Raw genomic sequence first — 53,905 nt, 5'->3', positions numbered from 1 at the left:
CATGCCGAATTCGAAGAAGGCATGATCGGACAGATAGGACCAGCGCAGTCCGCTTGGACGCGGCCTTGCCGCCGCAGCCACCGCCTGGGTCGGCGGCGGAGCTGTGACCGCTGCAGGAGCAACGGTGGACGGTGCGCGAAGCGGCCTGGGTTGCATCGGCGCAGCGGCGGGAGCGGTGGAAACGACCGGGTTTTTCCGGACCGGAGGGGTCGGCTGGGGAGCCGGCGGCGCGGGCCGGACGGGCTCAGCCGCGGGCGTCCTGGCCTGCGCGGCATCTTCCTGCGGGGCGGTTCGCCTGAGGTCAGTGTCCGGCGTGCGGGTGAACCGCACATTGGGCGCGAGGAAGAAATAGTCCTGCCATGCCGGGCGGCTGAACTCGCCGCCATTGGCCGAATCGGGCGGTGCGTTGCGAGCGGCGTCCGATTCGCTTGCCGGCGCGACGCGCAGAGGGACCACCTGCCCCGCCTGCGAGCCCCGGCCACCGCGCCCGACATCTTCCGGGCGGTCATCGTCTTCGCCTTGATAGGCGGAAGCGCCGGAAAGATTGGCACGGGGAAAACGCATGGATGTCATTCTCGAGACTCGCCGATTGAACGTCTCCCGAGACATAGAAAGCGATGGTTAACAGGTCCTTCCGAAAGCCCTGCCTGACGAGGCCAATCGACGTTTGAAAAGGATCGGCGATGGTGCTTTCGCGGCTTCGTCGCAAACCGTCGCGACGGCCGATTTTCCAGGCCTGCCGCGGCGTTTCAGGCTTTTCCGGGCGAAGCGGTCAGACCGATTTCGAAGCCCGTTCCTCGGCGCGGAATTTTTCCGTGGCATAGGCCTTGAGGAACACATCAACGCCGGACGTCACGACACGCTCGATCTCGGCCTGGGTCGGCGCCTTGGTACGGTAGGAAAAGATGCACTGGCGGAACAGCCCGGCGAGACAGAGCTCGGTGAACTGGTAGGCGGCGAGGTCGACGTCGTCGATCTCGAGCAGGCCGCGTTCGACGGCTTCGTTGAGGAAGGTCATGACCTTGTCGTGGCCGCGCTTGGGACCGCGCTCGTAAAATCGCGCGCCAAGCTCGGGAATCCGGTCGGCGGCGCCGACGACGGTGCGCTGCGCCTGGATGACCTTGGCCGAGGTGATCTTGGCGGAGAGCCCCATACCGAACTTCACCAGCGTTTTGCGCAGGTCCTCGAAATGATCGAGCACCTCATACAAGTTCTTGAAGATGGTGCCGCGCTCCTCCTCGATGAGCGCCTCGAACAGCTCTTCCTTGTTTTCGAAATAGACGTAGATCGTGCCCTTGGAGACGCCGGCCTCGCGCGTGATGTCGTTCATCGAGGCGGCCTCGAAGCCCTTGTCTATGAAGACGCGGCGGGCGCCTTCGATGATCTGGGCGCGCTTGACCGGGTCCTGCCCTGCCGCCGGACGACCCTTGCGTAAGTCGAGCAGATCGCTATCGGCTGTCGTTTCGACCATGGAAGTCAATCCTTGAAAATATTTCGAACCACTCGGTTCGATTTCCTCTTGATATGGTCCTCTTTCCGCGCTATGTCAATCTCCAATTCGAACCGAACGGTTCAGTCTGACTGACATCCAGAGAGATCCCCATGTCCTCGAACGCGCCCGCCACCGCCGAAGTCCGCACGTTTCCCAACGCCAAGGTCCAGCCATCGAACGAAGCGCCGGAAGTTCCTGTCCAGCCCGCCGCCCCCGTTGCTGCGCCCGCGGCTGAAGCTCCCGCCAAGAAGAAGCGCTCGGTGCGCTCTTTCCTGTTGCCGATCATCGGCCTGGCCCTGCTCGGCGCCGGTTCGTATTATGGCTATAACTACTGGACCGACGGACGGTTCATGATCTCGACCGACGACGCCTATGTCCAGGCCGATATGTCGTTCGTATCGCCGAAAATATCCGGTTATATCGACAAGGTGCTGGTGAGCGAGAACCAGCAGGTCAAGGCTGGCGATCCGCTGTTCGTCATCGACAATGGCGACTACAAAATAGCCGTCGCCCAGGCCGAGGCGCAGATCGCCACATTGGCGAAGACGCTCGACCGCATCGACGCGCAGACCAAGGCAGCGCAGGCTTCGCTGCAGCAGGCTCAGGCGCAGAAGGTCGCCGACCAGGCCGCGGCCGACAATGCCGGTCGCGCCCAGTTGCGCGCGGCGCAGTTGCTCAAGACGCATGTCGGCACGCAGGCACAGCTCGACGATGCGCAGACCGCGCTCGACCAGGCCAAGGCGGCGCTTGTCGGTGCCGATGCGCAGATCACCGCGGCGCAGGCCAATATCGGCGTGCTGGAAGCCCAGCGCGCGGAATCGGCCTCGACGCTCGCCTCGCTGCAGCTCACCCGCGACAAGGCTCAGCGCGACCTTTCCTTCACCGTGCTGAAGGCGCCCTATGACGGCGTCGTCGGCAACCGCTCGGTCGAGCAGGGCGACCTCGTCAGCCCCGGCCAGAAGCTCGCCGTCGTCGTGCCGATGGACAAGCTCTACATCGTCGGCAACTTCAAGGAGACGCAGCTCGGCCGCATGGTGCCGGGCGAGAAGGTCCGCATCACCGTCGACGCGATCGACGGCCAGACCTTCGAAGGCACGGTCTCCTCGCTGGCGCCGGCTTCGGGCGCGGTGTTCTCGCTGCTGCCGCCGGAAAACGCCACCGGCAACTTCACCAAGGTGGTGCAGCGCGTGCCCGTGCGCATCGACGTGCCGGCCGACGTCTTGAAGACCGGCAAGCTGCGCGCGGGCCTCAGCGTCGTCGTCGCGGTCGACAGCCGCACCGCCCCGGCCTCGACGACCAACTGATCGGGGGGCGGTCCGGTGGCCAATCGAGCGCCGGGCCGCCCAGCCTGCCTTATCCGTTTCGACGCAATTCGGGATAGCCGAGCGCTCCTCCCCGAGAATTGCCTATGGAGGCCATGACATGGCAACCGCAACCATCACCGCAGGAGCAATGCCCGGACGTCCGGCAGCAGCGGCGCCGGCCCTGCCCGCAGACCACATGCCTGTGCGCCGCGTCGTCGCCTTCCTGGCGATGGTGTTCGGCATGTTCATGGCGATCCTCGACATCCAGATCGTCTCGGCCTCGCTGTCGGAGATCCAGGCGGGCCTCAGCGCCAGCTCCGACGAGATCCCCTGGGTGCAGACTGCCTACCTGATCGCCGAGGTGGTGATGATCCCGCTGTCGGGCTTCCTCAGCCGCATGCTGTCGACGCGGGTTTTGTTCACCACCGCGGCGGCCGGCTTCACCGCGGCCAGCGCGCTCGCCGCCACCGCCACCAATATCGACCAGATGATCGTCTACCGCGCCATCCAGGGTTTCATCGGCGGCGGCATGATCCCGAGCGTCTTCGCGGCCGCCTTCACCATCTTCCCGCCCTCCAGGCGCGCCGTCGTCTCGCCGATGATCGGCCTGGTGGCGACGCTGGCGCCGACGATCGGCCCGACGGTGGGCGGCTATATCAGCCATGCGATGTCCTGGCACTGGCTGTTCCTGATCAATGTCGTGCCCGGCATCCTGGTGGCGACGGCGGCGTGGGCGCTGATCGACTTCGACAAGCCCAACCTGAAACTGTTCTCCAAGTTCGACTGGTGGGGCCTGATCGGCATGGCCGCTTTCCTCGGCTGCATGGAATATGTGCTGGAGGAAGGTCCGAACCACGACTGGCTGCAGGAGCCGGCCGTCTTTGCCTGCGCCATCATCATGACCATCGGCGGCATCGTCTTCTTCTGGCGCGTCTTCACCGCCGAGGAGCCGATCGTCGACCTGAGGGCCTTCAGCAACGTCAACTTCGCCTTCGGCTCGCTGTTCTCCTTCGTCGTCGGCATCGGCCTTTACGGGCTCACCTATCTCTATCCGGTGTTCCTCGGCCGTATCCGCGGCTACGATTCGATGATGATCGGCGAAGCGCTGTTCGTCAGCGGCCTGGCGATGTTCTTCACCGCGCCGGTCGCCGGCATCCTGTCGAACAAGATCGACCTCCGGCTGATGATGATGATCGGCTTCGTCGGCTTCGCTACCGGCACCTGGTGGATGACGCATCTCACCGCCGACTGGGATTTCTACGAGCTCTTGATCCCGCAGATCCTGCGCGGCTGCTCGATGATGCTGTGCATGGTGCCGATCAACAACATCGCGCTCGGCACCTTGCCGCCGGAACGGCTGAAGAATGCCTCGGGCCTTTTCAACCTCACCCGCAACCTCGGCGGCGCCGTGGGCCTCGCGCTGATCAACACGGTGCTGATCGACCGCAACGCCTTCCACTATGCGCGGCTTTCCGAGCATGTGCAGTGGGGCAGCCAGGCCGCGCAGACCAAGCTGCAGAACATGACGCTGACCTTCGAGCAGACCGCCGGCCTCGATGCCACCAGCGCGGCGATCTCGAAACTGTCCGGCATGGCGCACCAACAGGCGGCGCTTTTGTCCTTCATGGACGTGTTCATGATGCTGACGGTGCTGTTCGCCTCGCTCGGATTCTTCGTGCTGTTCATCAACAAGCCGGCGCAGCAGCGCGGCGGTGGCGGCGGAGGCCATTGAGGAGCCGGAACCCCCGCCTGGCCTCCTCAACGCGTGACCCCGGAAATCGGCGACGATTTCCGGGGTCATTCTTTTTGGAGAGGTTGCAAATGACGCTCCCCCTCACCCAGCCTCCGCTTCGCTCGGCTGACCTCTCCCCGAGGGGAGAGGAGACTGTCAGCGCCGGCGCCAACCTCTTCTCCCCTCGGGGAGAAGGTGGCCGCGAAGCGGCCGGATGAGGGGGCGGCGCTGCCCTGTGCGATTGACCTGTGTGGCGCCAGGGGCCCGCTCAAGCAGCGGCCGGCCTGAAGCTCAGCGCGACGCCGTTGATGCAATGTCGCAGGCCGGTGGGCGGCGGACCGTCGTCGAAGACATGGCCGAGATGGCCGCCGCAGCGCCGGCAATGCACCTCGGTGCGCACCATGCCGAGCGAGGTGTCCTCGGTCTTGCCGATGGAATTGGCTATCTCCTGCCAGAAGCTCGGCCAGCCGGTGCCGGAATCGAATTTGGTCTCCGACGAATAGACCGGCAGGTCGCAGCCGGCGCAGGCGAAGATGCCCTTGCGATGCTCGTTGAGCAGCGGACTGGTGCCTGGATATTCCGTGCCCTGCCTGCGCAGCACGTCGAAGGCCTCGTCCGACAGAATGGCATGCCATTCGGCGTCGGTCTTGGTGACTTCGAAGGTCTCAGCGGCGAGGGCGGGTTTCGGCCCGCCGGCACGCAACATCGCCGCGGATCCGGCGATGAGAGCGGCGGCGGCTGCCCCGCTCCAGAGAAAATCGCGACGGTTCATGGCCGTTCCTCCTGACGCATTTTGCCAAGATAAGGCGCCGCCCGGAAATCAAAAGCCGGTGACGCCCTATCCATTATGTTGAGCAATTCCAGACGGAAAACCGCTTCGCGCCGTCCTGGAATTGCTGCTCCGCGCCCCGTTGCGGGATGGCGCGGAGCATACTCTTGCCGGCGGCGCGGATCTTGGATGTCGCGGCCGGCGCTCAGCCCTGTCTTCGCCGGCCAGGTCCGCTTTGTTACATCTTCGGCAAGAGAACCTTGTCGATGACGTGGATGACGCCGTTCGACTGGCGCACATCGGCAATGGTGACGTGGGCGACGTTGCCGTTCTCGTCGGTGACGGTGACCTTGCCCTTCTCCGCTTTCAGCGTCAGCTCGCAGCCACCGACCGTCTTGACCTGGTGCGCGCCGCCATCGGCCTTGGCCATCTTGGCGACATCGGCGGCCAGCGCCTTGGCGGCGATGACATGGCAGGTGAGCACCTTGGTCAGCTTGTCCTTGTTCTCGGGCTTGAGCAGCGTGTCGACCGTGCCGGCGGGCAGCGCCGCGAAGGCTTCGTTGGTCGGCGCAAAGACCGTGAAGGGGCCGGCGCCCTGCAGCGTGTCGACGAGGCCGGCTGCCTTGACCGCGGCGACCAGCGTGGTGTGGTCCTTCGAATTGACGGCGTTTTCGATGATGTTCTTCTTGGCATACATCGGCGCGCCGCCGACCATCGGATTGGCGGCGTAGGCAACGGCGCCGAGCGCGGAAAAGCCGAGCATGGAGGCAAGCAAAAGGAGTGAGAAGAGGGCTTTGTCCGCCGTCCACAAAGCGGAAATTGCACCGCCGGAGCTGGTCGACGCGGCGACGAGGAAACGCTGTTGTCCTGCGCCGAGCAGCTGGAGAAGCGTTCGGCGTAGCTGGGACGGCGGGCCCTGCTCAAGGCGCCGCAATAGGCCAGCGCCTTGAAAATTGTCCGCGCCGCCCGATTTCTGCGCGGATGGCCAATTTGCCAGACCAGATCAGAAGCGCGATTCTCGATTTGATTGGCCGGTGCCGGGAGCGCGGGTCGGTCACGCTCGACGAACTCAATCTCGTGCTTGCGCGTCATCATGACCTGGGTTCGGACGACATCGAGGGTGTCTTTGCATTGATCGTCGACAGCGGCTTGCGGATCGAAGAGTAGGCCGATCGCATCGCACATAATGTTGCTTGCCGAACCATTTGCTCCGCGCGGCAATTCCCGCTAAGACCCCGCCGTTCCTTTCTAGAAGCCGGGATCACATCGATGACGGACATCGCCGCCAACGCCGAAATGCAGGCCGCGCTGCTCTCGCGCGCGCTGCCTTACATGCAGCGCTACGAGAACAAGACGGTGGTGGTGAAATATGGCGGCCACGCCATGGGCGACACCGAGCTCGGCAAGGCCTTCGCCCGCGACATCGCGCTGTTGAAGCAATCCGGCGTCAACCCGATCGTCGTGCATGGCGGCGGGCCGCAGATCGGCGCGATGCTCACCAAGATGGGCATCGAATCCAAGTTCGAGGGCGGCCTGCGCGTCACCGACCAGAAGACGGTCGAGATCGTCGAGATGGTGCTGGCGGGCTCGATCAACAAGGAGATCGTGGCGCTGATCAACGCCGAGGGCGAGTGGGCGATCGGGCTTTGCGGCAAGGACGGCAACATGGTTTTCGCCGAGAAGGCGCGCAAGACCATGATCGACCCCGATTCCAACATCGAGCGGGTGCTGGATCTGGGCTTCGTCGGCGAGCCGGTCGAGGTCGACCGCACACTGCTCGACCTTCTCGCGCGCTCGGAAATGATCCCGGTGCTGGCGCCGGTCGCGCCCGGCCGTGACGGCCATACCTACAACATCAACGCCGACACGTTCGCAGGTGCAATCGCCGGCGCGTGCCGTGCTTCGCGCCTGCTCTTCCTCACCGACGTGCCGGGCGTCCTCGACAAGAACAAGAAGCTGATCGACGAGCTGACGGTCGCCGAGGCCAAGGCACTGATCAAGGACGGCACGGTGTCGGGCGGCATGATCCCGAAGGTCGAGACCTGCATCGAGGCGATCGAGCGCGGCGTCGAGGGCGTCGTCATTCTCAACGGCAAGACGCCGCATTCGGTGCTGCTGGAGCTCTTCACCGAGCACGGCGCCGGCACGCTGATCGTGCCGTAACAAGAGCAGGCAAGCTCACCCGCGGAACAGTGAGCTGCCTATAATCAGCCGGCTAATCTTCTATTCTCGGACAGGCGCTGCCCTTCGATGACGGCGACTGGCTTTCGCGTCGGCCGCCGGACGATCATCGACTCTTCCTCGGCGTCCTGCGGCGCGCCCCAGAACTCGGCGAGCGTCGGCCCGTCCGTGACGCGGCGGTCGCGGGCGAGAAAGCCCCAGACTTCGCGGAACCAGACGCGGCGGCCCATCTTCGTATACCAGCGCATCGAATGGCGTTGCTCGGGATCGGGGTGGAACAGGATGCGCGCCAGCGCCTTCGGCCGCGACTGCACGGCGACCTCGATCAGCTTGACGGCGAAGAACAGCATCCACGGCTTCAGCCGGGTCATGTGTAGAACCTGGTGCTTGTAGTCCCAGAGGCGCACGTCCTTCTGGATCACCTTGCGATCGGCGGCGATGCGGAAGAACGACGTCCAGCGATGCGGCGTGACATAGAGCGCCTGGATCTGGTCGGGATCGTAGGCGATGAGCTGGCGGAAGCCGCGCCAGAGATCGCGCAGGGTCTCGTCCTCGAAGCCGGCGACCCAGGTCGCCATCGACAGGATGCCGTGCCGCCTGAGCAGCCGGATCGCTTCGCGGTCCGACTTCGTGCTGCCGCCCTTGCGGATCAGCGACAGCGTCGCCTCGTCGGTGTTCTCCATGCCGAGCAGCCAGCGGATAACGCCGGCCTTGCGGTAGAGATGCAGGATATCGGCGTCGCGAACGATGTCGTCGGCGCGGGTCGAGCCGACGATCAGCACCGGAACGTTCTCGGCGATCATGGCGTCCAGAAAGGCGCGCCAGGCCTTCTTCGAGGAGGTCGGGTTCTCGTCCCCCAGGTTGACCAACTCGACGCCGTGCTCGCGGTGGAGCCAGGCGATTTCCTTGGCGAACTTCACCGGATCGCGGTGCCGCCAGCGGGTCCAGAAGCCGCGCTGGCCGCAATAGTTGCACAGATGCGGGCAGCCGCGCGAGAACTGCATGACCACCGCCCGCTTGCCGCCCCAATAGGAGTAGCGGCGAGGATCGATCAGTTCCCAGCCGACACGATAAGCATCGAGATCGGCAATGGTCATGGCCGGCTGCGTCGCGACCGGGCGGCCAAGATCGTCGCGATAGGCGATGCCTGCGACACTTCCCACCGGCTGGCGCATCTCGATCGCCTCGACCAGCGCCGTCACGGTCGCCTCGCCCTCGCCACGCACGATGAAGTCGAAGACGTCGGTCGCGGCTAGGATGTCGCGCCAGTGATAGGTCGGGAAGACGCCGCCATAGATGACGATGACATCCGGCGCGCGGCCCTTGATCATTTCGGCGATCTTCAAGGCGGTCGAATGCGCCGAGGTTGAGCCGGAATGGCCGATCAGGATGAAGTCCGGATCGTCGCCCAGAGCCTCATCGACCAGCGCGGGAAGCGGCATCGGCCCGAACTCGGCGTCGACCAGGCGTACCTGGTGGCCGGAATCGATCAGCGGGCCGCCGATCGCCAGCAGCCCGAGCGGCGGCAGATGATCGTCGGGCACACGGCTGCCGATGGCGGTATGCGGCGGATTTATCAGCACGATGTTCAAGGCGGACCTCCATGTTGGTCCGCTCGTGCTAATTGCCGATGACGAAGCCGCCTTGGCGCGGTTCAGCAGTTTCCACGCAGCTTTTCGCCAGATTTGACCGGATCAGCGGCGCAGATGACTGAGCGGCACGTGGCCCGGCCCCTTGATGTTCTGGAGCACCAGTTGCGTGTGGACGTCGCGCACGCCGGGCAACCGCATCAGCCGGTGCATGACGAAGGCGTTAAGGTCGTCCACCGACGGCACCATGACATGCAGCAGGAAATCGTGGTCGCCGGTCATCGTCCAGCAGGACGAGACCTCGTCCATGCGCTGCACGGCGGCTATGAAACTTTCGGGCGAGCCGTCGCTGTGGCTGACCAGCCGCACCTGGATGAAGACCTCGACGGTCAGACCGACGGCGCGGCGGCTGAGCACGGCGGCAAAGCCCTTGATGATGCCGGTTTCCTGCAGCGCTTCGAAGCGGCGCGCGCATGGCGTGGTCGACAGGCCGATCTCCTGCGCCAGCTCCGACACGGGCTTGCGGCCGTCGCGCTGCAGGATGTCGAGCATCTTGATCTCGAAGTCGTCGAATTGAGGCATGTTTCCTCGATGTCGCGTTGATCCGAGTGCTTTTACCTCAAAATCAGCGGACGGGCCAGAAACAAGGCTGATTTGCCTCAGCGATCGCTCCTACACTTGCTCCACCATTCAGGATCACGATCTTCTAGGAGGATATGATGACGATCAGCGTTGCCGATTACGCCGCCGAATGCGCGGCGCAGGGCTTGCGCGGCGACTATTCGGTCTGCCGCAGCGATTTTACCGTAGCGCAAGGCTACGACTATTCCGCCGAGGAACAGGCGGTGTGGCGCACGCTGTGCGACCGCCAGACGAAGCTGACCCAAAAGCTCGCACACCGCTCCTATCTCGACGGCGTCGCGGCGCTCGGCCTGCTCGACAGGATTCCGGATTTCGACGAGGTCAGCGAAAAACTCGCCAGGCTGACCGGCTGGGAGATCGTCGCGGTGCCGGGCCTCATTCCGGCCGGCCCGTTCTTCGACCATCTCGCCAACCGGCGCTTCCCGGTCACCAACTGGCTGCGGACCAGACAAGAGCTCGACTACATCGTGGAGCCGGACATGTTCCACGACTTCTTCGGCCATGTGCCGATCCTGACCCAGCCAGTCTTCGCCGATTTCATGCAGATGTATGGCGAGAAGGCCGAGGACATGATCGCGCTCGGCGGCGACGAGATGATCACCCGGCTCTACTGGTACAGCGCCGAATACGGCCTCATCCAGGAAGCCGGCCAGCCCGTGAAAGCCTTCGGCGCCGGGCTGATGTCGTCCTTCACCGAGCTGCAATTCGCGATCGAGAGCAAGGACGCCCACCATGTGCCGTTCGACCTCGAGACGGTGATGCGGACCGGCTATGAGATCGACAAGTTCCAGCGTGCCTATTTCGTGCTGCCGTCTTTCGACGCGCTGCGCGATGCCTTCGCCAGTGGCGACCTTGCCGGCATCGTCTCCCGCTTCAAGGGTCAGCCGGCGCTCGACCCAGCCATGGTGTGAATTTTTACGCAATTCCGGACGGAAAACCGCGACGCACTTTTTCCCGGAATTGCTCTGAGGTCGGTTTTCGCCCAACCGACATCAGGGCGGTTCAGCTGCCGGAAGGCGGCTGGGCCGCTTTGTCTTGAGGTGCCCAAGCCTTGTCCGGCTCGGCTTTGATCCTGGCCAACTGTTCGCTCTGCAGGTCGAGCGCAGCGTTGATGAAGCGCAGCACGGTCGCAAGCTCCGCGTCGCTGAAGCTCGCCACCACCTTCTCGCCCTCCCGCGCGATCGCACCGTAATAGCGCTCCGACAATTCCCTGGTCAGTTCGGTCGCCTCGATGACCACCTTGCGCCTGTCCTCCAGGCTGCGGGTCCGGGTGACGTAGCCGCGCGCCTCCAGCCGGTCGATCAGGGCCGTCACCGCCGCGGGCGTCAGCCCCGTCGCCGCCGCTACGGCGCCCGCCGATTGCGGTCCGGCATAAAGCAGGCTCAGGCAATGCCGCTCGGCCGCGATCAGCCCGAGCCGCGCCCCCACCGCTTCGTCATAGGCCTGGGTGGCGTCCTGCCAGCGCATAACGGCGAGGCCGACTGCCTTCATCATTTCATCGCGTTTCGTGCTTGACGAATTTACTTCGATCATCTAACTATCAATCTGCCTAACATTCAGACTGTCGTATCAATATGCGACGATGCCTTTTGCAAGACAAGGGCAAAGTCGCCGACACGGAGTGAACAATGAGCCTGATTCAACAGCGCACCCCTCCCTCGAACGAGGAGGAATACAAATACGCCAAGCTGGCAATGGAATGGTATGGCTGGGGCTCACCCATCGGCCTCGGCATCCTGCTGGTGGCGCTGGCCGCCGCGGCCGTGCTGGTGCGCATCGCCGTCTACGGCTTTTGAGCGAGGTCGCAATTTGCCCAAAAGGCGCCAAGCGCCGGTTGCTCCAGAGCATGATGCCGAAAAGTGCGAAACGGTTTTCGGGCGACCTCGTGCTCTATCTCTTTGATTTAGAGCCGGATTCAGCTTTCAGGTCGAACAGACCTGAAATCATCCGGCTCTAGGCGCCGGCGCCGCCGGCGCCGCGGAGATCAGACGGCGATCACCTTGCCGAGATGCTCGCCCAGCCGACAGGCGAGCGCGGTGATGGTGGTGGTGGGGTTGCACTGACCCGACGTGCAGAAAACGGAAGAGCCGCCGACATAGAGATTGTCCATGCCGTGCACCTTGCAATTGGCGTCGACGACGCTCTTCAGGACATCGGTGCCCATGCGGGTGCCGCCCATATGGTGGTGGCCCGCCGTTTCCTCGTTGGTCGGGTAATCGCCGCCATTGGTGATCCACTCGTCGATGCGGACGCGGCCGAGATTTTTTTGCGCCATCGTCGTGCCGAAAAGCCTCAGGCCCTCGAGCAGGGTTCGGCGCTCGAGCGGCGACTTCTTCCAGTGCAGTTCGATGCGCGGCACGCCGGCGTGGTCGACATCGGTCTTGGACAGCTCGATCTGGTTCGAGGCGAGCGGCGCCTGCTCCCAGGCGACATAAAGCTGGGCGGCACAGCGCAGTCTCTGGTCCAACTGGGACGACATCCATTCCGCCATGTTCGGCGCGGTGCAGGCGAGATCGGCGATCAGCTTCTTGACATTGGGATAGGGGCTCTCGATCAGGCGGATGCCGAAATTCATGATCTTGAGCCGCTCCATCGCGGCAAGCGTCGGCGAGAAGAAGGCTTCGTTCGAGGCGTCGACCTCGAACTCCGAATAGTTGGCAAGAATGGCATTGCCGCCCTCGAAGGTCGGATGCTCCATCCAGTAACGGCCGAGCGCCGTCGCGTTCGGCACCACGCCGCCATTGGAGCGCTCATTCGACCACAGCAGCAGCCGCGAATTCTCCAGCCCGCCGGTGCAGGTGACGAAATAGTCCGCGCTGAAAGTGCCGGCGTCCTGCCCGTTCGACCAGAGCTTCGCGCCGGTAACGCGCTTGCCGTCGCCGGCAAGCTCGGTCGCATAGGTGTTGAGCACGACTGCGATGTTCTTGCTCGCGTCGAGCTCGCCGGCATATTTCTCGCCGAAACGAACCGCGGGGCTCTTGATCAATTGCACCCAGCGTATGTCGTCCGAAACCGGCACATCGGGCCGGAACTCGGGAAGCTCGAGGATGTCGTGGACTTCCTTCAGATAAGGCTCGATGTCGGCGCGGCTAATGGGCCAGCCGGTGTCCGGCGCCCAGGCCTTGGGTTCGAAGTCCTGTTTGTCGAGCACGCGGCACCAGCCGGCCCAGTGATTGGACGAGCCGCCCATGAAGCGCAGCCTGGTGATGTCGAGGTCGAAATAGAAATCGCCGACCGTCTTGCCGCGGTAGAAATCCTGCGATTCGTCGCTGAATTCGCGCGAACCCGCCTCCAGAACGACGACCGGAATGCCGGCGGCGCCCAACTTCCTGGCGATCGTCGTGCCGGCCGGGCCGGAGCCGAGGATGCAGACCTTGGGTTTGAAGCCGGCCTGCTTATAGGCCTCGTAGCTGTCGAAGATCATGCAAGGTCGCTCCGCCGCAGGATCCAGCCATTGATCTCGACGATTTCATCGGGGCCGATCTCGCCAGGGTTCGCAAGGGCCGGCCGGTTACGGAACAGCGACAGCGCCGGCAGCGCGACCAGCGCCCGCACGATCGAGCGACGTGATATTTTGCCTATGAACCTGCTCATGACACGTCTCTCGATAGATCGCGATGGCGTTTCGTTGAATCGCCCCTCATGATCTAACTCTTTGTTGAGCATGATCTTTCTCCGAAAACCGGCTCCCACTTTTCGGGATCATGCTCTGGGGGCCTCGATCCACGCATGGCGTTCCTGAACGGCACGCATGCGGCCGAGGAGGCCAATTTCGTGCCAAACCTGGGTGAAGACGGCGTTACAGCTGGAAGTTTAGCGCGGTTGAATATGGACATGGTTAGGGCTTCCCTAACGTCCCGACGCGACTTCAGGCCGCTTCCGGAAGCTCGCGGTCGAGGATCGAAAGGTTGCGGCCGCGGTTCTTGGCCTCGTAAAGCCGGCGATCGGCGGCGCGCATCAAATCGGAAACGGTCGCGCTTTCGCCGCAGCTTATGCCGCCGATCGAGACCGTGAGCGGCACGGTGCGCTCATCGACGGGACGGAAACGGATCAGCTCGACCTCGCGGCGGATGCGTTCGGCGACACGCTTGGCTTCCGCTTCGCTGGCGCCGACCAGGAAAGCCGCGAATTCCTCGCCGCCGATGCGGCCCAGCACGTCGCCGCCGCGGACGCCGCGCTCGATGGCGCCGGCGATCAGAAGCAGCGCTTCGTCCCCCGTCAAATGACCGTAGCTGTCGTTGATCCTCTTGAAGTGATCGGCGTCGATGATGAGCAGCGCGCCGCGATCGCTCTTGCGCCGCGATCCGTCGAGCGCGGCAAAGAAGGTTTCGCGGTTGAGCATGCCGGTCATGTCGTCGCGGCTTGCCTTTTCCGACAGGCGCCGGTGCGCGGCCGCAAGCTGCGCGTGGGCCCGGGCAAGCTCGCGATGCGCGCTCTGCAAGCGGTCGCTGTGCCAAAAGCTGCCGGCGCTGGCAGCCCAGGCGAGCACGAGCGGGCAGACCGTCGACGCCAGCCAGACTGTGCGGCTCATCGGAAAGCCCATCGCCGGAACCACAATCATCGTCAACAAAAGCGAGACAGCGACCGAGGCGAACGCCACGGCAGCGGCCTTCAGAAATATGCGACTCATCATTTGCTCCCAACGGAGAGCCTCTGTGCCAGCAAGCGTTAAAGGCGACCTTTCCGAGACTTTTAAAATTTGAAGCGAGACGCCATTTTCACACGTCGTGACGCGCATAAGTTGTGGATAAAATCAGCGACGGCATGCCATAAGAAATCCATGACAACGACACCCGATCCCGCCCGCTTCGCCCATGTCACGGACTGGGTGTTCGACCTCGACAACACGCTCTATCCGCATCACTCGAACCTGTTCGCGCAGATCGACGTGAAGATGACCGCCTATGTCGGCGAGCTGTTGACGCTTTCGCGCGATGACGCGCGCAAGCTGCAGAAGGAGCTCTACCTGGAATACGGCACGACGCTGAACGGGCTGATGAAGCGGCACGGCATCGATCCCGACGATTTCCTTGAGAAAGTGCACGACATCGACTATTCGCGGCTGGTGCCGGATCCCGTGCTGGGCGCTGCGATCCGCCAGCTTCCCGGGCGCAAATTCATCTTCACCAATGGCGACCGCAGGCATGCCGAGCGCACCGCGCGCCAGCTCGGCATATTGGAGCATTTCGACGACATCTTCGACATCGTCGCGGCGGGGCTGAACCCCAAGCCGGAGCGGCAGACCTATGAGCGCTTTGCCGAATTGCACTCGGTGACCGGCCATAATGCGGTGATGTTCGAGGATTTGGCGCGCAATCTGGCCGTGCCGAAAACGCTCGGCATGACGACCGTGCTGGTGGTGCCGCGCAATTTCGAGCCGACCTTCTCGGAGATCTGGGAACGCGACCCGGCCAACGAGGACGACGTGGATTTCGTCACCGACGATCTCGCCGGCTTCCTGACCGCGATCGTCGACGTGACGGCATGAACTCTGGTTGCCTGCTAAGGGTTATGCCTTGAAGATTGGCCGAAACGCCCCGGCCTTGTCATCCACGGGCGGAGCAAGGAGCGTAGCGACGCGCGCAGACCCGAGCACCCATTGCGTGACGTCGGCTGTAAGGTGCAGCGGTGCAGACGCTTCAATGTAACAGAATGGATTCCAGGGTCTGCGCGACGCCGCTTCGCGGCTGCTCCGCCCTGGAGTGGCGATCGCGATAGGCGTTTCGGCCAATCTCCTGAGCCGACCGGTCAAAATTCCTGTGCACTGCCTCTAGTCGAAATCCGGAATCGTGCCGGGCGGCAGCCTCAGCCGGCCGTTCAGCTCCTTCAGATACCGGCACCAGTCCGGAATGCGTCCGGTTCCATTGCCGTTGCTGTCGGACGAGTAGCCATTGCCGTGGCCATTGCCGCAATTGGCGTTGCCGTTGAAGTTGGCGCCGTTGAAATTGCCGCTGAAGCTCCCGGTATTGCCGTTGCCGTTGAAATTGCCGCTGTTGCCATTGCCGTTGAAGTTGCCGGTATTCCCGTTGCCGTTGAAATTTCCGGTATTGCCAAGGCCGTTGATGACGCCGGCTCCGATCGGGAGGTCGGAAATCCTGACCAGGGTCGAGGCATCGGCGGCCAGGAACGCGGCAAGCAGCGTAGCGAGCGCGAGGCCGTTGCCGTCAAGCGGCCTCGCCGCCATCCAGCGCCCGCGAGGCCGGACGGACGCGGGTGATCTCAAGCCGGTCATCGATGGTTTCCCCGGCCGTTGGAGTTGCCGTTGAAGGCGCCGACATTGCCGTTGCCGTTGAAGTTGCCGCCGTTGAAGTTGCCGTTGCCGGCGCCGATGTTGCTGTTGCCGTTGTATCGGCCGGTGTTGGCGTTGCCGTTGAAGGCGCCGATGTTGCCGTTGCCGCTCGTCGGCGAGGTGTTGTTGTTGCCGTTGAACGCGCCGACATTGCCGGTGCCGCTGTTGAAGGCGCCGACATTGCCGGTGCCGCTGTTCTTGTAGCCGACATTGCCGCCGAAATTGCCGAGCGGGTTCATGCTCCTGACATTCGCACCGATGACATTGCCGTATTTGCCGACCGCTCCCTGGACGGCCGACATGCCGAAGGCCTGGCTGCCCGTCGCGGTGTCAGCCTTCGCCGCGGTTGCGCTCAACAATCCCAGGCATAGCGCCGGCCCCAGGCCTAGCACCGGTATGACATAGCGTTTCATCTGCCAGTTCCTTCCATGGCTTGGTTTTTGAAATCGGGACCTGTTTCCAAAAGGGACTTCGAAAAGGACTGGGACCGCCGGCGAGATGTCGCGATAGCCTTGCGCGGGGGACGGGCGCTTGGCTCGGCGGTCCCAGGCCATCAGCGTCTTTCCAAACCAAAGCCTGGCGACGCTGGCGGATGGACGGCGCTAGTGGTTGCCGTTGCCGTTTCCGTTGCCGTTGCCGGCGCCCCTGTTGCCATTGCCGTTGGCGTTGCCGTTGCTGATGCCGAAGTTGCCGTTGCCGTTGATGTTGCCGTTGCCCAGGCCGAAATTGCCGTTGCCGTTGCCATTGCCGTTGGCGGCGCCGGCATTGAGGTTGCCGTTATAATTGCCGTTGAAGGCGCCCATATTGGCATTGCCGTTGCCATTGCCGTTGCCGAGGCCGAAATTGCCGTTGCCGTTGAAGTTGCCGTTGAAGGCGCCGGTGTTGCCGTTGCCGTTGCCATTGCCGTTGCCGACGCCGACATTGCCGTTGCCGTTGCCATTGCCGCTACCGACCGAAAATGCGGATGCCGAACCGGTGAGAGCCGACAGGACGGCCGCGGCCAGGATGATCTTTCTCATGACGTTCTCCTTGGTTTGCGTTGAGCTTCCCGGCCAGTTCAAGATGACCGGGAGGACGCTTGAAGGATGCACGCAGGAATAGCGCCGATGAATTCGGGCTGATCGGCAGGCGCCGTCGGTTTTTCTTCTGATCCCGGTGTCGGGAAAAGTTGAAGGGATCGGGAAAAATCTGACACGCCCAAACGCACCCGACGGTGTATATTGCGCGGACATTCATGCCTTTTCTCGTCGACCCCGGGTGGCTTGCGATCCCCCGCGACGGCAATGGGAAGAGAAGGGTTGAAATGGGCGGGTATGACTATGGGCAAGGACGGCAAGGCCCTGCGCCGTAGACTGGCGCGGCGTTTGATCGCCGTGCAGGAAGAGCAGCGCCAGCGCCTGTCGCGCGAGCTGCATGACGATCTAGGGCAGATGCTGGCCAGCATCGCGCTGGAATTGCACAATGTCCGCGCTGGCTCCGGGGAGTTGGACGATCGCCTTGCGCGCGCCACCGTGCTCGTCGACCAGTTGAGCGCCAAGGTGCATGACGCGGCTTGGAATCTGCGGCCAGCGGATCTTGACCGGCTTGGGCTTCGCGCCTCGGTCGAGGATCTGGCCACCATGCTTTGCGCGCAGCTTGGCATTTCCTGCGACGTGGACCTCGAAGCGCTTTCGAGCCCGCTCTCTCGTGAAATCGCCCTGACCCTCTACCGCATTGCGCAAGAGGCCCTCACCAATGTCGGCAAGCATGCCGAACCGAGCCGCGTCAGCGTGACGGCGCACATTCACGACGACCGGATGCGCCTGACGATCGAGGATGATGGCCGCGGCTTTGACGGCGGTGCCGAACCGGGCCCGGGTCATCTGGGGCTTGCCGGGATGCGGGAGCGCCTTGCGCTGGTGGGAGGCGAATTGACCATCGAAACCGCCATGACGAAGGGGACCACCGTTTACGCGGACGTGCCTTTGGCAGGTTGAAGAGAGGACGAACGGCAGCGCTTTTCAGCGACAATGCGATCAGGCGGGGAAATGGCGGCTGCGGCCATTGGCCTGTTCGCGCTTCCGGCAAGTGTTTGTTTTTTGCGTGGTTGCGGATGGAAAGCTGCGATGCGGTTTTCCCAGAAATTCGTCTAAGTGAAGCGCTGCACATCCCGGACACCACGCCACGGCTTACAATCCGGGATCATTGGGTTAGGCGGGGGACGGCTTACCCGTCCCGGCCGTTAAGGCTTGTCGAGACAGACGGGCGTCCCGCGCCAGGCGGGGCAGTTGCCTAGACCATCAAGGACAAGAGGGACCCTTTCCGCGTGACAGGGCCTTTGGCAGACTGATGGAGGTTAAGGTGCACTGCAGGCGGATATTCGTGGTCGACGACCACCCGATCATCCTGTCCGGGGTAGGGGCGATGATCAACAGCCAGGACGACCTGACGATCGTCGGGCTTGCCGGGAATGCCGAAGATGCCCTTGAGGGGATCGGCAAGACGCTGCCCGATGTCGCCGTGGTCGACATTTCGCTTCCGGGCGTCAACGGGGTCAGGCTGATCGAGCAGCTCGGCGAACGCTTTCCCGAGATCAGCTGCATCGCGCTGACGGCGCACGAGGATCCCGGCTGCCTGCGTCAGGTGCTGGCGGCCGGCGGACGCGGCTTCGTGGTCAAGCGGTCGACCGCGACGGACCTGCTGCAGGCCATCCGCTGCGTATTGGCCGGCGACAATTATGTCGATCCGGCGCTTGCGGCTCGCATATTGAGCCCGCGCGGCGCCCCGCAGGGCGATCCCGGCAATCTCAGCGAACGGGAACGGTCGGTCATCCAGCTGGTGGCGCTCGGCTACAGCAACAAGGAAATCTCGTCCCGGCTCAACCTCAGCATAAAGACCATCGAGACCTATCGGACCAGGGCTACCGAGAAGCTCGAGCTGCGCTCGCGGGCGGCCATCGTGCGCTTCGCGCATTCGAATGGTTGGCTGGCCGAGTTGCCCATTTAGACAGGCCGGGCCGGGGTGCCGTCCCGGGTAGAGGAATTGGAGAACTGGGGAATTGAAGAACTGGAGAACAGACGAACGATCCGGGTGTCCTTTTTCCCCAATTCTTCAGCTCTCCAATTCCTCAGTTCCTACTCCCCCAACTTGTAGAAGCGGCGGATGATGTCCCAGGCTTCGTCGGCCGTGTCGACGAAATCAATGATGTCCTGATCGCCGGGCGAGATCGTGCCCTGCTCGGCGAGGAAATCGAGATCGATCGCCCTTTGCCAAAACGCCTTGCCGAACAGAATGACCGGCACGCGCTCCATGCGCCCCGTCTGGATGAGCGTCAGCGTCTCGAAGAACTCGTCCATCGTGCCGAAGCCGCCCGGAAACACCGCGACCGCCTTGGCGCGCATGACGAAATGCATCTTGCGGATGGCGAAATAGTGGAAATTGAAGCAGAGCTCCGGCGTGACATAGGCGTTGGGCGCCTGCTCGTGCGGGAGCACGATGTTCAAGCCGATCGACGGCGCGCCGACATCGTCGGCGCCGCGGTTGCCGGCCTCCATGACGCCCGGTCCGCCGCCGGTGACGACGACATACTCGCGATAATAGGAGGTGGCCGACTGCCGCGAGCACAGACGGGCGAATTTGCGCGCTTCCTCGTAATATTTGCTGTTCGCCTCGAGGTTCTTCTTCTGCGTCTCGTTCTTGGCCGCCCAGGCCTCGCCGCCCGGCTCCGGCAGGCGGGCGCCGCCGAACAGGATGACGGTCGAGCGGATGCCGCGTTCGGCGAGGATCATCTCCGGCTTCAGCAGCTCGAGCTGCAGCCGCACGGCACGCAATTCGCGCCGCGTCATGAAGTCGGGATCGTTCCAGGCCAGCCGGTAGGTTTCGGCACGTGTCTGCGGGGTATCCGGCACGCTTTTCGAGCGTTCCAGGTCCTCGTCCGAATGCGGCAGCGGCGTCCACCCTGCCTTTTCCATGGGAGTCATCGAATCCACCCGTCCAATTCCTTCACTTGCGCCGTCCCGTGACGCTGCCGCGATTGACCCCCATTGAGCCTTAACATAGGGTCCGCGCGACTTTTAAACAGGTTAAGGCTCAGCGCCTTAACAGCTTGGTAATGGAGCGGAATCATGTCGAAGCCCGATCTGGCGAGCCTCGAAAAGACCATCGAAAAGGCTTTCGAGGAGCGCGAAGCGATTTCGACCGCGACGCGCGGCGAGACGCGCGACGCCATCCAGGCGGCGCTCGACCTGCTCGATCGCGGCGTCGCCCGCGTCGCAGAGCGGCAGGACGACGGCAAGTGGCACGTCAACCAGTGGCTGAAGAAGGCGGTGCTGCTCTCCTTCCGGCTGAATCCGATGGAGATCATCAAGGGTGGTCCCGGCCAAGCCGTCTGGTGGGACAAGGTGCCGTCCAAGTTCGACGGCTGGAGCGCGGTCGACTTCGAGAAAGCCGGCTTCCGCGCCGTGCCGTCCTCGATCGTGCGCCGCTCGGCCTATGTCGCGCCGGGCGCCGTGCTGATGCCGTCCTTCGTCAACGTCGGCGCCTATGTCGATTCGGGCACTATGGTTGACACTTGGGCCTCGGTCGGTTCCTGCGCCCAGATCGGCAAGAACGTGCATCTTTCCGGCGGCGTCGGCATTGGCGGCGTGCTGGAGCCGATGCAGGCCGGCCCGACCATCATCGAGGACAATTGCTTCATCGGCGCGCGCTCCGAAGTGGTGGAAGGCTGCATCGTGCGCGAAGGCTCCGTGCTCGGCATGGGGGTGTTCATCGGCCAGTCGACCAAGATCGTCGACCGCGCCACCGGCGAGGTTTTCTACGGCGAGGTGCCGGCGAATTCCGTGGTCGTCGCCGGATCGCTGCCGGGCAAGCCGCTGCCCAATGGGGAGCCGGGTCCGAGCCTCTATTGCGCCGTGATCGTCAAGCGCGTCGACGCCAAGACCCGCTCCAAGACCTCGATCAACGAGTTGCTGCGCGATTGATCCTGCCTAAAGCGCGTCGCGATCTTTCAGATTCGCTCCCTGCGCTTTAGGTTTTTGATCTTGCGCATGTCTTTCTCCCGAAACCGGTTCCCACTTTCGGGAGACATGCTTTAACGGAGCGGACGCGATTGTCGGAAAGATCGCAATTCCTGTGGGTGTTCTTCAGCCTTTCGGGGCGGCTGAGCCCGGTCGCCTACGCGCTGGCCGGGGTCCTGCTGGTGCTTGTCCAATTTTTCCCGTTCTACCAATTCGCGCGGGTGGAGCTAAACACCGCAGCCAGCCAGAACTGGGCCATGATCTGCTGGGGGGTGCTGCTGATCTCGGCCTGGGCCACCTTCGCGGTGACGGCAAAGCGCTTCCATGATTTCGGCAAGCCGACCTATTTTGCGCTGATCTCGCTCATCATCGGGCCGATCCTGCTGATCATCCTGTCCTGTTTCCGCGGCGATCCCGGACCGAACCGCTACGGCAGGCGCACCAATGCGCCAGGCGACAGCTGAGACCGCCATGCGCTACCGCACGCTCGATCCGACGCGGATCATCGAGACGGCGCAAAGGCTGGAGGAGCGTATCGCCGAGCGTTTTCCGGAAAGGGGCCTGCGCGCCATTGCCGCTGAACTGGTGTCGCTGTCGCGGGACCTCGCCGAGGCCGCCAAGGAACTGGAGGCCCCGATCTGGTGGCTGCGCGGCGTCATCGTCGCGGCGTTCGTCGCCGGCGTGGCGATGTTCCTGTTCGTCGGCACGATCCTGCCGCTCGACCGCATCTCGGGCGCCGACGACGCCGTGCAGTCGATGCAAGGCATCGAAGCGACGATCAATACGGTCATCCTGGCCGCGCTCGGTTTGCTGGCGCTGATCCGAACCGAGGAGCGGATCAAGCGCAAGAAAGTGTTCCGGCAGTTGCACGGGCTGCGCTCGCTGATCCATGTCATCGACATGCATCAATTGACCAAGGATCCGGCGGCGCTGGCGGCCGACTTCAAGCCGACCCCGCACTCGCCCGCCCGCATAACCAACGCGGCCGACCTCGCCCGCTATCTCGATTATTGCTCGGAGATGCTGTCGATCACCGGCAAGATCGCGGCGCTGTTCGCGCAGTCGGTCAATGACGACGTCGTCGTCAATGCCGTCAACGACATCGAGAACCTGTCGTCCAACCTGTCGCGCAAGATCTGGCAGAAGATCACGCTGATCGAGGACCGGCGATAGAGCGCTCCTAAACCGCGTCGCGACCATTCAGATTCGCTCCATGCGCTTTAGGTTTTTGCTTTTGCGCATGCCTTTATCCCGAAATCCGTTCCCACTTTCGGGAGACATGCTCTAAACCGCTTCCGGCCCGAGCCCGGGCGGACCACGCTTTGCCGCTTCCGCCTGACGCACCAGCGCCGCGACGCGGTCGTTGACCGGCGTCGGAGTGCCGGTTTGCCTGGCCAGTCGAATGACTGCGCCCTGCAATTCCTCGATTTCTGTCGGACGGCCGCGCTTGAGGTCGTCCCACATCGAGGAGCGGGCCCGAGGGTCGATCGCCAGCATGCGGCGGGCCAGAAGCCCGAACAGCCAGTCGGGGAGGCGCAGCACTTTCGGCAGCAGCGCCGGCGGCAGGCCGGTGATGCGCGCCGGCGTGATGCCCGCGGCTTTCATCGCCGCGAGCGCCTCCTCGATCTCGGCGGCGAGGATGACGCGCCAGCTTCGGTCGGCCAGTTGCCTGGCCAGCGGCAGATCGGAGAGCGCCACCAGCGCATTGTTGAGGTTCATCAGCAATTTACCCCACTGCACCGCCTTCATGTCGGCGCGCGCTTCGACGGCAAGCCCATCGACACCGAGCAGACCGGCAAGGCTGTCGACACCGGTATCGATCATCACCTCTCCCTGGCTGGCGCGATGCGCATGGAACGGTCGCTCGCGATCGGGCGAGAGGACGACGTTGAACATGACCATGCCGGTCAGCACCCGCCGTCCCGGGAGCGCGGCGCGCAGCCGGTCGGCATTGTCGACGCCGTTCTGCAGGCTGACCACCACGGCATCCGGGCGGCCATGGGTGTCGATCAGCCTCGCCATCTCCGCGGTCGCGCCGCTCTTGACCGTCACCAGGATGACATCGGCCTCCGCCAGCGCGGTCGCCGGATCGTCAGTGGCCGTAATCGCTTGCGCCTCGAGGCAGCGGTCGCGGCCGTCAAGATCGCTGACGCGCAGCCCGCTTTCCCGCATGGCCTCGACGACGCCGCCGCGGCCGAGAAAGACCACCTCGCGCCCGGCGAGCGCCAGGCAGCCGCCGACATAGCAGCCGATGCTGCCGGCGCCGGCGACGGCAATGTTATTTTCATGCTTGGCCATGCAATCGTCCCGACTTGGCTCACGACTTGCGTAATAAATGCATGCCGTTTCTCCCAGAACCGCTGCACACTTCCGGGCGACATGCGTTTATACGACACGACAACCATATTGTCGGCGGCGTAATCGCCCACCATGTCCCACCCGTGACAGGTCCGCTGCTTTCGACTATCGCTTTGCCCATGACATTGCCGACCGACCCCGCCGCCAATCTCGCCGCCCTGATCCGCTGCCCGTCCGTGACGCCCGCCGAAGGCGGGGCGCTTGCCGCGCTGGAGGACATGTTGAAGCCGCTCGGCTTTTCGGTCGAAAGGCCAGTGTTCTCGGAAGACGGCACGCCGGACATCGAAAACCTCTATGCGCGGCGCTCGGGCAATGGCCCGCATCTGATGTTTGCCGGCCATACCGATGTGGTGCCGGTGGGCGATGAGGCGGCCTGGACGCATCCGCCCTTCGCCGCGGAAATCGCCAATGGCGAGATGTATGGAAGGGGCGCCGTCGACATGAAGGGCGGCATCGCCTGCTTCGTCGCCGCGGTGGCGCGCCATGTCGCCCGGAATGGCGGCCCGAAAGGATCGGTGTCGCTGCTCATCACCGGCGACGAGGAGGGACCGGCCATCAACGGGACCACCAAGCTGCTCGACTGGGCGGCGGCCAAGGGCGAGAAGTGGGACGCCTCAATCGTCGGCGAGCCGACCAATCCGGATGCGCTCGGCGACATGATCAAGATCGGCCGGCGCGGCTCGCTGTCGGGCAGCGTGACCGTGAACGGGCGCCAGGGCCATGCCGCTTATCCGCAGCTCGCCGACAACCCGGTGCGCGGGCTGATGAGCCTGGTCGACGCGCTGCTCCATCCGGTGTTCGACAAGGGAACGAAGGATTTCCAGCCGACCAATCTCGAAGTGACGTCGATCGATGTCGGCAATCCGGCGACCAACGTCATCCCGGCCAAGGCCACCGCCACCTTCAACATCCGCTTCAACGACAGCTGGGACGCCGAATCAGTGCAGGCCGAGATCCACAACCGGCTCGACCAGGCGGCGGGCCGCAAGAAATACCGGCCGGACAAGAAGACGCCGGTCGACTACGAGCTTGTTTGGCGCGACCGGCCGAGCCATGTCTTCCTGACCCGCGACGACAGGCTGATCGATACGCTGAGCGGCTCGGTCAAGGCTGTGGTCGGCAAGACGCCGGCGCTCTCCACCTCCGGCGGCACGTCGGACGCGCGCTTCATCAAGGATTATTGTCCGGTGGTCGAGTTCGGCCTGATCGGCAAGACCATGCATATGGTGGACGAGCGCGTCGCGCTTGCCGATCTGGAGACGCTGACGCAAATCTACGAACGCTTCATCGAAGACTGGTTCGGACAAGGCCTTTCGTGACCATGCTTTCGGCGGAAGAAACCTATGCTTCGCTGGCCGGCGCCTGGCGGCTGATGTTCGGCAGGGCCGACGGGCTGCGCCTGCTCGACCTCTCGGCGGACGGTTTCTGGAATTCCTTCTTCGCCATCGTCGTGGCGGCGCCGGCGCTGATCGTCGGCTGGGTGGGGATCGCCAACGAGATCGGCGATCCGGACGCCTTCGCCGGGCGCCTCGGCATGCTGATCCGGTTGGCGACGGTCGATCTCGGCTCCTGGGTGCTGCCGCTGGTGGCGCTGGCGCTGGTCGCGCCGCGCGCCGGCATCGGCGGCCGTTTCGTCCACTATGTCGTCGCGTCCAACTGGACGTCGGCGATCATCGCCTGGCTGATGCTGCCCTCGGCGCTGCTCAGGCTCTTCGTGCCCTCCAGCAGCGACGTCGCCAGCCTGGTGTCGCTGGTTCTGTTCGGCCTGTCGATGGTGCTGACCTGGCGCATGACCAACGCAACCATCGGCAAAGGGCCGGCGGTGGGTACGGCCGTGTTCGTCGGCATGTTCATCGCCTCGCTGCTCGTCCTGTTCGGCCTGCAGGCCCTGCTCGGCATCGACATACCGGACAGCACCCGGGGTTAGACGTCGGTGTCCTTGGCAATGGTGGATTTGCCGGGTACCTCCGGATAATCGACCCCGACAAGAAACAGCCCGTCCGGCGGGGCTACCTGGCCGCAGGCGGCGCGATCGCGCGCTTCGAGCGCCGCCTTGAGATCGGCGGCGCCCCAGGAGCCGTCGCCGACGCGCCTCAGCGAGCCGACCATCGAGCGAACCTGATTGTGCAGGAAGGAGCGCGCCGAGCTGCGCACCTCGATGAAATCGCCATTGCGGCCGACATCGAGGCGGTCAAGGGTGCGGACCGGGCTTTCGGCCTGGCACTGGGTGGAGCGGAAGGTGGTGAAGTCATGCTTTCCAAGCAGCACCTTGGCCGCCTCGTGCATGGCCTCGGCGTCGAGCCGCTTCGGCACCCACCAGACCTTGCCCTTTTCCAGCGCCGCCGGCGCCCGGCGGTTGAGGATGCGATAGAGATAGTGGCGACCGGTAGCGGAAAAGCGCGCGTCGAAGCCGTCGGCGACGACGGCGGCTTTCAGGATGACGACGCGCGCGCCTGCCGCCTGCAGATGCGCGTTGACCGCATCGCGCACCTTGTCGCCCGGCCGCGCTTTGGCGAGATCGACATGCGCCACCTGGGCGGTGGCGTGCACGCCGGCATCGGTGCGGCCGGCGGCCCGTATTCTTACGACTTCGCCGCAGAACTTCTCGATCGCCTGCTCGATCGCCTGCTGCACCGAGGGCTGGTCGGCCTGATGCTGCCAGCCCGCGAACTGGCTGCCGTCATATTCGATATCGAGCCGAAATCGCGGCATGCCAGCGGTGCTTTCGCCTTGGCCTTAAGCGGCCAAGGCGGTGAAGGCCGAAGCGTAGACCAGTCTGCCGGTCTCGGGCGCGTCGCCCCAGGCCAGGGCCTGCAGCGCGTCACCCTGATACTCGCTCTCGAAATTCGCGGCGCGGGCATGGGTGTAACCGAAACGGCCGTAATAGGTCGGATCGCCCAGGACGACGGCCAGCGCCTCGCCGGCTTCCTTGAGCCGCACATGCGCCTCGCGGATCAGCGCGCCGCCGATGCCGGTGCCGTGGAAGGAGGGCTCGACCGCCAGCGGCGCCAGCGCGACGGCCGCGAAACGCTTACCGCCATTCTGCACGTAAAGCCTGGAAAACAGGATGTGGCCGACGACCTGGCCGTCTTCTTCAGCCACCAGTTCGACGACGGCATCGCCGCCGGTGACCAATGCGTCGACCAGGCCGGCTTCCGCCTGCTGGCCAAAGGCATGCTCTTCGACGAGGCGGATCGCCTCGCGATCCCGCGGCGTCGCCGCGCGTATCGACATCATGCTCATGTGAGTTTCGTTCCTTTTGCGATCTTGGCTCCGCGCAGAAACTCCTGCGCGGCGGCAGGCCTTCCGCCCGCCCGTTGAACTTCGACCAGCCTGACCGCGCCCGATCCGCAGGCGACCGTCAGCCGGTCATCGAGAATTCCTCCCGACTCGCCGACGCCATCCGTGAGCGTCGAGCGAAGCAGTTTCAGCCGCTCCATGCGGCCGCCAATTTCGACCTCGCACCACGCGCCCGGAAAGGGCGAGAGGCCGCGAATGTGATTGTGGACTTCGCCAGAAGGCCGCGTCCAGTCTACGCGTGTCTCCGATTTATCGATCTTTCGGGCATAGGTCACCCCTTCCGCCGCCTGCGGGGTAAATGTCAGACAATTTATCCCCAACTGCGCGAGCGCCTCGACCATCAGCGAAGCGCCCTCCACCATCAGGCGGTCATGCAATTCGCCGGCCGTCATATCGGGTGCGATGGCGACTTTTTCAACCATTGCCACCGGCCCGGTATCCAGCCCCTCTTCCATCTTCATGATCATCATGCCGGTTTCGGCATCGCCGGCCATGATTGCGCGCTGGATGGGAGCAGCACCACGCCAGCGTGGCAAAAGCGAGGCATGGCCGTTGAGGCAGCCCAGCCTCGGTGCGTCCAGAATGGCCTTCGGCAGCAGCAATCCATAGGCAACGACGACAGCGACATCGGCCTGCAAGCCGGCAAAAACCTGCTGCTCGGCCTCGCTTTTCAGCGATGTCGGCGAGCGCACCTCGAGCCCCAGCTGCTCGGCTTCGCGCTGCACCGGGGATGGCGTCAATTCCAAACCGCGCCGGCCGGCGGCGCGCGGCGGCTGCGTGTAGACGGCCGCGATCTCGTGGCCGGCCTCGGCGATGGCGCGCAGCGTCGGCACGGAAAAATCCGGCGTGCCCATGAAGATGACGCGAAGCGGCATGAGGTGCTGCGATCCTGTTTTGCACTAGGCTCAGGTGCTCGCTCGGCCGAAAAGACGGCCCTAGCCCACCATCTTGCCCGGGGCCTTGTCCTTGGCGAGCTTCTTGAACTTCCGCACCACCATGTCGCGCTTGAGCTTCGAGATGTGATCGATGAACAGCACGCCGTTCAAATGGTCGATCTCGTGCTGCAGGCAGGTGGCCATCAGGCCTTCCGCCTGCATCTCCTGCAATCTGCCGTCGCGGTCGAGATATTTCACCCGCACGGAAGCCGGGCGCTCGACCTCGGCATAATAGTCGGGGATCGACAGGCAACCTTCCTCATAAACCGAGCGCTGGTCGGCGCTTTCGAGGATCTCCGGATTGATGAAGACATGCGGCTGAGGCGGCTCGCCTTCCTTGGCGAGGTCGATGACCAGCAGACGCCGCGGCACGCCAACCTGGATCGCCGCAAGGCCGATGCCCGGCGCGTCATACATGGTCTCCAGCATGTCGTCGGCGAGCTTGCGCAGATCGGCGTCGACGCGCTCGACCGGCTTGGAAACCTGGCGCAGGACGGGATCGGGAAGGATGATGAGCGGCTTGATCGACATGGCGTCTCACCTAAGACCTCACTTGACAAGCGTCAACCGGGGCATGCTCGGCCTGTTCACGTTTTGATCTGTGCCAGGACGCCGAATCGGTTATGCTGCCCCTCATGAACGACATGACCTCCATCCTTTCGCAACCAGTCGCTCGGCTTGGCGCCTCCACGATCACGCTCGGCCATGTGCTTGCCTTCACCATCGCCCTGTTCGTCGTTCTCTTCGCGGCGCTGGTCATAGCCTTGTGGCGCGCGGCCACGGCGCGCGCGGCCGCCGCGGCGGAAGCCGCCGATCACGCCCGCGACACCGAGGCCCGCATAGCCGACGTCCTGCAGGCGCAGGCCGAGATGCAGGGGCGCATGGGGGCGATCGCCGAAGTGTTCGGGGCGCGGCAGGCCGAGCTTACCCAGTCGCTCGGACAGCGGCTCGACGCCATGACCGGCCGTCTCGGCCAGACGATGGCCGAGCAGACCAAATCGACCCATGAAAGCCTCGCCAAGCTGCAGGAGCGGCTGGCGGTGATCGACACCGCGCAGGGCAACATCCAGTCCCTGGCCGGCCAGGTCGTGCAATTGCAGGCGATCCTCTCCAACAAGCAGACGCGCGGCGCCTTCGGCCAGTCGCGCATGGAAGCGATCATCGCCGACGGCTTGCCGCATGGCGCCTACGAATTCCAGGCGAGCCTCTCCAACGGCAGTCGGCCCGACTGCCTGGTGCGGATGCCGAACGGAGCGCCGATGCTCGCGATCGACGCCAAGTTCCCGCTGGAAGCGTGGAACGCCATCCGCGCCGCCGAAGGCGCCGACATGCAGAAGGTTGCGGCGCAGGCGTTCCGGCGCGACATCGAGGTGCATATCCGCGATATCGCCGAAAAATACCTGATCCAGGGCGAGACGCAGGACACCGCCTTCATGTTCGTGCCGTCGGAATCGGTGTTCGCCGAGATCCACGAGAATTTCGAGGCAGTGGTGCAGAAGGCGCATCGCGCCCGCGTCGTCATCGTCTCGCCCTCGCTCTTGATGCTGTCGATCCAGGTGATCCAGGCGATTTTGAAGGATGCCCGCATGCGCGAGCAGGCGCATCTGATCCAGGGCGAGGTCATCCGGCTGATGGAGGATGTGGCGCGGGTCGACGAGCGGGTGCGCCGGCTGCAAACGCATTTCGGCCAGGCGGCGCGCGACATAGACGACATCCTGGTGTCGACGTCGAAGGTGACCAAGCGCGGCCAGAAGATCGAGGCATTGGAATTCGCCGAGAGCGAGACCGAGCCCTCGCGAAACGCGGCGCCAAAGGCCGACGCCGGCGCGCGGGTGGCCGATTCAAAGACCGGCCAGCTCAGGCTGCGGGTCGTCGAAGGCGACGAGTAGCCGACGACGACGCCATCGCCAAGCTTGTCTCCATGACATTTTTTCGTTGGCGCGTTACGGTCTTTTCCGTGCACCATGGGCCACCCCGTTCTTCGCAAGGCCCTCGCCCATGATCACCCTGCCCGGCATCTCAGACATCCGCGCCGCCGCCGAGCGGCTTTCCGGCCTGATCGTCGAAACGCCGCTGATCGAATCGCCGGAGCTCAACAAGCGCCATGGCGGCCGCATCCTGTTCAAGCCCGAGACGCTGCAGCGCACCGGGTCCTTCAAGATCCGTGGCGCCTATAACAAGCTGTCGAGCTTGAGCGAGGAAGAGCGCGGCCGCGGCGTCGTGGCCTTCTCTTCCGGCAACCATGCGCAAGGCGTGGCGGCCTCGGCCGCAATGTTCGGCGTCAAGGCGGTGATCGCCATGCCGGCCGACGCGCCGGCGCTGAAAGTCGGCAATGTCCGCAAGATGGGGGCCGAGGTGGTGCCGTTCGACCGCTTCAAGGACGACCGGATGGCGGTCGTACGCCCCTATATCGAGAAGGGCATGGTGCTGGTGCCGCCCTTCGACGATCCGGCCATCATCGCCGGCCAGGGCACGATCGGCCTGGAGCTGATGCGGCAGGCCAAGGCGCTCGGCGTGGTGCTCGACGCCGTCGTCGTGCCTTGCGGCGGCGGCGGCCTCTCGAGCGGGATTTCCGTCGCCGTCAAGGACGCCTCGCCGCGCACGCAGGTCTGGGCGGTCGAACCCGAGCATTTCGACGACACGCGCCGCTCGCTGGCCAAGGGTGAGCGGGTCGCGAACCAACCCGGCCACAGCTCGATCTGCGACGCGCTGCTCACCGCCGAGCCCGGCGCCATCACCTTCGAGATCAACCGGAAAAATCTCGCCGGCGCCATCGCCGTCTCCGACGCGGCCGCCGCCCAGGCGATGCGCGACGCCATGGCCTATCTCAAGCTGGTGGTCGAGCCCGGCGGCTGCGTCGCGCTGGCCGCGTTGTCATCCGGCGAGATCGACCTCGCCGGCAAATGCGTGGCCGTGGTGCTGTCCGGCGGCAATGTCGATTTCGGCACTTATGCGGAGATCATGGCGGCGGCGTAGGGCGCTCTGCATATAAAAAGCGCCGCGTTCCTTCGCGCCCCCCTCTGGCCTGCCGGACATCTCCCCCACAAGGGGGAGATTGGCAGTTTCGGCGCCTCGCTCATTTTTGCGACGTCGGAGATTGGCGAAAGCCGGCGCGACATCGATCTCCCCCCTTGTGGGGGAGATGGCCGGCAGGCCAGAGGGGGGCGCTGTCCCGCCGACGTTGAACTATTCCTGGAGCCTCAATCCAGCGTGCGCCTGAACCGCACCAGCGCTACGCCGGCAAACAGCGCCACGAACACGACCAGCCAGCCGACTTCCGTCGCCACGGCCGGCAGCTCGGCACCCTTCAGCATGACCGCGCGCGTGATGCGCAGGAAATGCGTCAGCGGAAAGATCTCGCCGAAAGTCTGGGCCCAGCCCGGCATGCCGCGATAGGGGAACATGAAGCCCGACAGCATGATCGAGGGCAGGAAGAAGAAAAAGGTGAGCTGCAGCGCCTGCATCTGCGTGCGCGCGATCGTCGAGATCGTGTAGCCGAGCAGCACCAGCGACAGCACGAAGACCAGCACGGTCGAGAGCAGCAGCGACAGCGAGCCCATGAACGGAATGGCAAACAGAAGCTTCGCCGCGGCCAGCACCACCACCACCTGCACGGCGCCCACCACCAGATAGGGCAGCACCTTGCCCAGCATGATCTCCAGCGGGCTCGACGGCATGGCCAGAAGGTTTTCCATCGTGCCGCGCTCGGTCTCGCGCGTCAGCGCGATCGACGTCATCATCACCATCGTCATCTGCAGGATGACGCCGAGCAGGCCGGGAACGATGTTGTATTGCGAGATGCCTTCGGGGTTGTAGCGCCGGTGCACGACGACATCGAGCTGGCCGCGCGCCGCCTCCCTAGCGGTCTCCTCGGTACCTTGCGCCCTGAGCAGCGCCTGGCCGGCGACGGTGCTGAGCGTCGAGATCGCGCCGCTGGCCACGGCCGGATCGGTGGCGTCGGCCTCGATCAGGATCTGCGGGTTGTCGCCGCGCTCGACGCGGCGCGCGAAATCGGCGGGGATGGTGACGACGAACGAAACGTCGCCGCGCGCCATCAGGAACTCGGCTTCCTCTGCACTTTGCGCGACATGGTCGAAGCGGTAGTAGCCGGTGGTCTGCAGCGCCGACACCATGGCCCTCGTGTAAGGATCGCTGCTGGTCGCCACGAGCGCTGCCGGCAGGCTCTTCGGATCGTTGTTGATCGCATAGCCGAAGAGCACCAGCTGGATCAGCGGCACGCCGAGCATCATGGCGAAGGTGATGCGGTCGCGCCGCATCTGGATGAATTCCTTGATCAGCAGCGCGCCGAGCCTTGCGAAGGAGAAGACCGCGTTCATGCCATATTGTCCTTCGAGCCGGACATGAACTGGATGAATACATCCTCGAGGCTGGTCTCGCCGGGCTTCACCGTGACACCCCGGTGCTCCTTCTCGATGTCGGCGAGCGCCTTTTCGAGCGCCGCCTTGTCGGAGCCGACGACATGCAGCGTGGCGCCGAACGGCGCCACCTGGTCGACGCCGGGGCGGCCTTGCAGCGCCCGAGCCACCTGGTCGAGCCGCGGCCCCTGCAGCACGAAGGTGGTCAGCCCGGCATTCCTCACCACCTCGTCCACCGTGCCGGTGGCGAGCATCTTGCCGTAGGAGATGTAGCTGATGCGGTGGCAGCGCTCGGCCTCGTCCATATAGTGGGTGGAGACGAGCACGGTGAGCCCGCCGCCGGCCAGCCGATGGATCTCGTCCCAGAACTCGCGCCGCGCCTTGGGATCGACGCCCGCCGTCGGCTCGTCGAGCAGGAGCAGCTTCGGCTTGTGCATGATGCAGGCGGCCAGCGCCAGCCGCTGCTTCCAGCCGCCGGAAAGCGTGCCGGCCAGCTGGTTGCGGCGGCTCGTCAGGCCGAGTTCCCGAAGCGTGCGCGAAACATACTCCTCGACCGGCTTCAATTGGTAGAGACGCGCCACGAATTCGAGGTTCTCGCCGATCGTCAGATCCTCGTAGAACGAGAATTTCTGCGTCATGTAGCCGACTTCGCGCTTGATCTTGAGCGCGTCGGTGCGGATGTCGAAGCCGAGCACCGTGCCATCGCCCTCGTCCGGCGTCAGAAGCCCGCACATGATGCGGATGGTCGTCGTCTTGCCCGAGCCGTTCGGCCCGAGGAAGCCGACGATCTCGCCCTCGGCGACTGTCATCGTCACATGGTCGACGACGGTCTTGTCGCCGAAGCGCTTGACCAGGCCGCGAACGTCGATGGCGTTCATTGGCCGATATCCGCGAGATCGACGTCGACAATCTGGCCGGGCTGCAAGGGCCCCGCATTGCCGTCGGGCCGTGCCTCGACGAGATAGACCAGCTTCTGCCGGTTCTCGAGCGAATAGATTACCGGCGGCGTGAATTCGGGGTCGGGCGAGACATAGCTGACGCGCGCCTTGAGCCCCGCTCCGCAGCCGTCGCAATGGACGTTGAGCTCGGTGCCGACCTTGACCGACGAAAACGCGCTTTCGGGGACATAGACGCTGAGCTTCACGGCGCCGTCGGGCAGCATCGAGATCACCGGCGCGGTCGGCCCTGCCGTGTCGCCCGGGTTGCGGATGACGTCGTTGACGCGGCCGGGCGAGGGCGCCGTCAGCACCCGCTTCGACAGCCGCCACTCGGCCTGTTGCAAGCTCGACTGCGCCTGCTTCACCTGGTTGTCGGCGGCCTTGATGGTCTCGGGCCGCGCCGGCAGGTTGCCGACGGCAAGATTGGCCTCCGCCTGGCCGACCTGGGCATTGGCCGTCTCCAGTGAGGCCGAAGCGGTGTCGTAGTCAGCCTGGGTGCCGGTGCCGCGCTTATAAAGATCGCTGGCGCGGTCATATTTGCGCTTGGCGTCCGCCGCCTGGGCTTTGGCCATGTCGACCTCGGCCTTGAGCACAGCGATCTCCTCGGGACGCTTGCCGACCTGCAGGTCGGCAAGCTGCGCCTGGGCCTGGGCGAGCGCGGCCTTAGCCTGCGCCACCTCGATCCTGGCGTCGGCGTCCTCCAGCGTGGCCACCGCCTTGCCGGTCTCGACGCGATCGCCGCGTCTCACCGTCACCGTCGCCACCTGGGCCACTTCGATCGGCGCCATCAGCACATATTCGCCTTCGACATAGCCGACGGCCAAGGGTGCGGCCGGCGCACAGGCGCCGAACAGCTGGGCCGCGAGCGGCAGCGAACAGAGAAAGCTCATGATTTGCCCTTCTTGCCGGCGCGCGCATCGCGCGCCGCCAGCATTGCCCTGAGATTGTCGGTCGTGGCCGCCACCATCTTGGCGGCCTCTTCATTGCCGATCTCGCGCCAACCCATGCGACGCAACACCGCCTCGCGGCCGATGCGGAAATAGATGACCTGGCCGATCATGGTGAAGACCGTGAGCTTGGTCGCTTCGCTCTCGGCCGGCTCGCCGGTCGCCTGTTCCCAGATCTGACACAGCCGCCGGTGCGTCGGCTCGAACACACCGGCATAGATGCGGTCGAGCGCGGCGGTCGGGTGCGACAGCTCGCGAAGTACGAATTGTACGATCTCGCCGGCCTGCGGGCTGGCCACGACGAAACCCACCATCCGCTCCAGGGCCGCAAAGAGCTGTGCCCGCGCGGCTTCAGGGTTTGCCGGAGCGGCCGCATGGGTTGCGCCCAGCGCTTGGCCGGCGATGCCCTGGATGGTTTCGACGATGAAGTCGGCGGCGGCGGCGCGCAGGCCTTCCTTGCCGCCGAAATGATAGGCGATGGAGCCGATATTGGCCTTGGCTTCGGCCGCGATCTCGCGCGTCGAGGTGCCGTCGAAACCTTGCCGCCCGAACAGCTTGAGCGCAGCATGCACAAGCGCCGCGCGCGTCTGCTCGGCGGTGGTGGCCTCGCGTTGTTGCCTTTTTATGCCTGGCTGCCTGTTCATACTGGCACTTTAATCAATCGATTGATTAAAGTCAAATTTGACCCTGAGTCGGCTTGCCTTCCTGGCCCTCACAGGCTTTAGTGCGCGGCCATGGGCAAGGAAGTCGAGCGTAAGTTCCTGGTCTCCAGTCCCGCCTGGCGCGACAAGGTCGAGGTGGAGATCCGCATTCGCCAGTTCTACGTCGCCGCCCAGCCCGGCCGCACGGTGCGTGTGCGCATCAGCGACGGGCGCACCGCCAAGCTGACGCTGAAGTTCGGCGACAGGGCGCGCGAGCGCGACGAATTCGAATATTCCATCCCGCTTGCCGAGGCCGAGGAATTGATGGCCTTTGCCGTCGGGCGTGTCATCGAGAAGACACGCCACCATGTTAGACACCGCGGCTATCTCTATGAAGTCGATGTTTTCGGCGGAAAGCTCGCGGGGTTGGTGATCGCGGAGCTGGAGACGCCGGAGGACGTATCGGACGAAATGCTGCCCGACTGGCTCGGTCGCGAGGTCACCGGCGAGTCGAGATTCTACAACGCATCGCTGGCCCTCGGGGGATTCCGGAGATCGCCGCATGAGCTTCCGCATCGATCCGCGCTTGCCGCTGACCGGCGAGGTCAGGCGCATATTGGCCGACGAGATCGGCAAGGCAATTGGCCATCTCGAGATGGCGCGCGAGAAGCCGGAACAGGGCCTGCACAAATGCCGAAAGCGCCTGAAGAGCGTGCGCGCCTTGCTGCGTCTGGTTCGTTCCGGGGACGAACCGTTCTGCCAGACCGAGAACGAATGTTACAAGCAGGTATCGGCGCTGCTGGCCGGCCCGCGCGAGGCGACCGCGCTCATCGAAACCGTCGACCGCCTGGCCGATGCCTTTCCGGAGCAATCGGCCGACGGCGGTCTCGACCTCGTGCGCGAGCGGCTGGTTCTGCGCCAGCACGAGCTCCATGCCGGCCCCGGCCTCGACGCCGCCATCAATGCGGCGATCTCGGCCTGCCGGGAGGGTCTTGAGCGCATCGACCGGCTCGCTCTGCCCGATCAGCCGGAGCAGGCCGCCGACATATTGGCCGACGGCGCTCGCGCCACCTTGCGGCGCGCGAAGAAGGCGCTGGACAAGGCGGAAACACGCGGCGAGCCCGATGACTTTCACGACCTGCGCAAGGCTGCCAAGATGCATTCCATGCATCTGTCGCTGCTCGGCCGCCTGTGGCCGACGCCGATCAAGGCGCGCCGCAAGGCGGTGGACAAGCTCGGGGAAGAGCTCGGCGAATTGCACGACGTCTTCGTCATGCGCGCCCTGCTCGATGCCGAGGGCGAGCAGCTCGGCCCGCCCGAGGAAACCAAGCTTCTGCGCAAGCTCCTGAAGCGTTCGGAAAAGAGCCTCAGCAAGGCCTGCCTCGCCGACGCCGCCGAGCTGTTCGGCGACAGCCCGAAGCGCTCGGCCAAAAGACTCGCCCGCAAGGTACGCGACGACCTCGCGGCGCCGCAGGAAGAGGCGAAGGCGGCGTAGTGCGGCGCCTCTCCTTCTCCCCTTGTGGGAGAAGGTGGATCGGCGCGCAGCGCCGAGACGGATGAGGGGTGCTCCAGCTTGGCCAATGCGGTCGTCCAAAGCCGCGATCGCCAACGTCTCATTTCCTGGAACACCCCTCATCCGGCCGCTTCGCGGCCACCTTCTCCCACAAGGGGAGAAGGTGAGGCGCTACGCCGGCAGCGCTCGTCTCTCCATCGCCGCCCTTGCCCCCGCATCGCGCGGGTGCGGGCCGATCGGCATGATTGCGGGAAACGGTGTCGCGCCGAAGGCGAAGGTCCATTTGTAGCCGGTGAGCTGGTCTTCGGGCGTGGTGTGCTGGTCGTGATGGGCGAGCAGCCTGGCGCGTTCGGCGAGTTCCTCGGCCTCGCGCCGCAGCATCTCGGCCGTTTGCGGGCGCATCCGCCGGGAAAAGCTGATGAAGGTCGCGGCCTGCTCCATGTGACCGATCGCCCAACCGATGAAGTTCTTGTTGGTCATCTCGAAATGCGGCTTCAGCGGCCCCTCGAAATCCCACTGGATCGGGGTGTCGATCAGTAGCCTTGCCGACAGGCCGCGCCCCAGCGCCACCAGCCCGAGCTCCTCGAGGTCGCGCAGATAGAGGAACATGGAGGCTTCGCTCAAGCCCTGCGAGCGCATGATGCCTTCGGGCGTGAATTTCTCCGACAGCATGATGAAGACGAAGAGCAGCGCCGGCCGCATCGCCAGGCGGCGCTCGATCTCCGGCCCGACGCGGTTGGCCGGACCCGGTCCCCGGTTCATCGCGCCGAGCACGTTCTCCAATTCGACATCGGCCGCCGCGCAGATTTCCATCAGCCGGTCGAGCTTGCAATTCTGCTCATGGAAGATGCGCTTCACCGTCGGCTCCGAAACACCCATCCGTTCGGCCAGCGTCCGGTAGGTCAGGCCCTTGGCCTTCAGCGTCCGTTTCAGCGCCTCGAAGATCGGGCCGTTCATGGAATGCACCTCATTCGCGCGAATTCGTATCGATTGTCGATACTAGCGTCGATCCACCTTCCCGAAAAGTATCGAAAAATCTAGCTCTCCCTCGTCACCACAGGAGAGCACCATGAAGACCCTCATCGCTTCGACCGTCATCGCCATCGCCGGCATCGCGGCGGCTCCGGCTGCGCACGCCGGCGAGCTTTGGCGGGCATCCGGTTTCGAGCAGCCGGAATCGGCGCTTGTCGATGCTGCCCATAACCGCATCGTCGTCTCGAACATCGTCGGCAATCCCGGCGCGGCGGACGGCAATGGCTACCTGTCGCTGCTGTCGATGGACGGCAAGATGATCGCCCGCCACTGGGTGGACGGCATGGACGCGCCCAAGGGCATGGCGATTTCCGGCGGCAGGCTCTACGCCGCCGACATCACCAAGGTGCGCGTCGTCGATCTCGCCAGCGGCAGACTGGTCGAGACAATCGAGGTGCCCGGCGCCGTCTTCCTCAACGATATGACACAGGACAGCTCAGGCAAGGTCTATGTCAGCGACATGCTGGCCGACACGATCTATCGCATCGACGGCGACAGGCCGGAGCCGTTCGTCAAGGACGCTCTGCTCGCCTCGCCGAACGGCGTGTTCGCGGATGGCGACAGGCTGATCGTCGCCTCCTGGGGCAAGGGCATCAACAAGACCGATTTCAGCACCGCCAAACCTGGCGGCCTGCTGTCGGTCGACCTTGCCACGAAGAAGGTCACGCCGCTGCCCGGCGCTCAAGAATTCGCCGATCTCGACGGCGTCATCGCCATCGGCGACACCATCTACGCCACCGCCTACATGACCGGCACGCTCTACAGCTACAAGCCCGGCGACGCGCCGACCACGATAGCGCAGTTGAAGCCGGGCAGCGCCGACATCGGCACGGACGGCAAGCACATCTTCGTGCCGCTGATGGGCGAGGGCGAGGTCGCGGCGCTGACGCTGGATTGAGGGGGATAACGCTGCAGACGATTGAGAAGCGTCGGCGATTGACGAAAGCCTGTGCGACACCCGATCTCCCCGCTTTGCGGGGAGATGGCGGGCAGGCCAGAGGGGGTGCTGTCCGCCAACGTTTCTGGTGGACGGCACCCCGCCGACCGGCATTGGACCGTCACATCGGCAGCGCTGCCATCTTGGCTTCGCCGCTTGCTCCGCACTATCCGGCTCGCATCCGTCACATGAGCGAAGCCGTGAAGACATCCAGCCTGACCGGCGCCGTTTCGCCGACGATCCCGGTGCTCATATGCGCGCTGGCGATCTTTCTTTTGTCCGGCATGGACGCGGCCATGAAGTCGCTGACCATCGCCGTCGGCGTCTACAACACACTGCTGTGGCGCAGCGTGGTTGCCACCTTGGTGGCAGGCGCGGCGTGGTCGGCGGGCTCGCGTTCGAAGCCCGCCTTTCCGGTGCTGGGCCTGCATGCGCTGCGCGCCGCGATCGTCGGCATCGTCCTGGTCTTGTTCTTCTGGGGTCTGGCCAGGCTGCCGATCGCCGAGGCGATCGGGCTCAGCTTCGTCGCGCCGCTGTTCGCGCTTTTCCTCGCGGCATTGCTGCTGGGCGAGCGCATAAGGCGGCAAGCGGTCTGGGCGTCTCTGGCCGGCATGGCGGGCGTCGCGATCATCCTGGCCGGCCAGTTCGGGGCGGCAAGCCACTCGCAGGATGCCCTTCTCGGCACGGCCGCGGTGCTCGCATCGACGGTGTTCTATGCCTACAATCTGATCCTCTCCCGGCAACAGGCGCTGCTGGCCAAACCGGTCGAGATCATGCTGTTCCAGAACCTCTTCGTCGCGATCATCCTTAGCCTCGCAGCACCGTGGCTCGCGGTCGCGCTGCCACGCGATCTCTGGCCTCCCTTGGCCGGGGTGGCGCTGCTGTCGCTCGCCGGGCAATTCCTGATGAGCTGGGCCTACGCCCGTGCCGAAGCGCAATATCTGATCCCGACCGAATACTCGGCCTTCATCTGGGCGATCGCGCTTGGCTGGTTCTTCTTCGGCGAGAAGGTGGCCTGGACCACGCTGGCGGGCGCATGCCTCATCGTCGCCGGCTGCCTGATCGCCGCGCGCGCCAATCCGAAGCTTGCCGAGCCTATCGAAGCGACCGTTTGAGCAGGGCGCCTAGAGCATTTCACCGTTCGCTCTATCTCTTTGTTTTTACGCAATTCCTGGCGGAAAACCGCTCACACTTTTCCTGGAATTGCTCTAAGCCGTCGCCGCTTTTTCGCCCAGCTGCGCCCGCGCGTCGCGGATCGACGCTGCATAGGTCACCAGCGGCCGCTTGACCCCATGGCTTATCAGCGTGCGCCTGACTTGGGACGAGGCGCCCGCGATAATGAAGCGCCCTCCGGCGCGCCTGGCCTTGTGCACGGTGCTTTCGATGACGTTTGCCGCGGTCGAATCAAGGAAGGGCACCGCCGTGCAATCGAGGATGAAGTTCCTGCGCTGATCGGCGATACGGTCCAGCACCGTGGCGACCGTTGCCGCAGCGCCGAAGAAGAAGGCGCCGGAAATGCGGTAGATGACGGTGTCCGGATCGGTGGCGGCGGCGAGGTCATAGGCAACGCGCCCGCCATTTGCGTCGTCGGCGCGGTCCTCCGTCACCGACGGGACGTGCGCCTCCACCTCGACGGAGCGCGCCATGCGGCCGATGAACAGCAGCGCCCCTAGCGCAAAACCGATCACGATGCCGGTGGTGAGGTCGCGGAAGATGACAAGTCCGAACGTGACAAGAAGCACCAGGGCGTCGCCCCAGGACGATCGGATCAGCGCCAGGAAGGCTGGCTTTTCCACCATGTTCCAGGCCACTGTGGCCAGCACTCCGGCAAGCGCCGCCAGCGGGATATAGCTGGCAAGCGGCGCAGCCACCAGCATGAACAGCAGCAGGAAGGCGGAATGGAACATCCCCGACAACGGTCCATGCGCGCCGGCGCGGATGTTGGTTGCCGTGCGCGCGATCAGTCCGGTCACGCAGATCCCGCCGAACAGCGCCGAGCCGATATTGGCGATGCCCTGTGCCACCAGTTCGCAGTTGGAGCGGTGCCGTCGGCCGGTCATACCGTCCGCGACCACCGCGGAAAGCAGAGATTCGATCGCGCCCAGCAGGGCGAAGGAAATTGCATCGGGTACTACGGAGAGGAGCTTCTGCGCATCGAGCGCCGGTAGTATCGGATCCGGCAGCATGCGCGGAATCCCGCCGAATTGCGTGCCGATCGTCTCCACGGGAAGACCAAGAACCGTCGCGGCCAGCGAGGCCGCCGCGACCGCAATCAGCAGGCCCGGCCAGGAGGGCCGCCAGCGCTTCATGCCCACGATAATGCCTATGGTGAGCACGGCGAGAGCAATGGCTGCCGGATTTGCTGTGCCGGCCACCTTGCCGAGCGCGATGAGCCGCGGCAGCAGGTCGCCTGGCTCCTTGCCCGGCAGTGTCAGACCGAACATGTCGTGCAACTGGCTGGACAGGATAATGACGGCTATGCCGGCCGTGAAACCGACCGTCACCGGATACGGGATGAATTTTACATAGGCGCCGAGCCTCAGGTAGCCGGCCGCGATCAGGAAGGCACCGGCCATGAGCATTGCCAGGATCAGTCCGTCGATGCCGTGGCGGTCGACCGTCGAGGCCACGACCACGATGAAGGCGCCGGCTGGCCCGCCGATCTGGAACCGGCTGCCGCCAAGTGCACCGACGATAGAGCCGCCGATGATCGCCGTAAACAGTCCGCGTTCGGGCTCCACATGCGAGGCGATCGCGATCGCCATCGACAGCGGCAGCGCCACGATAGCGACCGTCAGCCCGGCGATCACATCCGCCCTCAGCTGCTTGAGGTGATAGCCCTCGCGCAGCACCGTGACCAACTTGGGCGTGAACAGCTCGACGAACGTTGGCTGCGTCTGATGGTGGATTGCCCGTCCCGCCTGGTCCATCGATTGAATCCGCTCCCAAAGCGGCGGAATCGTCGGCAGGATTTGTCGGCGGTTGCGTCGCGACTTCTGCGCGACTCAGCCTTGCGGGTTCGGTCCGGCTCCGGCTCTGAGGCGCACGCCCCGGCCGCCGCGCTCGCTGGGCTGGTTCTCGCCGATCAGCTCCACCCCGGCCTCGTTAAGCGCCTGGATCACTTTCATCAGCGTGTCCACCACGCCCCGAACCACGCCGTCGCTCGCTTCCATGCGCTGGATCGTCGGCAGCGAAACCCCGGCGCGCTCGGCCAGCGTCTTCTGGTCGATACCGGCCAACGCTCTCGCAGCGCGCATCTGCGCGGCAGTAATCATCGGCCAGAACCCTTGTCTGAGTCTGCAGTATCAATGGATAGTACAAATATCATGATGTTTCAAGCATCATCTTCAACAGTTTGACCATGACCGCTCAGTCGCTATCCGCCACCACTTTGCGCCGCTGCAGCAGGCGCGCAACGAGCCAGCATAGCATGGCCCAGGCAAAACCCGCGCACCAGCCGGCAAGCACATCGGACGGCCAGTGCACGCCGAGATAGACGCGGCTGGTGCCGACCAGAACGGTGGTGAGCACGGCGAGGCCGAGCACGAAAACCTTCGTCCTACGGTCCGGCAGGAAGCGGGCGGCCAGCGAGCCGAGAGTCAGATAGGTCACGGCCGAGAGCATGGCGTGGCCGCTCGGAAAGGACAGCGACGTCTCGTTGACGAGATGTGAGACAAGGTCGGGACGCGGCCGGTCGACCTCCAGCTTAAGCAGGCTGGAGAGCGCTTGGCCGCCCGCCACCGCCGCGAACATGAACAGCGCTGTCGCGGGTTTGCGGATCAAGAGCAGATAGACGATGGTCGCCGTCGTGATCAGCACCAGCACGACGGTGCTGCCGAGCGCGGTGACGTCGCGCACCGCGCCTTCCAGCCAGGACGGGCCGATCGGACTATCCGGCTGCCCGGCATGCCGGAAGGCGAGCAGGATCTCCGTGTCGAAGGCGTGCGGGGTCGTGGCGCGCGCCACCTCCATGAGTTCCACTAGGCCCCATAGTCCGCCGGCAATCGCCAGCCCGGCCAGCAGCACCGGAAATTCCAGCTTGTTGAGGAGCGTGTTGGCGATCGATTTCATGCAAGGCTTTGATCCCGCTACAGCCGCTGCATATAGGGCCCGAGCGTGATCAGCGCGACGGCGGCGATCGCCAGCACCATGCCGGTCGCCTGGAGGGCATTGAGCCGTTCGCCGAAGAAAGCGAGCGCCACGGCGTTGACCGCGACGAGCTGGATCACCGCCGACAGGCTGAACGACACCGACATGCCGAATTCGCGCACCAGCCTCAGCATGACCAGATTGCCGGCCGTGTAGAGCGCCAGCGTCAAAAGCAGCTTGGCGAGGCTCGGCGCCAGCCCCCATTGCTTGGCCGCCATCGCCGCCAGCACGAACATCACGGTTGAAATGCCGAGCTGCGCCAATCCCCAGAAACTCACTTGCCGTCCCCTTTTTCAAGCGCCGTCGCCGCGCGGCCGCAGCCCTTGTTTCCGAAGCCGGCGAGGCCGTCAAGCCGATCCGGCACCGCCTTGACCAGCCGGCAAACAATTGTCCACGATCGATCACGGCCGTGTCACGAAAATGTGATCGGCGCGCTTTAGGGGTCGAAGGGTCAAAGCTCAAGCCACCTCAAGAAGCCAGAGGACCACCATGACCGTGACCCCTGAGACCCGTTTCCGCACCAGCCAGCTCGAGGACAATGACGGTCCGCCCGTCAACCCGACCGACAACCGCACCATGGGCGAGATCATCGCCGCGCGTTTCTCGCGCCGCGGCTTCCTCATGGGTTCGCTGGCCGTCTCTGCCATCGCCGCCACCGTCAGCCCGCTGGCGCTCGTCGCCGCCGACGAGGCGCGTGCTGACGAAGCCTCGGCGTTCAAGTTCGACGAACTCGAGGCCGGCATCGACGACAAGCACCATGTCGCGCCGGGCTACGATGCCGACGTGCTGTTGCGCTGGGGCGATCCGCTGTTTGCCGATTCGCCGGAGTTCGATCCGCTGAAGCAGTCGGCCGAGGCCCAGGCGAGGCAGTTCGGCTACAACAACGATTATGTCGGCTACATCCCGATCGACGGCTCGGCCGAGCACGGGCTCTTGGTCGTCAACCACGAATACACCAACCCGCATCTGATGTTCCCCGGCATCGTGTCGATCGTCGAGAAGGACGGCAAGAAGGTCGCCGAGGTAGCGCCGCTCTCGAAGGCGCAAGTCGATATCGAGATGGCCGCGCATGGCGGCACCATCGTCGAGATCCGCAAGCAGGATGGCAAGTGGCAGGTGGTGCGCGACGGGAAGCTGAACCGGCGCATCATGTCGACCACCGAGATGGCGCTGTCCGGTCCGGTCGCCGGCCACGACCGTGTCAAGACCAATGCCGACCCGTCCGGCACCAAGGTCATCGGCACGCTCAACAACTGCGCCGGCGGCGTCACGCCCTGGGGTACCTATGTGATGGCCGAGGAGAACATTCACGGCTATTTCTCGGGCGAATTGCCGGAGGGACATAAGGAAGCCGCCAATTACAAGCGCCTCGGCATCCCTGAAGGCGCCTATGAATGGGGCGCGCATTACGACCGCTTCAACCTCGCCAAGGAGCCGAACGAGCCCAATCGCTTCGGCTGGATCGTCGAGGTCGACGTCAACGATCCGACCTCGACCCCGAAGAAGCGCACCGCCATGGGCCGCTTCAAGCATGAGGGCGCCGAGTCGATCGTCGCCAAGGACGGCCGCGTCGTCTTCTATCTCGGCGACGACGAGCGCTTCGACTATGTCTATAAATTCGTCACCGCTGGTAAGTTCAATCCCAGTGATCTCGCGGCCAACATGAACCTGCTCGATGACGGCCCGCTTCATGTCGCCAAATTCGCCGAGGACGGTTCGGTCGAATGGATGCCGATCGTGTTCGGGCAAGGGCCGCTGACGGCAGAGAACGGCTTTGCCTCCCAGGCCGACGTGCTGATCGAGACGCGGCGTGCCGCCGACCTGCTCGGCGCCACCAAGATGGACCGGCCCGAAGACATCCAGCCCAATGCCGGCAACGGCAAGGTCTATGTCATGCTGACCAACAATTCGAAGCGCAAGGCCGAGCAGGTCGACGCCGCCAATCCGCGCGCCGAGAACGCCTTCGGCCATATCATCGAGATCGTCGAGGACGGCGGCGACTTCGCCGCCGGCAAGGGCAAGTGGGAAGTGCTGCTGAAATGCGGCGATCCGTCGGTGGCCGATGTCGGCGCCACCTTCTCGACCGCGACCACCGCGCATGGCTGGTTCGGCATGCCGGACAATTGCGCCGTCGATTCGGCCGGGCGTCTGTGGGTCGCCACCGACGGCCAGGGTCCGAAGGCCACCGGCCGTACCGACGGCCTCTGGGCGGTCGACACGGAAGGAGCGGCGCGGGCGACCTCGAAACTGTTCTTCCGCGTGCCGATCGGCGCCGAAATGTGCGGCCCGCTCTTCGCGCCCGACGACCAGACGGCCTTCGTCGCCGTCCAGCATCCAGGTGACGGAGGCGAGGATTGGGAAGGGTTCGGCCGCCCGTCCTATTACGAGGATCCGTCGACCCGCTGGCCGGACTTCAAGCCGGACATGCCGGTGCGGCCGGCTGTCGTTGCGATCACCAAGCAGGGCGGCGGCAAGATCGCGGTGTGATGCGCTGAGGTAGCGCGGACGTTGGGGACTGGCGGAAGCCTCCCCAACGTCGTCATTGCGGGGCGAGCAGGAGCGAAGCACCGTCACGAAGGCCTCGGAATCCATTCCGTTACCTCGGGCGTCGGGCGCGACGGCGTGGAATTCTGCACCGTAGCGGCGCGTCGGAGCCACGGACAGGATTCTCGGGTCCGCGCTGCGTCGCTACGCTCCCTGCTTCACCCGTGGATGACGAAGCCGGCGTCTCACCCCGCCCGCTGAACCATCGCGATGTTCATCGCGCTGCGCAGCCGGAAGCCGATCGACTCGTAGAGCCTGATCGCCACGGCGTTGTTGGCAAAGGCGTGCAGATAAGGCACCTCGCCGCGCGCCATGATGCGGTTGGCCACGAACAGCGACAACAGCCTGGCGAGGCCGCCGCCGCGAAAATCCGGATGCGAGCACACGCCGCTGAGTTCCGAATAGCCGGGCTGCTTCATGCGCTCGCCGGCCATGGCGGCCAGCCTGCCGTCGATCTTCACGCCCCAGAATTCGCCGAGGCTCAAGGCCTCCAGCGTGAACGGGCCAGGCTTCGTCAGCGAGGCGAGCGCGAGCATCTCGGCCGCGTCCTGCCGCGTCAGCTGCTCGATCCGGGGGTCGGCGACCGTCTGCAAGGCGTGGCCTGCAATCATCTGCACGGCATCGGCGGTCATCGTCGCGACAAGCGCCGGCGGCAGGACGATGCTGTGGGCCTGAGCCAGGATGACGGTCTCGCCGGCGTGAATCAGCCTTGCGAGCGCGCGCAGGCTTTCCGGATCATCCGTTGCCGTGGCGGCGAACGGGATGACCGACGGCCGGTAGCGGCGCGCGAGATCGTCACCCTCCGCGAAAGTCCTTTGCCGTGTTGCGAGCGCGCTCCAGACGGGACGGTCGAGGATATGCTTCATGGCGTGGCGATCCTTTCGGCACGGCGATCGAGCGGCGTCTCGGCCAGACGATCCTCGATTGCGGCAAGCTGGCCGAGCAGCGGCCCGGAAAGATCGGCGCACAGATCCGCCACGGCATTTTCGATGCTCGGCCAGATGTCCCGCTTCGCCTGGTCGACCAGCCGCCTGCCGTTGCGGCTCAGCGAAACGATCCTGCGCCGCTGGTCTTCTTCCGAGGGGTTGACCTCGACAAGCCCCAGCTCGGCAAGCAGCGCCACGCTGCGTGTCACGCCCGGTTGCGCGACGCCCAGGGATTGCGCCAGCTCGCCGACCGGCAGCGGGCCGAGCCTGTCGAGCGCGGCGAGCAGCGGGTACTGGCTCGACTGGATGCGCATGTCCAGGCGGTCGAGCACGCGCTGCGTGTCGGCCTGCAGCTGCTCGCCTATGCGCTTCATCCGGCTGCCGAGGCAGAGAAAACCGAGGGATCGAAGAACGTCTTCCATGGTTGGCTCGTCGCATATTTATAACTTGATATATAACATTGCATGGAAATATCAAGCCGGTCTTCGCATGCCCGTTGCGGCAGCCGATGGGCGATAGCGGCCGCTTTGCGACGTTTGCCCTTCATTCGCCGCCAATTGCGTCCTATATCGCGCTGACGCGACGTGGCCGGCAGCGGTCGCCAGCGATTCGCGACCTGAGGGCGGCAGGTCATCACTTCTTGGCACGCGGAGCTCATGGCGCCCCTGCGCATCTATTTCGACAGGCTTCTCGACGCAGTGGCACCCAAGGTGCCGCGGCGCGAGTTGACGGACGACGAGCGCCTGGCGCTGGTGCGCCGGTACGGCGATTTCTCGCTCGCCTATTCGACCGCCGTGCAGCAGAAACTGTCCTATTTCAGCGACGGCGACGGCTACATCGCCTTCGGCACCAAGATGAGCCGCCATTTCGCGCTGGGCGATCCGGTGGTCGACCCGGCGGATCGCGCGTTCTATATCAAGCGCTTCGTCGAAGCCGCCGGCGGGCCGTGGTTCGTCCAGATCGGCGCCGAGACGGCCAAGGTGCTCGCCGGCCTCGGTTACATGGTCAATCGCCTCGGCATCGACACCAGGCTGCTTTTGCCAGCGCATGACTTTTCCGGCAAGCGCAACGAGACCGTGCGTTATTCCGAGCGCTGGCTGACGAAGAAGGGTTTTGTCATCGCCGAGGACAGGGGCGAGGGCCTGCACGAGGAGATCAGCCAGCTTTCCGCCGACTGGCGCAAGGAGCGCATCATCAAGCGCTGGGAGATGGGCTTCCTCAACCGTCGCTTTTCCGAAGAGCTCGGCGCCGACATGCGCCGCTTCCTCCTGCACAGCCCCGAAGGCCGGCTTCTCGCCATCCTCGATTTCGACCCGCTGTTCCGCGACGGCAAGGTGATCGGCTACACCACCGCCTTCAAGCGCAAGCAGACCGACGCGACGCCGCATGCCGAGATCGGCCTGACCAAATTCGCCGTCGACCGCTTCCGCGAGGAAGGCATCTCCGAAGTGACGCTCGGCCTCTCGCCGCTGTTCGGCATCGAGCCCAGCGGCTTTGCCGAATCGGGCTTCTGGCGCGGCGCCTTCCAGCGCGCCTACAACTCGCCCTGGGTCAACCGCTCGCGCTTCAACCTGCAGGGCCAGGCAGCCTTCAAGCGCCGCTTCCACGGCGTCGAGGAGCCGACCTACATCGCCTTCCGCAAAGGGACTTTCGTGGAGATGCTGGGGCTGCTGCGCCTGCTGAAGGCGATTTGAATACGCCCGATTTCCGGACGCGTCTGGTGTTCCTGGAGCGCAGCGGATCAATAAATTCAAGTTAAATTGAGTAGCTCTCTTAATGATACTCAAAGGGGATATTGATTAATTCGCCCGACGAACCTGGGAGAGAAACTGTGTTTGGGCGAATTAAAACTGCATTTGGTACGAAGCCTCCGGCTTCATCGCCGCCGCGAGCCGAGACTTGGTTGCCGTTCGACAAGATGGACGCTGCCCTGGAGGCTGCGGGCCGGTTGTTCACGCAGGCGCTCAACCAGGCGGGGCGAGACTGCGCCGGACTCGCGCTGAAGGGTCCGGTGCCGCCCGCCGTCGCTGGCCTGCTAGCTGACTGCATCGTCTATCCCGGCCAGAACGGTCCAGAATTCCTGACCCTCGGACTGACCCGGGATTTCAAGGGCTACACCTATCCGCCGCACTTCCGACTTTTCATGATCATCAATGCCGCGTTGCTGCTCGAAGACCTGCCACAATCACCGTTGCGCGTGGAAATTGCGCTCGCCCAGATCCCGCGAGCGCTGATCGACGCCCATATGATGAGGATCTGGATCAAATATATTCGGCCGACCGGCCTCGCATTGGTCCGGCAAGACAAGGCCGGTCTCGAATCCATTCTTCGCGGGCTCATCACCGAGAACATGGCTCTCCGGCGCCTCGCGCCGGACTGGATCCAGCAACGCTTCGATATGGAGCAGTGCTCGCGGGAATGGTACGCTGGTGGCTTTCCGGCGGCGATCGGTCAGCCGCTTACGCCAGATGTCAAACGCATCAACAATTTGCCGATGACGGAGTTCGTCGGCAAACTGATCACTGACTTTCTAGCCCAAACTCAGATGGAGGGGCTCAGAGAGCGATTTAAGTAGGCCATCCGTCAGTTCCTCAACCGGTAGCCCGTCTTGAAGATCCACGCCACGATCGCGATGCAGATGGCCAGGAACACCAGCGTCATGCCGAGGCTGACGCCGACCGAGACGTCGGCCTTGCCGTAGAAGCTCCAGCGGAAGCCGCTGATCAGGTAGACGACCGGGTTGAACAGCGTAACCGTCTTCCAGATGCCGGGCAGCATGTGGATCGAATAGAAGCTGCCGCCGAGGAAGGTGAGCGGCGTGACGATGAGCAGCGGCACCAACTGCAGCTGCTCGAAGGTTTTCGCCCAGATGCCGATGATGAAGCCGAACAGGCTGAAGGTCACCGCCGTCAGCACAAGGAAGGCGATCATCCAGAACGGATGCTCGATCCTGAGCGGCACGAACAAAGCGGCGGTGGCGAGGATGATCAGGCCGAGCATGATCGATTTGGTCGCGGCGCCGCCGACATAGGCGATGATGATCTCGAGATAGGAGACCGGCGCCGACAGAAGCTCATAGATCGAGCCGACGAATTTCGGGAAATAGATGGCGAAAGAGGCGTTGGAGATCGACTGCGTCAACAGCGACAGCATCATCAGGCCGGGCACGATGAAGGCGCCGTAGGCGATGCCGTCGATCTCGTTGATGCGCGAGCCGATGGCCGAGCCGAAGACGACGAAATAGAGCGACGTCGAGATGACCGGCGAAATGATGCTCTGCAGCACCGTGCGGAAGGCGCGCGCCATCTCCACCCGGTAGATCGCCCATACTGCGCGCAGGTTCATGGCTCTTGCCTCAGGAGATTGACGAAGATCTCTTCGAGCGAGCTGTTCTTGGTGTCGAGATCGCGGAACTGGACGCCGGCCGCCTCGAGGTCGCGGATCAGCGAGGCGACGCCCGGACGGTCGCTCTGGTTGTCATAGGTGTAGGTGAGCTGGTTGCCGTCGGCGGACAGCTCCAATGGATAGCGGGAAAGCCCGTCCGGAACGGCCGACAGCGGCGCGCGCAACTCCAGCGTCATCTGCTTGCGGCCGAGCTTGCGCATCAGCTCGGCCTTGCCCTCGACCAGGATGATCTCGCCCTTGTTGATGACGCCGACGCGATCGGCCATCGCCTCCGCCTCTTCGATATAGTGGGTGGTGAGGATGATGGTGACGCCGTCCTCGCGCAGGCGCCTGACCATCGCCCACATGTCCTGGCGCAATTCGACGTCGACGCCGGCCGTCGGCTCATCGAGGAACAAGACGCGCGGTTCGTGCGACAGCGCCTTGGCGATCATCAGCCGGCGCTTCATGCCGCCGGACAGCGTGATCGCCTTGGAATCCTTCTTTTCCCAGAGCGAGAGGTCGCGCAGTACCTTCTCGACGAAATCCTTGTTGGGCGCCTTGCCGAACAGGCCGCGGCTGTAATTCACCGTCGCCCAGACCGTCTCGAAGGCGTCGATGGTCAGCTCCTGCGGCACCAGCCCGATCAGGCTGCGCGCCGCGCGGTAATCCCGGCCGATGTCGTGGCCATCCACCGTGACGGTCCCCGACGAGCGGTTGACGATGCCGCAGACGATCGAGATCAGCGTCGTCTTGCCGGCGCCGTTCGGTCCCAGCAGCGCGAAGATCTCGCCGCGCTCGATGTCGAGATTGATTTCCTTCAGCGCCTTGAAGCCGGTGGCATAGGTTTTCGTGACACCGGAGATCGAGATGATGGACGACATGCTGAAATACGGCCGGCTGGAAAAGGTGACCTGATATAGGTCGGATGCCGCCCGGTGCAAATGGGAAGCGACGCCCCTGCTGACAATTCTGGACAGTGAGCGCGCCTTTCTCCCGGTTTACGGGCTGGCATGCCCGCCGATCGGCGCAGACGCCCGAGATTGGCGGAAGCCGCCCGAGCCTCGTCATCCACGGGCGGAGCAAGGAGCGAAGCGACGCGCGCAGACCCTAGAATGACGATCGCGAGGAGCGTTTCGGCCAATCGCCAAGGCGTGTCATCCGTGCCAGGCAACTGACCGGCCTTCGTCAGCTTTTACTGGAGGCCAGCACCAGCACCGGCTTTTCGCTGTAGAGCTTGGGGAACAGCGCCTTCAGGTTCTCGATCTTGGGCAGGTCGTTGTAGACGATATAGGGATAGGTCGGGTTCAGCGTCAGGAAGTCCTGGTGATAATCCTCGGCCGGGTAGAAGGTCTTGCCGGTTTCCAACGTCGTGACGATCGGCTTCGGGAAGACCTTGGCCTTGTCGAGCTGGGCGATGTAGCTCTCCGCGATCTTCTTCTGCTCGTCATTCTCGGCGAAGATCGTCGAGCGGTATTGGGTGCCCTGGTCCGGTCCCTGGTAGTTGAGCTCGGTCGGGTTGTGCGCCACCGAGAAATAGACCTGCAGCAGCTGGCCGTAGGTGACCTTCGACGGGTCGTAGGTGATTTCGACCGACTCGGCATGGCCCGTGCGGCCGGTGCCGACCACTTCATAGACGGCGTTCTCGGCGCTGCCGCCGGTATAGCCGGACACCGCCTTGCTGACGCCCTTGACGTGCTGGAACACGCCCTGCACGCCCCAGAAGCAGCCGCCGGCGAAGATCGCCTTCTCGGTGCCGCTCGTCGCCTTCTCGTCCAGAGCCGGCGGCGGGATCACCACCGCGTCCTCGGCCGAACGCGCCGGGCTCTGCCAGAACACGGCCGCGGCCGCGCTCAGCACCAGGGCGGCCAGCGCGCCTTTGGCAAGGAATGGCCGCCGTGCGGCTTTTGTCTTTATGCCGTTCATGTCTGATCTCCTTGCTGTTGTCACAGTATATACGAACGCAGCCGCCACGAGGTTCTCACTTTGCCGTGCGGCGGCTAGTCGCCGACGCCCCCTCATCCGGCCCTTCGGGCCACCTTCTCCCCGAGGGGAGAAGAGAGCGCCGGCGCTGACAGTCTCCTCTCCCCACCGGGGAGAGGTCGGCCGAGCGGAGCGGAGGCCGGGTGAGGGGCAGTGCTCGGCTCATCCTTACTGAGCGGTCGTGTCCGCCGGCTTCATGGCGTCGGTTGCTGGCTTCATCGCATCCGCCGGCTTCATCGCATCCGTCGTCGCCGGCTTCATCGCGTCCGTGGCGGGCTTCATCGCCTCGGTGCTCATCGCATCGGGCTTCATCGCATCGGCCGGCTTCATCGCGTCCGTCGCCGGCTTCATGGCGTCGGTCGCCATCGCATTGGCGGGCTTCATCGCGTTGGTCGCGTCGTCGGCGCGGGCGCCGGCGACAAGGACGGACGCCGAAAGCGCGAGGGCCAGAGCCGGCAGCGTGAGGAACTTGGTCATGGGTCGTACTCCTTGGGTAATGGCGCGCGGAAGCGGGCCGGGTTATGCGTTGCCGCTTTCATGCGGCCCCGCGCGAAGATAAGGAAAATCAGTTGGCGGCGGCGGCCAGGATCGGTCCGCCGCCCGGTGCCTGCACCAGCACCGCGGTGCTCAAGCCGCCGGTCGCCGCCGGTAGCGGCAGCGTGGTGGCCTCGCCGTTCCAACTGCCAAGCTTGGTCAGCGCATGCACGACATTGGCGTGCGGCAGCGTGCGCCCCGTGTTCTCGCCGCGCGCCACCGGCACTTCGACGACGCCCCTGGTGTAGCGCACCAGCCAGATGTCGGCGCCGCCGCCCGGCGCCTTGCCGGCTGCGATGCTGACCTTGCCCTGGGCGAGCGAAAGCTCCGGACCTTGCGTGCGGCCGCCTTTTGCGATCAGGCTCTGGATCTCGCCTGGCGCCGCGCCCACGCCGTCGCTTCTGCCGTTCACCACGACTTGCGGCGTGAACGGCCCGTCGCGGCCGAGCGACGGCTCGTAGGTCACCTGGCGATCGGTGAATTCCTTGCGGCCGAACGTGTCCTTCCAGCCGAGATAGTCCCAGTAGGTCACGTTGAACGACAGCGCCAGCACGCCCGGCTGGTCCTTGACCTTGATCAGGTTGGCGTTGGCCGGCGGGCAGGACGAGCAGCCCTGGCTGGTGAACAGCTCGACCACGGTGAGCGGCTGGGCGGCAGCGGCGCCTAGCGTGGCGGTAAGCATCGCGCCGGCGAGCAGGCTTGTCTTCAATCCGGTCATGGGAAGCAGTCTCCGTAGCGGGTCATGCTCCCATTTCGCCGGGCTGGAGGGGTTCGTTACAGCTTCACCGGTTTGTGATTACGCACTTCCCTTCTCCCCTTGTGGGAGAAGGTGGCTCGGCGCGCAGCGCCGAGACGGATGAGGGGTCCTCCAGCGGAGTGAGGCGTTGATCCTGCCTCACAGCCAGGGCTGCAGGCCGTCATCCTTTACATAGGCGATGATCGTATCGCAGACGCCGTCCAGGTCTTTCAGGACATCGTCGTTCCAGAAGCGCAACACCCGAAAGCCGCTAGCCCTCAGTTCAGCGCTGCTAATACGATCGGAATCCGAGTCCGCATGCTGGCTACCATCGAGCTCGACGATGAGCCTCGCTTCGAGACAGGCGAAATCGGCAACGTATTTCCCGATAGGCACCTGCCGGCGGAACTTGATCCGATCGAGCCTGCGGTCGCGCAGTTCGTGCCACAATTTGTTTTCCGCTTCCGTCATTTCACGGCGAAGCTTGCGGGCAAAGCCGCGCTTGGCTTGAGGGACAGGTTGATGTGGCATTGCGTCAGACTAGCTAGCCGGCCGCCGCGCTCCGTCCAACACCCCTCATCCGTCTCGGCGCTGCGCGCCGAGCCACCTTCCCCCACAAGGGGGGAAGGAGAGGCGCCATCACTGCGTCAGCACCGTTTCCGAGGGTCGCTGGTTGTAGTCGCACTTGCCTTGCACGGTGTAGAAGAAGTCGGCGTTGGTGTATGCCGCCGGCACCGCGTTGCCGCCGTCTTCCCAGGCCTGGTAGCCGGTCTGGCCGCAGGGCACGGCGGTGAAGATGTCGACCTTCTGGCCGGTCGCCACTTCCGTCAGGTTGGTGGCGCTGGTGCCGATATAGAGCCGGTTCGACGTGGTCGGATCGTTGGACTTGAGCACGGTCGGGTTGCCCGACGGCACGTCCATCTCGAGATAAAGCTGATCCATCTGGCTGACGTCGATGACCGCGCCGCCGCCATTGGCAGGATAGAAGGTATCGACGCAGTAATAAGTCGTGCCGTACTGATCGGTCTGGATGGCCGTTCCGGACGGCACGGTCTTCTGCAGGTTCTTCAGCGTGCCGGTGGTGCAGGCCTGGCTCTGCACCACCGTGGAGGTGGACCCGTTGACGGTGCTCACGGTCGTGGTGCCGTAGCCCTTCGGGTCGCCATAGCCATTATAGGCGTAGCTGATCGTCATCAGCTTCTGGGCGGTGGTCTGGCCGAACTTGGTGCCCCACAGCGTCATGGTCTTTGCCCAATAGCCCGACACCTTCGTCACCTTGAACGTGGTCTGCACCAGCGCCGGCGTCTTGCGCACCGAGGAGCCGACGCCGACCTGCACCGCGTTTATGCGGGCGACCTGCATGAAGGTGGTGGGCATCGGGTAGCTCGCCGTGGCGGTGAAGGTCGCCGTGCCGGTCGCATCGACATTGACGCCGGTCAGGGTCGCCGTGCCCTGGCCGGCATTGGCCGCATAGGCCTGCTGCAGCGCGGTCTGGCGGTCGGAAAAGCTCGTCGTGGTGGGCAGCGTGGTGACCGCGATGACCGCGGCGTCGAGCGCGTTCTGCATGTCGCTGCGCGTCGTCACCGCCGAGGTGTAGTCGACCGAGAAGCCGACCGCCGCCACCAGCGGGACCGTCAGGAGCACCATCATCGGCATCATCGAGCCGTCGCGTCGGGCAAG

Annotated in this window: 59 protein-coding genes and 1 pseudogene (2 of these 60 only partly in view); 23 read left to right on the top strand and 37 right to left on the bottom strand. The window is 64.5% G+C overall.

What is annotated here, in order from left to right; genetic code table 11:
* Together MJ8_RS00865 and MJ8_RS00860 are read right to left on the bottom strand one after the other, a co-directional pair.
* On the bottom strand, positions 1-564 hold the 5' portion of the coding sequence (locus MJ8_RS00865) for a DNA translocase FtsK (RefSeq protein WP_201412657.1). The gene continues 1,890 nt to the left of window position 1, outside the view; 564 of the gene's 2,454 nt are visible here — the first part of the coding sequence; its start codon is at positions 562-564; its stop codon lies off the left edge, out of view.
* Between the two features lie 208 nt (positions 565-772).
* Positions 773-1,471, bottom strand: coding sequence for a TetR/AcrR family transcriptional regulator (locus tag MJ8_RS00860; protein WP_201412656.1), 699 nt, complete (start codon positions 1,469-1,471; stop codon positions 773-775).
* Between the two features lie 131 nt (positions 1,472-1,602).
* On the opposite strand from MJ8_RS00860, the gene MJ8_RS00855 reads away from it, so the two are divergent.
* Both MJ8_RS00855 and MJ8_RS00850 read left to right on the top strand, forming a co-directional pair.
* Positions 1,603-2,796, top strand: coding sequence for an HlyD family secretion protein (locus tag MJ8_RS00855; RefSeq protein ID WP_201412655.1), 1,194 nt, complete (start codon positions 1,603-1,605; stop codon positions 2,794-2,796).
* Positions 2,797-2,914: 118 nt separating this feature from the next.
* Complete coding sequence (locus tag MJ8_RS00850; protein WP_201412654.1) at positions 2,915-4,528, top strand: DHA2 family efflux MFS transporter permease subunit; 1,614 nt, start codon at positions 2,915-2,917, stop codon at positions 4,526-4,528.
* 268 nt (positions 4,529-4,796) lie between these two features.
* Here MJ8_RS00850 and msrB read toward each other — a convergent pair whose 3' ends face one another.
* Both msrB and MJ8_RS00840 read right to left on the bottom strand, forming a co-directional pair.
* Positions 4,797-5,300: a peptide-methionine (R)-S-oxide reductase MsrB gene (msrB, locus tag MJ8_RS00845; RefSeq protein WP_201412653.1), complete on the bottom strand. Its 504-nt coding sequence runs from the start codon at positions 5,298-5,300 to the stop codon at positions 4,797-4,799.
* Positions 5,301-5,535: 235 nt separating this feature from the next.
* Complete coding sequence (locus tag MJ8_RS00840) at positions 5,536-6,060, bottom strand: fasciclin domain-containing protein (protein ID WP_201412652.1); 525 nt, start codon at positions 6,058-6,060, stop codon at positions 5,536-5,538.
* 227 nt (positions 6,061-6,287) lie between these two features.
* Here MJ8_RS00840 and MJ8_RS00835 point away from each other — a divergent pair, with 227 nt between their 5' ends.
* The gene (locus tag MJ8_RS00835; protein WP_201412651.1) at positions 6,288-6,464 is read left to right on the top strand and encodes an RNA polymerase sigma factor region1.1 domain-containing protein; all 177 of its coding nucleotides are present in this window, start codon (positions 6,288-6,290) and stop codon (positions 6,462-6,464) included.
* Positions 6,465-6,566: 102 nt separating this feature from the next.
* Positions 6,567-7,460: an acetylglutamate kinase gene (gene argB, locus MJ8_RS00830; protein ID WP_041009675.1), complete on the top strand. Its 894-nt coding sequence runs from the start codon at positions 6,567-6,569 to the stop codon at positions 7,458-7,460.
* Positions 7,461-7,504: 44 nt separating this feature from the next.
* On the opposite strand, the gene bchE is transcribed toward argB, so the two are convergent.
* Together bchE and MJ8_RS00820 are read right to left on the bottom strand one after the other, a co-directional pair.
* The gene (gene bchE / locus MJ8_RS00825; protein WP_201412650.1) at positions 7,505-9,070 is read right to left on the bottom strand and encodes a magnesium-protoporphyrin IX monomethyl ester anaerobic oxidative cyclase; all 1,566 of its coding nucleotides are present in this window, start codon (positions 9,068-9,070) and stop codon (positions 7,505-7,507) included.
* 102 nt (positions 9,071-9,172) lie between these two features.
* Positions 9,173-9,649, bottom strand: coding sequence for an Lrp/AsnC family transcriptional regulator (locus MJ8_RS00820; RefSeq protein ID WP_040984916.1), 477 nt, complete (start codon positions 9,647-9,649; stop codon positions 9,173-9,175).
* Between the two features lie 134 nt (positions 9,650-9,783).
* On the opposite strand from MJ8_RS00820, the gene phhA reads away from it, so the two are divergent.
* Positions 9,784-10,620 carry a phenylalanine 4-monooxygenase gene (gene phhA, locus MJ8_RS00815; protein WP_201412649.1) on the top strand — a complete coding sequence of 279 codons (837 nt, stop codon included), beginning with the start codon at positions 9,784-9,786 and terminating at the stop codon, positions 10,618-10,620.
* 91 nt (positions 10,621-10,711) lie between these two features.
* On the opposite strand, the gene MJ8_RS00810 is transcribed toward phhA, so the two are convergent.
* The gene (locus MJ8_RS00810) at positions 10,712-11,242 is read right to left on the bottom strand and encodes a MarR family winged helix-turn-helix transcriptional regulator (protein WP_201412648.1); all 531 of its coding nucleotides are present in this window, start codon (positions 11,240-11,242) and stop codon (positions 10,712-10,714) included.
* 95 nt (positions 11,243-11,337) lie between these two features.
* Between MJ8_RS00810 and MJ8_RS00805 the strand changes: the two genes are divergently transcribed.
* Positions 11,338-11,505 carry a hypothetical protein gene (locus MJ8_RS00805; RefSeq protein WP_201412647.1) on the top strand — a complete coding sequence of 56 codons (168 nt, stop codon included), beginning with the start codon at positions 11,338-11,340 and terminating at the stop codon, positions 11,503-11,505.
* Positions 11,506-11,693: 188 nt separating this feature from the next.
* Here MJ8_RS00805 and MJ8_RS00800 read toward each other — a convergent pair whose 3' ends face one another.
* From MJ8_RS00800 to MJ8_RS00790, 3 genes are all read right to left on the bottom strand, one after another.
* Positions 11,694-13,133, bottom strand: coding sequence for a GMC oxidoreductase (locus MJ8_RS00800; RefSeq protein WP_201412646.1), 1,440 nt, complete (start codon positions 13,131-13,133; stop codon positions 11,694-11,696).
* Positions 13,130-13,303 carry a hypothetical protein gene (locus MJ8_RS00795; RefSeq protein WP_201412645.1) on the bottom strand — a complete coding sequence of 58 codons (174 nt, stop codon included), beginning with the start codon at positions 13,301-13,303 and terminating at the stop codon, positions 13,130-13,132. The genes MJ8_RS00800 and MJ8_RS00795 overlap by 4 nt, the downstream gene beginning before the upstream one ends.
* Before the next feature lie 274 nt (positions 13,304-13,577).
* Complete coding sequence (locus MJ8_RS00790; RefSeq protein ID WP_201412644.1) at positions 13,578-14,339, bottom strand: GGDEF domain-containing protein; 762 nt, start codon at positions 14,337-14,339, stop codon at positions 13,578-13,580.
* A gap of 150 nt (positions 14,340-14,489) precedes the next feature.
* On the opposite strand from MJ8_RS00790, the gene MJ8_RS00785 reads away from it, so the two are divergent.
* A complete protein-coding gene (locus MJ8_RS00785; RefSeq protein ID WP_201412643.1) occupies positions 14,490-15,197 on the top strand; it encodes a pyrimidine 5'-nucleotidase in 708 nt (235 codons plus the stop codon).
* A 282-nt stretch (positions 15,198-15,479) separates the two neighbouring features.
* On the opposite strand, the gene MJ8_RS00780 is transcribed toward MJ8_RS00785, so the two are convergent.
* The 3 genes from MJ8_RS00780 to MJ8_RS00770 all read right to left on the bottom strand — a co-directional run bounded on the left by MJ8_RS00780 (position 15,480) and on the right by MJ8_RS00770 (position 17,017).
* A complete protein-coding gene (locus MJ8_RS00780) occupies positions 15,480-15,941 on the bottom strand; it encodes a hypothetical protein (protein WP_201412642.1) in 462 nt (153 codons plus the stop codon).
* Complete coding sequence (locus MJ8_RS00775) at positions 15,938-16,411, bottom strand: hypothetical protein (RefSeq protein WP_201412641.1); 474 nt, start codon at positions 16,409-16,411, stop codon at positions 15,938-15,940. Before MJ8_RS00775 ends, MJ8_RS00780 begins: the two co-directional genes overlap by 4 nt.
* Positions 16,412-16,600: 189 nt before the next feature.
* Positions 16,601-17,017 carry a hypothetical protein gene (locus MJ8_RS00770; RefSeq protein WP_201412640.1) on the bottom strand — a complete coding sequence of 139 codons (417 nt, stop codon included), beginning with the start codon at positions 17,015-17,017 and terminating at the stop codon, positions 16,601-16,603.
* A gap of 300 nt (positions 17,018-17,317) precedes the next feature.
* Here MJ8_RS00770 and MJ8_RS00765 point away from each other — a divergent pair, with 300 nt between their 5' ends.
* Both MJ8_RS00765 and MJ8_RS00760 read left to right on the top strand, forming a co-directional pair.
* Positions 17,318-17,974: a sensor histidine kinase gene (locus MJ8_RS00765; protein ID WP_201412639.1), complete on the top strand. Its 657-nt coding sequence runs from the start codon at positions 17,318-17,320 to the stop codon at positions 17,972-17,974.
* 385 nt (positions 17,975-18,359) lie between these two features.
* Entirely contained in the window at positions 18,360-18,983 is a 624-nt protein-coding gene (locus MJ8_RS00760; protein ID WP_263649597.1) for a response regulator, read from the top strand.
* A 128-nt stretch (positions 18,984-19,111) separates the two neighbouring features.
* On the opposite strand, the gene MJ8_RS00755 is transcribed toward MJ8_RS00760, so the two are convergent.
* Positions 19,112-19,957: an LOG family protein gene (locus MJ8_RS00755; protein ID WP_116389968.1), complete on the bottom strand. Its 846-nt coding sequence runs from the start codon at positions 19,955-19,957 to the stop codon at positions 19,112-19,114.
* A 144-nt stretch (positions 19,958-20,101) separates the two neighbouring features.
* Between MJ8_RS00755 and dapD the strand changes: the two genes are divergently transcribed.
* The 3 genes from dapD to MJ8_RS00740 all read left to right on the top strand — a co-directional run bounded on the left by dapD (position 20,102) and on the right by MJ8_RS00740 (position 22,165).
* A complete protein-coding gene (gene dapD, locus MJ8_RS00750) occupies positions 20,102-20,956 on the top strand; it encodes a 2,3,4,5-tetrahydropyridine-2,6-dicarboxylate N-succinyltransferase (protein WP_201412637.1) in 855 nt (284 codons plus the stop codon).
* Positions 20,957-21,084: 128 nt separating this feature from the next.
* A complete protein-coding gene (locus tag MJ8_RS00745) occupies positions 21,085-21,456 on the top strand; it encodes a DUF805 domain-containing protein (protein WP_201412636.1) in 372 nt (123 codons plus the stop codon).
* A 7-nt stretch (positions 21,457-21,463) separates the two neighbouring features.
* Positions 21,464-22,165: a hypothetical protein gene (locus MJ8_RS00740; protein WP_201415256.1), complete on the top strand. Its 702-nt coding sequence runs from the start codon at positions 21,464-21,466 to the stop codon at positions 22,163-22,165.
* A gap of 111 nt (positions 22,166-22,276) precedes the next feature.
* On the opposite strand, the gene MJ8_RS00735 is transcribed toward MJ8_RS00740, so the two are convergent.
* Positions 22,277-23,290, bottom strand: coding sequence for a 2-dehydropantoate 2-reductase (locus MJ8_RS00735; protein ID WP_201412635.1), 1,014 nt, complete (start codon positions 23,288-23,290; stop codon positions 22,277-22,279).
* A gap of 179 nt (positions 23,291-23,469) precedes the next feature.
* On the opposite strand from MJ8_RS00735, the gene dapE reads away from it, so the two are divergent.
* Together dapE and MJ8_RS00725 are read left to right on the top strand one after the other, a co-directional pair.
* Positions 23,470-24,669, top strand: coding sequence for a succinyl-diaminopimelate desuccinylase (dapE, locus tag MJ8_RS00730; RefSeq protein ID WP_201412634.1), 1,200 nt, complete (start codon positions 23,470-23,472; stop codon positions 24,667-24,669).
* Positions 24,670-24,671: 2 nt separating this feature from the next.
* Positions 24,672-25,277: a transporter gene (locus MJ8_RS00725; RefSeq protein WP_201415255.1), complete on the top strand. Its 606-nt coding sequence runs from the start codon at positions 24,672-24,674 to the stop codon at positions 25,275-25,277.
* Here the strand turns inward: MJ8_RS00725 and truA are convergent.
* The 4 genes from truA to def are packed head-to-tail and all read right to left on the bottom strand — an operon-like array spanning position 25,274 to position 28,116.
* The gene (gene truA, locus MJ8_RS00720) at positions 25,274-26,062 is read right to left on the bottom strand and encodes a tRNA pseudouridine(38-40) synthase TruA (protein WP_201412633.1); all 789 of its coding nucleotides are present in this window, start codon (positions 26,060-26,062) and stop codon (positions 25,274-25,276) included. The two genes, MJ8_RS00725 and truA, sit on opposite strands and share 4 nt — an antisense overlap.
* 24 nt (positions 26,063-26,086) lie before the next feature.
* Positions 26,087-26,593 carry a GNAT family N-acetyltransferase gene (locus MJ8_RS00715; RefSeq protein ID WP_201412632.1) on the bottom strand — a complete coding sequence of 169 codons (507 nt, stop codon included), beginning with the start codon at positions 26,591-26,593 and terminating at the stop codon, positions 26,087-26,089.
* Positions 26,590-27,525, bottom strand: coding sequence for a methionyl-tRNA formyltransferase (gene fmt / locus MJ8_RS00710; RefSeq protein ID WP_201412631.1), 936 nt, complete (start codon positions 27,523-27,525; stop codon positions 26,590-26,592). The genes MJ8_RS00715 and fmt overlap by 4 nt, the downstream gene beginning before the upstream one ends.
* Before the next feature lie 60 nt (positions 27,526-27,585).
* The gene (gene def, locus MJ8_RS00705; RefSeq protein WP_201412630.1) at positions 27,586-28,116 is read right to left on the bottom strand and encodes a peptide deformylase; all 531 of its coding nucleotides are present in this window, start codon (positions 28,114-28,116) and stop codon (positions 27,586-27,588) included.
* 104 nt (positions 28,117-28,220) lie between these two features.
* Here def and MJ8_RS00700 point away from each other — a divergent pair, with 104 nt between their 5' ends.
* Positions 28,221-29,474 (top strand): DNA recombination protein RmuC, encoded by a 1,254-nt coding sequence (locus tag MJ8_RS00700; protein WP_201415254.1) that lies wholly within the window; start codon positions 28,221-28,223, stop codon positions 29,472-29,474.
* Between the two features lie 109 nt (positions 29,475-29,583).
* Positions 29,584-30,561 (top strand): threonine/serine dehydratase, encoded by a 978-nt coding sequence (locus tag MJ8_RS00695; protein WP_201412629.1) that lies wholly within the window; start codon positions 29,584-29,586, stop codon positions 30,559-30,561.
* Positions 30,562-30,785: 224 nt separating this feature from the next.
* Here the strand turns inward: MJ8_RS00695 and MJ8_RS00690 are convergent, their stop codons facing one another.
* Genes MJ8_RS00690 through MJ8_RS00675 form a run of 4 tightly spaced genes read right to left on the bottom strand, consistent with a single transcriptional unit; the run spans position 30,786 to position 34,490 of the window.
* Positions 30,786-31,922 (bottom strand): ABC transporter permease, encoded by a 1,137-nt coding sequence (locus MJ8_RS00690; RefSeq protein ID WP_201412628.1) that lies wholly within the window; start codon positions 31,920-31,922, stop codon positions 30,786-30,788.
* Positions 31,919-32,839, bottom strand: coding sequence for an ABC transporter ATP-binding protein (locus MJ8_RS00685; RefSeq protein ID WP_201412627.1), 921 nt, complete (start codon positions 32,837-32,839; stop codon positions 31,919-31,921). Before MJ8_RS00685 ends, MJ8_RS00690 begins: the two co-directional genes overlap by 4 nt.
* Positions 32,836-33,789 (bottom strand): HlyD family secretion protein, encoded by a 954-nt coding sequence (locus MJ8_RS00680; RefSeq protein WP_201412626.1) that lies wholly within the window; start codon positions 33,787-33,789, stop codon positions 32,836-32,838. The genes MJ8_RS00685 and MJ8_RS00680 overlap by 4 nt, the downstream gene beginning before the upstream one ends.
* Positions 33,786-34,490 (bottom strand): DUF1956 domain-containing protein, encoded by a 705-nt coding sequence (locus MJ8_RS00675; RefSeq protein ID WP_201412625.1) that lies wholly within the window; start codon positions 34,488-34,490, stop codon positions 33,786-33,788. The genes MJ8_RS00680 and MJ8_RS00675 overlap by 4 nt, the downstream gene beginning before the upstream one ends.
* 90 nt (positions 34,491-34,580) lie before the next feature.
* On the opposite strand from MJ8_RS00675, the pseudogene MJ8_RS00670 reads away from it, so the two are divergent.
* Positions 34,581-35,053: pseudogene (locus tag MJ8_RS00670) on the top strand (CYTH domain-containing protein).
* Complete coding sequence (locus tag MJ8_RS00665; protein WP_201412624.1) at positions 35,050-35,982, top strand: CHAD domain-containing protein; 933 nt, start codon at positions 35,050-35,052, stop codon at positions 35,980-35,982. The pseudogene MJ8_RS00670 and the gene MJ8_RS00665 overlap by 4 nt, the downstream one beginning before the upstream one ends.
* 189 nt (positions 35,983-36,171) lie before the next feature.
* Here the strand turns inward: MJ8_RS00665 and MJ8_RS00660 are convergent, their stop codons facing one another.
* A complete protein-coding gene (locus tag MJ8_RS00660) occupies positions 36,172-36,957 on the bottom strand; it encodes a helix-turn-helix domain-containing protein (protein ID WP_201412623.1) in 786 nt (261 codons plus the stop codon).
* A gap of 112 nt (positions 36,958-37,069) precedes the next feature.
* Here MJ8_RS00660 and MJ8_RS00655 point away from each other — a divergent pair, with 112 nt between their 5' ends.
* Both MJ8_RS00655 and MJ8_RS00650 read left to right on the top strand, forming a co-directional pair.
* Complete coding sequence (locus tag MJ8_RS00655) at positions 37,070-37,930, top strand: SMP-30/gluconolactonase/LRE family protein (RefSeq protein WP_201412622.1); 861 nt, start codon at positions 37,070-37,072, stop codon at positions 37,928-37,930.
* A gap of 227 nt (positions 37,931-38,157) precedes the next feature.
* A complete protein-coding gene (locus MJ8_RS00650) occupies positions 38,158-39,084 on the top strand; it encodes a DMT family transporter (RefSeq protein WP_201412621.1) in 927 nt (308 codons plus the stop codon).
* Between the two features lie 93 nt (positions 39,085-39,177).
* Here the strand turns inward: MJ8_RS00650 and MJ8_RS00645 are convergent, their stop codons facing one another.
* The 4 genes from MJ8_RS00645 to MJ8_RS00630 form a co-directional block, all read right to left on the bottom strand.
* Positions 39,178-40,899, bottom strand: coding sequence for a SulP family inorganic anion transporter (locus MJ8_RS00645; RefSeq protein WP_201412620.1), 1,722 nt, complete (start codon positions 40,897-40,899; stop codon positions 39,178-39,180).
* A 75-nt stretch (positions 40,900-40,974) separates the two neighbouring features.
* Positions 40,975-41,244, bottom strand: coding sequence for a helix-turn-helix domain-containing protein (locus tag MJ8_RS00640; RefSeq protein ID WP_201412619.1), 270 nt, complete (start codon positions 41,242-41,244; stop codon positions 40,975-40,977).
* Between the two features lie 94 nt (positions 41,245-41,338).
* Positions 41,339-42,040, bottom strand: a complete 702-nt coding sequence (locus MJ8_RS00635) for a phosphatase PAP2 family protein (RefSeq protein ID WP_201412618.1) — start codon at positions 42,038-42,040, stop codon at positions 41,339-41,341.
* A 17-nt stretch (positions 42,041-42,057) separates the two neighbouring features.
* On the bottom strand, positions 42,058-42,396 hold the full coding sequence (locus MJ8_RS00630; protein WP_201412617.1) for a hypothetical protein: 339 nt from the start codon (positions 42,394-42,396) through the stop codon (positions 42,058-42,060).
* Between the two features lie 211 nt (positions 42,397-42,607).
* Between MJ8_RS00630 and MJ8_RS00625 the strand changes: the two genes are divergently transcribed.
* Positions 42,608-44,605, top strand: a complete 1,998-nt coding sequence (locus MJ8_RS00625) for a PhoX family protein (protein ID WP_201412616.1) — start codon at positions 42,608-42,610, stop codon at positions 44,603-44,605.
* A gap of 242 nt (positions 44,606-44,847) precedes the next feature.
* Here the strand turns inward: MJ8_RS00625 and MJ8_RS00620 are convergent, their stop codons facing one another.
* Positions 44,848-45,528 carry a GNAT family N-acetyltransferase gene (locus MJ8_RS00620; protein ID WP_201412615.1) on the bottom strand — a complete coding sequence of 227 codons (681 nt, stop codon included), beginning with the start codon at positions 45,526-45,528 and terminating at the stop codon, positions 44,848-44,850.
* Positions 45,525-46,010: a MarR family winged helix-turn-helix transcriptional regulator gene (locus tag MJ8_RS00615; protein ID WP_201412614.1), complete on the bottom strand. Its 486-nt coding sequence runs from the start codon at positions 46,008-46,010 to the stop codon at positions 45,525-45,527. The genes MJ8_RS00620 and MJ8_RS00615 overlap by 4 nt, the downstream gene beginning before the upstream one ends.
* Positions 46,011-46,244: 234 nt before the next feature.
* Here MJ8_RS00615 and MJ8_RS00610 point away from each other — a divergent pair, with 234 nt between their 5' ends.
* Together MJ8_RS00610 and MJ8_RS00605 are read left to right on the top strand one after the other, a co-directional pair.
* Entirely contained in the window at positions 46,245-47,282 is a 1,038-nt protein-coding gene (locus MJ8_RS00610; protein ID WP_201412613.1) for a phosphatidylglycerol lysyltransferase domain-containing protein, read from the top strand.
* A gap of 209 nt (positions 47,283-47,491) precedes the next feature.
* Positions 47,492-48,163, top strand: coding sequence for a hypothetical protein (locus MJ8_RS00605; protein WP_201412612.1), 672 nt, complete (start codon positions 47,492-47,494; stop codon positions 48,161-48,163).
* 8 nt (positions 48,164-48,171) lie between these two features.
* Here MJ8_RS00605 and MJ8_RS00600 read toward each other — a convergent pair whose 3' ends face one another.
* The 7 genes from MJ8_RS00600 to MJ8_RS00570 form a co-directional block, all read right to left on the bottom strand.
* A complete protein-coding gene (locus tag MJ8_RS00600) occupies positions 48,172-48,933 on the bottom strand; it encodes an ABC transporter permease (protein ID WP_127305553.1) in 762 nt (253 codons plus the stop codon).
* Positions 48,930-49,856, bottom strand: coding sequence for an ABC transporter ATP-binding protein (locus MJ8_RS00595; protein WP_201412611.1), 927 nt, complete (start codon positions 49,854-49,856; stop codon positions 48,930-48,932). The genes MJ8_RS00600 and MJ8_RS00595 overlap by 4 nt, the downstream gene beginning before the upstream one ends.
* Before the next feature lie 304 nt (positions 49,857-50,160).
* Complete coding sequence (gene msrA, locus MJ8_RS00590; RefSeq protein ID WP_201412610.1) at positions 50,161-50,898, bottom strand: peptide-methionine (S)-S-oxide reductase MsrA; 738 nt, start codon at positions 50,896-50,898, stop codon at positions 50,161-50,163.
* Between the two features lie 225 nt (positions 50,899-51,123).
* Positions 51,124-51,432, bottom strand: a complete 309-nt coding sequence (locus MJ8_RS00585) for a hypothetical protein (protein WP_201412609.1) — start codon at positions 51,430-51,432, stop codon at positions 51,124-51,126.
* 88 nt (positions 51,433-51,520) lie between these two features.
* Positions 51,521-52,207 (bottom strand): DUF1223 domain-containing protein, encoded by a 687-nt coding sequence (locus MJ8_RS00580; RefSeq protein WP_201412608.1) that lies wholly within the window; start codon positions 52,205-52,207, stop codon positions 51,521-51,523.
* Positions 52,208-52,384: 177 nt separating this feature from the next.
* Positions 52,385-52,756, bottom strand: a complete 372-nt coding sequence (locus tag MJ8_RS00575; protein ID WP_201412607.1) for an endonuclease domain-containing protein — start codon at positions 52,754-52,756, stop codon at positions 52,385-52,387.
* A gap of 108 nt (positions 52,757-52,864) precedes the next feature.
* A protein-coding gene (locus MJ8_RS00570) for a TadE/TadG family type IV pilus assembly protein (RefSeq protein WP_318528198.1) crosses the window boundary here: on the bottom strand, positions 52,865-53,905 show its 3' portion. The gene runs 60 nt beyond the window's last position; only the last 1,041 of its 1,101 coding nucleotides appear in the window; the start codon falls outside the window, past its right edge; the stop codon is at positions 52,865-52,867.

It is taken from the genome of Mesorhizobium sp. J8 (genome assembly GCF_016591715.1).
GTDB lineage: Bacteria > Pseudomonadota > Alphaproteobacteria > Rhizobiales > Rhizobiaceae > Mesorhizobium.
Note: the sequence above shows the minus strand (reverse complement) of the source record. Positions and strands in the feature narration are given on the sequence as shown.

Excerpts from the sequence above, each read along its gene's own strand:
- MJ8_RS00735 (WP_201412635.1), bottom strand. The coding sequence starts at position 23,290 with ATGGCCAAGCATGAAAATAACATTGCCGTCGCCGGCGCCGGCAGCATC.
- MJ8_RS00675 (WP_201412625.1), bottom strand. The coding sequence starts at position 34,490 with ATGAACAGGCAGCCAGGCATAAAAAGGCAACAACGCGAGGCCACCACC.
- MJ8_RS00765 (WP_201412639.1), top strand. The coding sequence starts at position 17,318 with ATGGGCAAGGACGGCAAGGCCCTGCGCCGTAGACTGGCGCGGCGTTTG.
- dapE (WP_201412634.1), top strand. The coding sequence starts at position 23,470 with ATGACATTGCCGACCGACCCCGCCGCCAATCTCGCCGCCCTGATCCGC.
- phhA (WP_201412649.1), top strand. The coding sequence starts at position 9,784 with ATGATGACGATCAGCGTTGCCGATTACGCCGCCGAATGCGCGGCGCAG.
- MJ8_RS00665 (WP_201412624.1), top strand. The coding sequence starts at position 35,050 with ATGAGCTTCCGCATCGATCCGCGCTTGCCGCTGACCGGCGAGGTCAGG.
- MJ8_RS00805 (WP_201412647.1), top strand. The coding sequence starts at position 11,338 with ATGAGCCTGATTCAACAGCGCACCCCTCCCTCGAACGAGGAGGAATAC.
- MJ8_RS00855 (WP_201412655.1), top strand. The coding sequence starts at position 1,603 with ATGTCCTCGAACGCGCCCGCCACCGCCGAAGTCCGCACGTTTCCCAAC.
- MJ8_RS00635 (WP_201412618.1), bottom strand. The coding sequence starts at position 42,040 with ATGAAATCGATCGCCAACACGCTCCTCAACAAGCTGGAATTTCCGGTG.
- def (WP_201412630.1), bottom strand. The coding sequence starts at position 28,116 with ATGTCGATCAAGCCGCTCATCATCCTTCCCGATCCCGTCCTGCGCCAG.
- MJ8_RS00725 (WP_201415255.1), top strand. The coding sequence starts at position 24,672 with ATGCTTTCGGCGGAAGAAACCTATGCTTCGCTGGCCGGCGCCTGGCGG.
- MJ8_RS00700 (WP_201415254.1), top strand. The coding sequence starts at position 28,221 with ATGAACGACATGACCTCCATCCTTTCGCAACCAGTCGCTCGGCTTGGC.
- MJ8_RS00770 (WP_201412640.1), bottom strand. The coding sequence starts at position 17,017 with ATGAGAAAGATCATCCTGGCCGCGGCCGTCCTGTCGGCTCTCACCGGT.
- truA (WP_201412633.1), bottom strand. The coding sequence starts at position 26,062 with ATGCCGCGATTTCGGCTCGATATCGAATATGACGGCAGCCAGTTCGCG.
- MJ8_RS00625 (WP_201412616.1), top strand. The coding sequence starts at position 42,608 with ATGACCGTGACCCCTGAGACCCGTTTCCGCACCAGCCAGCTCGAGGAC.
- MJ8_RS00740 (WP_201415256.1), top strand. The coding sequence starts at position 21,464 with ATGCGCTACCGCACGCTCGATCCGACGCGGATCATCGAGACGGCGCAA.
- MJ8_RS00685 (WP_201412627.1), bottom strand. The coding sequence starts at position 32,839 with ATGAACGCCATCGACGTTCGCGGCCTGGTCAAGCGCTTCGGCGACAAG.
- argB (WP_041009675.1), top strand. The coding sequence starts at position 6,567 with ATGACGGACATCGCCGCCAACGCCGAAATGCAGGCCGCGCTGCTCTCG.
- MJ8_RS00660 (WP_201412623.1), bottom strand. The coding sequence starts at position 36,957 with ATGAACGGCCCGATCTTCGAGGCGCTGAAACGGACGCTGAAGGCCAAG.
- fmt (WP_201412631.1), bottom strand. The coding sequence starts at position 27,525 with ATGCCGCTTCGCGTCATCTTCATGGGCACGCCGGATTTTTCCGTGCCG.
- dapD (WP_201412637.1), top strand. The coding sequence starts at position 20,102 with ATGTCGAAGCCCGATCTGGCGAGCCTCGAAAAGACCATCGAAAAGGCT.
- MJ8_RS00585 (WP_201412609.1), bottom strand. The coding sequence starts at position 51,432 with ATGACCAAGTTCCTCACGCTGCCGGCTCTGGCCCTCGCGCTTTCGGCG.
- MJ8_RS00810 (WP_201412648.1), bottom strand. The coding sequence starts at position 11,242 with ATGATCGAAGTAAATTCGTCAAGCACGAAACGCGATGAAATGATGAAG.
- MJ8_RS00820 (WP_040984916.1), bottom strand. The coding sequence starts at position 9,649 with ATGCCTCAATTCGACGACTTCGAGATCAAGATGCTCGACATCCTGCAG.
- MJ8_RS00610 (WP_201412613.1), top strand. The coding sequence starts at position 46,245 with ATGGCGCCCCTGCGCATCTATTTCGACAGGCTTCTCGACGCAGTGGCA.
- MJ8_RS00615 (WP_201412614.1), bottom strand. The coding sequence starts at position 46,010 with ATGGAAGACGTTCTTCGATCCCTCGGTTTTCTCTGCCTCGGCAGCCGG.
- MJ8_RS00655 (WP_201412622.1), top strand. The coding sequence starts at position 37,070 with ATGAAGACCCTCATCGCTTCGACCGTCATCGCCATCGCCGGCATCGCG.
- MJ8_RS00600 (WP_127305553.1), bottom strand. The coding sequence starts at position 48,933 with ATGAACCTGCGCGCAGTATGGGCGATCTACCGGGTGGAGATGGCGCGC.
- MJ8_RS00795 (WP_201412645.1), bottom strand. The coding sequence starts at position 13,303 with ATGAGCAGGTTCATAGGCAAAATATCACGTCGCTCGATCGTGCGGGCG.
- MJ8_RS00690 (WP_201412628.1), bottom strand. The coding sequence starts at position 31,922 with ATGAACGCGGTCTTCTCCTTCGCAAGGCTCGGCGCGCTGCTGATCAAG.
- MJ8_RS00695 (WP_201412629.1), top strand. The coding sequence starts at position 29,584 with ATGATCACCCTGCCCGGCATCTCAGACATCCGCGCCGCCGCCGAGCGG.
- MJ8_RS00850 (WP_201412654.1), top strand. The coding sequence starts at position 2,915 with ATGGCAACCGCAACCATCACCGCAGGAGCAATGCCCGGACGTCCGGCA.
- MJ8_RS00595 (WP_201412611.1), bottom strand. The coding sequence starts at position 49,856 with ATGTCGTCCATCATCTCGATCTCCGGTGTCACGAAAACCTATGCCACC.
- MJ8_RS00645 (WP_201412620.1), bottom strand. The coding sequence starts at position 40,899 with ATGGACCAGGCGGGACGGGCAATCCACCATCAGACGCAGCCAACGTTC.
- MJ8_RS00620 (WP_201412615.1), bottom strand. The coding sequence starts at position 45,528 with ATGAAGCATATCCTCGACCGTCCCGTCTGGAGCGCGCTCGCAACACGG.
- MJ8_RS00680 (WP_201412626.1), bottom strand. The coding sequence starts at position 33,789 with ATGAGCTTTCTCTGTTCGCTGCCGCTCGCGGCCCAGCTGTTCGGCGCC.
- msrA (WP_201412610.1), bottom strand. The coding sequence starts at position 50,898 with ATGAACGGCATAAAGACAAAAGCCGCACGGCGGCCATTCCTTGCCAAA.
- MJ8_RS00755 (WP_116389968.1), bottom strand. The coding sequence starts at position 19,957 with ATGACTCCCATGGAAAAGGCAGGGTGGACGCCGCTGCCGCATTCGGAC.
- MJ8_RS00790 (WP_201412644.1), bottom strand. The coding sequence starts at position 14,339 with ATGAGTCGCATATTTCTGAAGGCCGCTGCCGTGGCGTTCGCCTCGGTC.
- MJ8_RS00575 (WP_201412607.1), bottom strand. The coding sequence starts at position 52,756 with ATGCCACATCAACCTGTCCCTCAAGCCAAGCGCGGCTTTGCCCGCAAG.
- MJ8_RS00860 (WP_201412656.1), bottom strand. The coding sequence starts at position 1,471 with ATGGTCGAAACGACAGCCGATAGCGATCTGCTCGACTTACGCAAGGGT.
- MJ8_RS00800 (WP_201412646.1), bottom strand. The coding sequence starts at position 13,133 with ATGATCTTCGACAGCTACGAGGCCTATAAGCAGGCCGGCTTCAAACCC.
- msrB (WP_201412653.1), bottom strand. The coding sequence starts at position 5,300 with ATGAACCGTCGCGATTTTCTCTGGAGCGGGGCAGCCGCCGCCGCTCTC.
- MJ8_RS00775 (WP_201412641.1), bottom strand. The coding sequence starts at position 16,411 with ATGAAACGCTATGTCATACCGGTGCTAGGCCTGGGGCCGGCGCTATGC.
- MJ8_RS00650 (WP_201412621.1), top strand. The coding sequence starts at position 38,158 with ATGAGCGAAGCCGTGAAGACATCCAGCCTGACCGGCGCCGTTTCGCCG.
- MJ8_RS00785 (WP_201412643.1), top strand. The coding sequence starts at position 14,490 with ATGACAACGACACCCGATCCCGCCCGCTTCGCCCATGTCACGGACTGG.
- MJ8_RS00780 (WP_201412642.1), bottom strand. The coding sequence starts at position 15,941 with ATGACCGGCTTGAGATCACCCGCGTCCGTCCGGCCTCGCGGGCGCTGG.
- MJ8_RS00840 (WP_201412652.1), bottom strand. The coding sequence starts at position 6,060 with ATGCTCGGCTTTTCCGCGCTCGGCGCCGTTGCCTACGCCGCCAATCCG.
- MJ8_RS00580 (WP_201412608.1), bottom strand. The coding sequence starts at position 52,207 with ATGACCGGATTGAAGACAAGCCTGCTCGCCGGCGCGATGCTTACCGCC.
- MJ8_RS00715 (WP_201412632.1), bottom strand. The coding sequence starts at position 26,593 with ATGAGCATGATGTCGATACGCGCGGCGACGCCGCGGGATCGCGAGGCG.
- MJ8_RS00640 (WP_201412619.1), bottom strand. The coding sequence starts at position 41,244 with ATGATTACTGCCGCGCAGATGCGCGCTGCGAGAGCGTTGGCCGGTATC.